This is a genomic window from Agreia sp. Leaf335 (assembly GCF_001423605.1).
Lineage (GTDB): Bacteria > Actinomycetota > Actinomycetes > Actinomycetales > Microbacteriaceae > Agreia.
Genome location: NZ_LMOQ01000004.1, coordinates 337,025 through 391,266, shown reverse-complemented (window position 1 = coordinate 391,266; position 54,242 = coordinate 337,025). Strand labels below are relative to the sequence as shown.

64 protein-coding genes (2 of these 64 running past the window's edge) are annotated in these 54,242 nt (G+C 67.0%); 28 read left to right on the top strand and 36 right to left on the bottom strand.

Features of this window, described 5'->3' with window-relative positions; all coding sequences use genetic code 11:
- From ASF79_RS17765 to ASF79_RS16360, 9 genes are all read left to right on the top strand, one after another.
- Window positions 1-109: the 3' portion of a biliverdin-producing heme oxygenase gene (locus ASF79_RS17765; protein WP_055857080.1), read on the top strand. It extends 545 nt beyond the left edge of the window; only the last 109 of its 654 coding nucleotides appear in the window; its start codon lies off the left edge, out of view; its stop codon occupies window positions 107-109.
- Between the two features lie 150 nt (window positions 110-259).
- On the top strand, window positions 260-925 hold the full coding sequence (locus ASF79_RS16395; protein ID WP_055857077.1) for a hypothetical protein: 666 nt from the start codon (window positions 260-262) through the stop codon (window positions 923-925).
- Between the two features lie 30 nt (window positions 926-955).
- Window positions 956-1,330, top strand: coding sequence for a PRC-barrel domain-containing protein (locus ASF79_RS16390; protein ID WP_055857074.1), 375 nt, complete (start codon window positions 956-958; stop codon window positions 1,328-1,330).
- A gap of 106 nt (window positions 1,331-1,436) precedes the next feature.
- Complete coding sequence (locus tag ASF79_RS16385) at window positions 1,437-2,114, top strand: NUDIX hydrolase (protein ID WP_055857070.1); 678 nt, start codon at window positions 1,437-1,439, stop codon at window positions 2,112-2,114.
- Between the two features lie 83 nt (window positions 2,115-2,197).
- Window positions 2,198-3,514 carry a quinolinate synthase NadA gene (gene nadA, locus ASF79_RS16380; RefSeq protein WP_055857067.1) on the top strand — a complete coding sequence of 439 codons (1,317 nt, stop codon included), beginning with the start codon at window positions 2,198-2,200 and terminating at the stop codon, window positions 3,512-3,514.
- Window position 3,515: 1 nt separating this feature from the next.
- Window positions 3,516-5,213: an L-aspartate oxidase gene (gene nadB / locus ASF79_RS16375; RefSeq protein WP_055857063.1), complete on the top strand. Its 1,698-nt coding sequence runs from the start codon at window positions 3,516-3,518 to the stop codon at window positions 5,211-5,213.
- Between the two features lie 4 nt (window positions 5,214-5,217).
- Window positions 5,218-6,072 (top strand): carboxylating nicotinate-nucleotide diphosphorylase, encoded by an 855-nt coding sequence (gene nadC, locus ASF79_RS16370; RefSeq protein WP_055857320.1) that lies wholly within the window; start codon window positions 5,218-5,220, stop codon window positions 6,070-6,072.
- Window positions 6,069-7,208, top strand: coding sequence for a cysteine desulfurase family protein (locus tag ASF79_RS16365; protein WP_055857060.1), 1,140 nt, complete (start codon window positions 6,069-6,071; stop codon window positions 7,206-7,208). The genes nadC and ASF79_RS16365 overlap by 4 nt, the downstream gene beginning before the upstream one ends.
- 29 nt (window positions 7,209-7,237) lie before the next feature.
- Window positions 7,238-7,933: an alpha/beta fold hydrolase gene (locus tag ASF79_RS16360; protein WP_055857056.1), complete on the top strand. Its 696-nt coding sequence runs from the start codon at window positions 7,238-7,240 to the stop codon at window positions 7,931-7,933.
- Between the two features lie 98 nt (window positions 7,934-8,031).
- Here ASF79_RS16360 and ASF79_RS16355 read toward each other — a convergent pair whose 3' ends face one another.
- Window positions 8,032-9,303: an ATP-dependent DNA helicase gene (locus tag ASF79_RS16355; protein WP_055857317.1), complete on the bottom strand. Its 1,272-nt coding sequence runs from the start codon at window positions 9,301-9,303 to the stop codon at window positions 8,032-8,034.
- Window positions 9,304-9,406: 103 nt separating this feature from the next.
- On the opposite strand from ASF79_RS16355, the gene ASF79_RS16350 reads away from it, so the two are divergent.
- A complete protein-coding gene (locus ASF79_RS16350) occupies window positions 9,407-10,471 on the top strand; it encodes a hypothetical protein (RefSeq protein ID WP_055857054.1) in 1,065 nt (354 codons plus the stop codon).
- A gap of 27 nt (window positions 10,472-10,498) precedes the next feature.
- Here the strand turns inward: ASF79_RS16350 and ASF79_RS16345 are convergent, their stop codons facing one another.
- Window positions 10,499-12,457: a cytochrome c oxidase assembly protein gene (locus ASF79_RS16345; RefSeq protein ID WP_442853867.1), complete on the bottom strand. Its 1,959-nt coding sequence runs from the start codon at window positions 12,455-12,457 to the stop codon at window positions 10,499-10,501.
- A gap of 104 nt (window positions 12,458-12,561) precedes the next feature.
- Between ASF79_RS16345 and ASF79_RS16340 the strand changes: the two genes are divergently transcribed.
- Window positions 12,562-13,347 (top strand): TetR/AcrR family transcriptional regulator, encoded by a 786-nt coding sequence (locus tag ASF79_RS16340; protein WP_235500802.1) that lies wholly within the window; start codon window positions 12,562-12,564, stop codon window positions 13,345-13,347.
- A 265-nt stretch (window positions 13,348-13,612) separates the two neighbouring features.
- Here ASF79_RS16340 and ASF79_RS16335 read toward each other — a convergent pair whose 3' ends face one another.
- From ASF79_RS16335 to ASF79_RS16300, 8 genes are all read right to left on the bottom strand, one after another.
- A complete protein-coding gene (locus tag ASF79_RS16335; RefSeq protein WP_044443721.1) occupies window positions 13,613-13,900 on the bottom strand; it encodes an HU family DNA-binding protein in 288 nt (95 codons plus the stop codon).
- 234 nt (window positions 13,901-14,134) lie between these two features.
- Entirely contained in the window at window positions 14,135-14,440 is a 306-nt protein-coding gene (rpsN, locus tag ASF79_RS16330) for a 30S ribosomal protein S14 (RefSeq protein WP_044443722.1), read from the bottom strand.
- A 3-nt stretch (window positions 14,441-14,443) separates the two neighbouring features.
- Window positions 14,444-14,611 carry a 50S ribosomal protein L33 gene (gene rpmG / locus ASF79_RS16325; protein ID WP_055782315.1) on the bottom strand — a complete coding sequence of 56 codons (168 nt, stop codon included), beginning with the start codon at window positions 14,609-14,611 and terminating at the stop codon, window positions 14,444-14,446.
- On the bottom strand, window positions 14,611-14,847 hold the full coding sequence (gene rpmB, locus ASF79_RS16320) for a 50S ribosomal protein L28 (RefSeq protein ID WP_055782318.1): 237 nt from the start codon (window positions 14,845-14,847) through the stop codon (window positions 14,611-14,613). Before rpmB ends, rpmG begins: the two co-directional genes overlap by 1 nt.
- A 188-nt stretch (window positions 14,848-15,035) precedes the next feature.
- Window positions 15,036-15,434, bottom strand: a complete 399-nt coding sequence (locus ASF79_RS16315; protein WP_055783122.1) for a Fur family transcriptional regulator — start codon at window positions 15,432-15,434, stop codon at window positions 15,036-15,038.
- Window positions 15,435-15,510: 76 nt separating this feature from the next.
- Entirely contained in the window at window positions 15,511-16,383 is an 873-nt protein-coding gene (locus ASF79_RS16310) for a metal ABC transporter permease (protein WP_082496012.1), read from the bottom strand.
- Window positions 16,384-16,388: 5 nt separating this feature from the next.
- Window positions 16,389-17,234, bottom strand: a complete 846-nt coding sequence (locus tag ASF79_RS16305; protein ID WP_082496013.1) for a metal ABC transporter ATP-binding protein — start codon at window positions 17,232-17,234, stop codon at window positions 16,389-16,391.
- Window positions 17,235-17,325: 91 nt separating this feature from the next.
- A complete protein-coding gene (locus ASF79_RS16300; RefSeq protein ID WP_235500801.1) occupies window positions 17,326-18,255 on the bottom strand; it encodes a metal ABC transporter solute-binding protein, Zn/Mn family in 930 nt (309 codons plus the stop codon).
- Between the two features lie 128 nt (window positions 18,256-18,383).
- Here ASF79_RS16300 and ASF79_RS16295 point away from each other — a divergent pair, with 128 nt between their 5' ends.
- Window positions 18,384-18,983, top strand: a complete 600-nt coding sequence (locus ASF79_RS16295; protein ID WP_055857049.1) for a TetR/AcrR family transcriptional regulator — start codon at window positions 18,384-18,386, stop codon at window positions 18,981-18,983.
- A 17-nt stretch (window positions 18,984-19,000) separates the two neighbouring features.
- Window positions 19,001-19,270 carry a DUF3253 domain-containing protein gene (locus ASF79_RS16290; RefSeq protein WP_055783132.1) on the top strand — a complete coding sequence of 90 codons (270 nt, stop codon included), beginning with the start codon at window positions 19,001-19,003 and terminating at the stop codon, window positions 19,268-19,270.
- Between the two features lie 81 nt (window positions 19,271-19,351).
- On the opposite strand, the gene ASF79_RS16285 is transcribed toward ASF79_RS16290, so the two are convergent.
- Window positions 19,352-20,188 (bottom strand): alpha/beta fold hydrolase, encoded by an 837-nt coding sequence (locus ASF79_RS16285; protein ID WP_055857043.1) that lies wholly within the window; start codon window positions 20,186-20,188, stop codon window positions 19,352-19,354.
- Between the two features lie 120 nt (window positions 20,189-20,308).
- On the opposite strand from ASF79_RS16285, the gene ASF79_RS16280 reads away from it, so the two are divergent.
- Window positions 20,309-20,824, top strand: a complete 516-nt coding sequence (locus tag ASF79_RS16280; RefSeq protein WP_055857041.1) for a GNAT family N-acetyltransferase — start codon at window positions 20,309-20,311, stop codon at window positions 20,822-20,824.
- 44 nt (window positions 20,825-20,868) lie between these two features.
- Here the strand turns inward: ASF79_RS16280 and ASF79_RS16275 are convergent, their stop codons facing one another.
- Together ASF79_RS16275 and ASF79_RS16270 are read right to left on the bottom strand one after the other, a co-directional pair.
- Window positions 20,869-21,390: a hypothetical protein gene (locus ASF79_RS16275; protein ID WP_055857038.1), complete on the bottom strand. Its 522-nt coding sequence runs from the start codon at window positions 21,388-21,390 to the stop codon at window positions 20,869-20,871.
- A gap of 5 nt (window positions 21,391-21,395) precedes the next feature.
- On the bottom strand, window positions 21,396-21,872 hold the full coding sequence (locus ASF79_RS16270) for a hypothetical protein (RefSeq protein WP_055857035.1): 477 nt from the start codon (window positions 21,870-21,872) through the stop codon (window positions 21,396-21,398).
- A 144-nt stretch (window positions 21,873-22,016) separates the two neighbouring features.
- Between ASF79_RS16270 and ASF79_RS16265 the strand changes: the two genes are divergently transcribed.
- The 3 genes from ASF79_RS16265 to ASF79_RS16255 are packed head-to-tail and all read left to right on the top strand — an operon-like array spanning window position 22,017 to window position 23,220.
- Window positions 22,017-22,550: a TetR/AcrR family transcriptional regulator gene (locus ASF79_RS16265; protein WP_055857032.1), complete on the top strand. Its 534-nt coding sequence runs from the start codon at window positions 22,017-22,019 to the stop codon at window positions 22,548-22,550.
- A complete protein-coding gene (locus ASF79_RS16260) occupies window positions 22,547-22,897 on the top strand; it encodes a DMT family transporter (protein ID WP_055857029.1) in 351 nt (116 codons plus the stop codon). Before ASF79_RS16265 ends, ASF79_RS16260 begins: the two co-directional genes overlap by 4 nt.
- Complete coding sequence (locus ASF79_RS16255) at window positions 22,894-23,220, top strand: DMT family transporter (protein ID WP_170927337.1); 327 nt, start codon at window positions 22,894-22,896, stop codon at window positions 23,218-23,220. The genes ASF79_RS16260 and ASF79_RS16255 overlap by 4 nt, the downstream gene beginning before the upstream one ends.
- 48 nt (window positions 23,221-23,268) lie before the next feature.
- On the opposite strand, the gene ASF79_RS16250 is transcribed toward ASF79_RS16255, so the two are convergent.
- The gene (locus tag ASF79_RS16250) at window positions 23,269-24,495 is read right to left on the bottom strand and encodes an MFS transporter (RefSeq protein WP_055857025.1); all 1,227 of its coding nucleotides are present in this window, start codon (window positions 24,493-24,495) and stop codon (window positions 23,269-23,271) included.
- Window positions 24,496-24,635: 140 nt separating this feature from the next.
- On the opposite strand from ASF79_RS16250, the gene ASF79_RS16245 reads away from it, so the two are divergent.
- Together ASF79_RS16245 and ASF79_RS16240 are read left to right on the top strand one after the other, a co-directional pair.
- Window positions 24,636-25,082 carry a MarR family winged helix-turn-helix transcriptional regulator gene (locus tag ASF79_RS16245; RefSeq protein WP_055857021.1) on the top strand — a complete coding sequence of 149 codons (447 nt, stop codon included), beginning with the start codon at window positions 24,636-24,638 and terminating at the stop codon, window positions 25,080-25,082.
- A 17-nt stretch (window positions 25,083-25,099) separates the two neighbouring features.
- Window positions 25,100-25,993 (top strand): ATP-grasp fold amidoligase family protein, encoded by an 894-nt coding sequence (locus ASF79_RS16240; RefSeq protein ID WP_235500800.1) that lies wholly within the window; start codon window positions 25,100-25,102, stop codon window positions 25,991-25,993.
- 5 nt (window positions 25,994-25,998) lie between these two features.
- On the opposite strand, the gene ASF79_RS16235 is transcribed toward ASF79_RS16240, so the two are convergent.
- From ASF79_RS16235 to ASF79_RS16195, 9 genes are all read right to left on the bottom strand, one after another.
- Entirely contained in the window at window positions 25,999-27,543 is a 1,545-nt protein-coding gene (locus ASF79_RS16235) for a gamma-glutamyltransferase family protein (RefSeq protein WP_055857018.1), read from the bottom strand.
- A 15-nt stretch (window positions 27,544-27,558) separates the two neighbouring features.
- The gene (locus tag ASF79_RS16230) at window positions 27,559-28,338 is read right to left on the bottom strand and encodes an amino acid ABC transporter ATP-binding protein (protein ID WP_055857015.1); all 780 of its coding nucleotides are present in this window, start codon (window positions 28,336-28,338) and stop codon (window positions 27,559-27,561) included.
- Window positions 28,335-29,135, bottom strand: a complete 801-nt coding sequence (locus ASF79_RS16225) for an amino acid ABC transporter permease (RefSeq protein ID WP_055857012.1) — start codon at window positions 29,133-29,135, stop codon at window positions 28,335-28,337. Before ASF79_RS16225 ends, ASF79_RS16230 begins: the two co-directional genes overlap by 4 nt.
- Before the next feature lie 4 nt (window positions 29,136-29,139).
- Window positions 29,140-30,009 carry an ABC transporter substrate-binding protein gene (locus ASF79_RS16220; protein ID WP_055857009.1) on the bottom strand — a complete coding sequence of 290 codons (870 nt, stop codon included), beginning with the start codon at window positions 30,007-30,009 and terminating at the stop codon, window positions 29,140-29,142.
- Between the two features lie 164 nt (window positions 30,010-30,173).
- Window positions 30,174-30,803: a TetR/AcrR family transcriptional regulator gene (locus tag ASF79_RS16215; protein ID WP_055857006.1), complete on the bottom strand. Its 630-nt coding sequence runs from the start codon at window positions 30,801-30,803 to the stop codon at window positions 30,174-30,176.
- 29 nt (window positions 30,804-30,832) lie between these two features.
- Complete coding sequence (locus tag ASF79_RS17760) at window positions 30,833-32,209, bottom strand: glycosyltransferase family 2 protein (RefSeq protein WP_235500799.1); 1,377 nt, start codon at window positions 32,207-32,209, stop codon at window positions 30,833-30,835.
- Window positions 32,206-33,213: a glycosyltransferase family 1 protein gene (locus tag ASF79_RS17755; RefSeq protein WP_055857004.1), complete on the bottom strand. Its 1,008-nt coding sequence runs from the start codon at window positions 33,211-33,213 to the stop codon at window positions 32,206-32,208. Before ASF79_RS17755 ends, ASF79_RS17760 begins: the two co-directional genes overlap by 4 nt.
- The gene (locus tag ASF79_RS16200) at window positions 33,210-34,154 is read right to left on the bottom strand and encodes a WcbI family polysaccharide biosynthesis putative acetyltransferase (protein WP_156366307.1); all 945 of its coding nucleotides are present in this window, start codon (window positions 34,152-34,154) and stop codon (window positions 33,210-33,212) included. Before ASF79_RS16200 ends, ASF79_RS17755 begins: the two co-directional genes overlap by 4 nt.
- Before the next feature lie 156 nt (window positions 34,155-34,310).
- On the bottom strand, window positions 34,311-34,808 hold the full coding sequence (locus ASF79_RS16195; protein ID WP_055856999.1) for a VOC family protein: 498 nt from the start codon (window positions 34,806-34,808) through the stop codon (window positions 34,311-34,313).
- A 105-nt stretch (window positions 34,809-34,913) separates the two neighbouring features.
- Here ASF79_RS16195 and ASF79_RS16190 point away from each other — a divergent pair, with 105 nt between their 5' ends.
- The gene (locus tag ASF79_RS16190) at window positions 34,914-35,894 is read left to right on the top strand and encodes a helix-turn-helix transcriptional regulator (RefSeq protein WP_055856994.1); all 981 of its coding nucleotides are present in this window, start codon (window positions 34,914-34,916) and stop codon (window positions 35,892-35,894) included.
- Here the strand turns inward: ASF79_RS16190 and ASF79_RS16185 are convergent.
- Window positions 35,881-36,429 carry a TetR/AcrR family transcriptional regulator gene (locus ASF79_RS16185; RefSeq protein ID WP_156366306.1) on the bottom strand — a complete coding sequence of 183 codons (549 nt, stop codon included), beginning with the start codon at window positions 36,427-36,429 and terminating at the stop codon, window positions 35,881-35,883. The genes ASF79_RS16190 and ASF79_RS16185 overlap by 14 nt on opposite strands.
- Before the next feature lie 84 nt (window positions 36,430-36,513).
- On the opposite strand from ASF79_RS16185, the gene ASF79_RS16180 reads away from it, so the two are divergent.
- Complete coding sequence (locus ASF79_RS16180; protein ID WP_055856992.1) at window positions 36,514-37,437, top strand: ketopantoate reductase family protein; 924 nt, start codon at window positions 36,514-36,516, stop codon at window positions 37,435-37,437.
- Between the two features lie 27 nt (window positions 37,438-37,464).
- Here ASF79_RS16180 and ASF79_RS16175 read toward each other — a convergent pair whose 3' ends face one another.
- Window positions 37,465-38,505, bottom strand: a complete 1,041-nt coding sequence (locus ASF79_RS16175; RefSeq protein WP_055856986.1) for an NAD(P)/FAD-dependent oxidoreductase — start codon at window positions 38,503-38,505, stop codon at window positions 37,465-37,467.
- A 163-nt stretch (window positions 38,506-38,668) separates the two neighbouring features.
- Here ASF79_RS16175 and ASF79_RS16170 point away from each other — a divergent pair, with 163 nt between their 5' ends.
- Complete coding sequence (locus tag ASF79_RS16170) at window positions 38,669-38,998, top strand: DUF7882 family protein (RefSeq protein WP_055856984.1); 330 nt, start codon at window positions 38,669-38,671, stop codon at window positions 38,996-38,998.
- Here ASF79_RS16170 and ASF79_RS16165 read toward each other — a convergent pair.
- Together ASF79_RS16165 and ASF79_RS16155 are read right to left on the bottom strand one after the other, a co-directional pair.
- Window positions 38,995-39,912 carry a bacteriorhodopsin gene (locus ASF79_RS16165; protein WP_055856982.1) on the bottom strand — a complete coding sequence of 306 codons (918 nt, stop codon included), beginning with the start codon at window positions 39,910-39,912 and terminating at the stop codon, window positions 38,995-38,997. The two genes, ASF79_RS16170 and ASF79_RS16165, sit on opposite strands and share 4 nt — an antisense overlap.
- 247 nt (window positions 39,913-40,159) lie before the next feature.
- A complete protein-coding gene (locus tag ASF79_RS16155) occupies window positions 40,160-40,528 on the bottom strand; it encodes a MerR family transcriptional regulator (RefSeq protein ID WP_055856980.1) in 369 nt (122 codons plus the stop codon).
- Window positions 40,529-40,723: 195 nt separating this feature from the next.
- Between ASF79_RS16155 and ASF79_RS16150 the strand changes: the two genes are divergently transcribed.
- Window positions 40,724-42,244 carry a SulP family inorganic anion transporter gene (locus tag ASF79_RS16150; protein WP_055856976.1) on the top strand — a complete coding sequence of 507 codons (1,521 nt, stop codon included), beginning with the start codon at window positions 40,724-40,726 and terminating at the stop codon, window positions 42,242-42,244.
- A gap of 12 nt (window positions 42,245-42,256) precedes the next feature.
- On the opposite strand, the gene ASF79_RS16145 is transcribed toward ASF79_RS16150, so the two are convergent.
- Complete coding sequence (locus ASF79_RS16145; RefSeq protein ID WP_235500797.1) at window positions 42,257-43,141, bottom strand: CPBP family intramembrane glutamic endopeptidase; 885 nt, start codon at window positions 43,139-43,141, stop codon at window positions 42,257-42,259.
- Between the two features lie 69 nt (window positions 43,142-43,210).
- Here ASF79_RS16145 and ASF79_RS16140 point away from each other — a divergent pair, with 69 nt between their 5' ends.
- Complete coding sequence (locus tag ASF79_RS16140) at window positions 43,211-43,633, top strand: hypothetical protein (protein ID WP_156366305.1); 423 nt, start codon at window positions 43,211-43,213, stop codon at window positions 43,631-43,633.
- Between the two features lie 35 nt (window positions 43,634-43,668).
- On the opposite strand, the gene ASF79_RS16135 is transcribed toward ASF79_RS16140, so the two are convergent.
- Entirely contained in the window at window positions 43,669-44,409 is a 741-nt protein-coding gene (locus tag ASF79_RS16135) for an SDR family oxidoreductase (RefSeq protein WP_055856975.1), read from the bottom strand.
- The gene (locus ASF79_RS16130) at window positions 44,409-44,846 is read right to left on the bottom strand and encodes a hypothetical protein (protein ID WP_055782380.1); all 438 of its coding nucleotides are present in this window, start codon (window positions 44,844-44,846) and stop codon (window positions 44,409-44,411) included. Before ASF79_RS16130 ends, ASF79_RS16135 begins: the two co-directional genes overlap by 1 nt.
- A gap of 60 nt (window positions 44,847-44,906) precedes the next feature.
- Between ASF79_RS16130 and sigJ the strand changes: the two genes are divergently transcribed.
- The gene (gene sigJ / locus ASF79_RS16125; RefSeq protein WP_055857286.1) at window positions 44,907-45,845 is read left to right on the top strand and encodes an RNA polymerase sigma factor SigJ; all 939 of its coding nucleotides are present in this window, start codon (window positions 44,907-44,909) and stop codon (window positions 45,843-45,845) included.
- Window positions 45,846-45,881: 36 nt separating this feature from the next.
- Here sigJ and ASF79_RS16120 read toward each other — a convergent pair whose 3' ends face one another.
- From ASF79_RS16120 to ASF79_RS16095, 6 genes are all read right to left on the bottom strand, one after another.
- Complete coding sequence (locus ASF79_RS16120; protein WP_055856974.1) at window positions 45,882-46,775, bottom strand: DUF808 domain-containing protein; 894 nt, start codon at window positions 46,773-46,775, stop codon at window positions 45,882-45,884.
- 109 nt (window positions 46,776-46,884) lie between these two features.
- On the bottom strand, window positions 46,885-48,060 hold the full coding sequence (locus ASF79_RS16115; protein WP_055856973.1) for a serine hydrolase domain-containing protein: 1,176 nt from the start codon (window positions 48,058-48,060) through the stop codon (window positions 46,885-46,887).
- Entirely contained in the window at window positions 48,057-49,046 is a 990-nt protein-coding gene (locus tag ASF79_RS16110; protein WP_055856972.1) for a glycosyl hydrolase family 32, read from the bottom strand. Before ASF79_RS16110 ends, ASF79_RS16115 begins: the two co-directional genes overlap by 4 nt.
- 2 nt (window positions 49,047-49,048) lie before the next feature.
- Entirely contained in the window at window positions 49,049-49,873 is an 825-nt protein-coding gene (locus ASF79_RS16105; protein WP_055782392.1) for a carbohydrate ABC transporter permease, read from the bottom strand.
- The gene (locus ASF79_RS16100; protein WP_442853866.1) at window positions 49,870-50,841 is read right to left on the bottom strand and encodes a carbohydrate ABC transporter permease; all 972 of its coding nucleotides are present in this window, start codon (window positions 50,839-50,841) and stop codon (window positions 49,870-49,872) included. The genes ASF79_RS16105 and ASF79_RS16100 overlap by 4 nt, the downstream gene beginning before the upstream one ends.
- Window positions 50,838-52,187 (bottom strand): ABC transporter substrate-binding protein, encoded by a 1,350-nt coding sequence (locus tag ASF79_RS16095; protein ID WP_055856969.1) that lies wholly within the window; start codon window positions 52,185-52,187, stop codon window positions 50,838-50,840. Before ASF79_RS16095 ends, ASF79_RS16100 begins: the two co-directional genes overlap by 4 nt.
- A 168-nt stretch (window positions 52,188-52,355) precedes the next feature.
- Between ASF79_RS16095 and ASF79_RS16090 the strand changes: the two genes are divergently transcribed.
- The 3 genes from ASF79_RS16090 to ASF79_RS16080 all read left to right on the top strand — a co-directional run.
- The gene (locus tag ASF79_RS16090; protein ID WP_055856967.1) at window positions 52,356-53,447 is read left to right on the top strand and encodes a LacI family DNA-binding transcriptional regulator; all 1,092 of its coding nucleotides are present in this window, start codon (window positions 52,356-52,358) and stop codon (window positions 53,445-53,447) included.
- Between the two features lie 120 nt (window positions 53,448-53,567).
- On the top strand, window positions 53,568-53,906 hold the full coding sequence (locus ASF79_RS16085) for an ArsR/SmtB family transcription factor (RefSeq protein ID WP_055782401.1): 339 nt from the start codon (window positions 53,568-53,570) through the stop codon (window positions 53,904-53,906).
- On the top strand, window positions 53,903-54,242 hold the 5' portion of the coding sequence (locus ASF79_RS16080) for a cation diffusion facilitator family transporter (protein WP_055857284.1). 359 nt of this gene lie beyond the right edge of the window; 340 of the gene's 699 nt are visible here — the first part of the coding sequence; the start codon lies at window positions 53,903-53,905; its stop codon lies off the right edge, out of view. Before ASF79_RS16085 ends, ASF79_RS16080 begins: the two co-directional genes overlap by 4 nt.

Here is a 54,242-nt window from a genome sequence, read left to right as displayed (position 1 = left end):
GGATGACGCCGAACGCGACCGCGTGATCGACGAGGTTCTCGTGGCCTACCGCTTCAACACCGATCTCTTCGTCGACCTCGCCCGCGCGAAGGCGACTGCGGCCGCCTGACTCTCCGTCACCGTCCGCCCCTTCGTCGAACGCTTCTGTCAAGCCCGCATCATGCACCGAGTCGACCGCGTACCGTCCCTCTCAAGCGACAAACTCGAGTAACCGCTCCACGGGTTGTGCTTGTGGAGCGCCCGATGTGAAGGCAGACCCATGAGCGATCGTCCAGAACACTCCTCCGATCCGTCGACTGGCCTCGATCCGTCGACAGGCCTCGAGCCGGGCGCGGCCGTGCCCGCGGCACCCCAGTCGTCGCTCCGACAGGAGGTCGTCGAACGAGAGAAGGAGGAGTTCGGAGGCGTCAAGATCGGCTCTGCCTTCTTCGGCTGGCTGACGGCCACCGGCACGGCCGTGATTCTCACCGCCCTCGTCGCCGCGACGGGAGCCGCCATCGGACTCGGTGTGACGGGAGATGTGGACAGCGCAGCTCGGGAGGGTGCAGCGAACGCCGACACCGTGGGCATCGTCGGCGCGATCGCCCTGCTCGCCATCGTCTTCGTCGCCTACTACTGCGGCGGGTACGTCGCCGGACGCATGGCCCGGTTCAACGGCATGAAGCAGGGTGTCTTCGTCTGGCTCTGGGCCATCGTCATCGCCATCGTCGTCGCCATCATCACCGCGATCGCGGGCAGCCAATACAACGTCCTCGGCAACCTCAACAGCTTTCCCCGCATCCCGATCGACGAAGGCACGCTCACGACGGCGAGCGTCATCACCGCCATCGCCGTCGCCGTCGTCAGCCTTCTCGGCGCGATCCTGGGCGGCCTCGGCGGTATGAGATTCCACCGCAAGGTCGACCGCGCCGGTCTCGGCCGGTAGCGACAGCGACACACGAGCGAGGAGAGACGCATGATCGAATCACGTGACATCGGAGGCATCGTCGGCGCACCGGCGCTCGATCCCGACGGACAGAAGGTCGGAACGGTGACCCAGGTGCTCGTCGACGCCGAGAGCGGGCAGCCTCGCTGGGCGACCGTCAATCCCGGACTGTTCTCCGGGTCCGACGCTTTTGTTCCGCTGGACCGAGCAGAGTGGGATCGGGAGCATCTTCTCCTGCCCTACTCGAAGGAACAGCTCAAGGACTCGCCGCGGTTCGCCATCGATAAGGCCCTGGTCCCCGCAGAACAGGAACTGCTGCGCAGACACTACGACCCTGATCCTGCGGACGGTAGCGCCGCGACATTTGACGACGCGCCAGGCAAGCACGCGGGCCCGGTGATCTGACCGACGGCCGCCGTCGTCGTGTTTGCGTTCGGGTCATGGTGACACTAAGCTGATTGCAGCACTTAAGGTCACCAATACCTTAAGTCACGACACGATCGGCACGGCCATGAGCCAGCAGCATGCGAGCATCGCGGTATCCACCGTGATCTTCTCTCTGCGCAGCGATCCGACCACCGGCATCAGCACCGTGTGGATCCCCGTCGTCCGCCGCATCCGGCAACCCGACGAGGGTCGGTGGGCTCTGCCCGGCGGCCCGTTGCGGGCGGATGTCGACCTCGAGGAGGCGGCGCGCGATCACCTTCTCGAGACCACCGGTCTCACGCCCAAGTACCTCGAGCAGCTCTACGCGTTCGGCAAGGTCGGCCGCTCCCCCGGGCAGCGCGTCGTCTCGATCGTCTACTGGGCCCTGGTCGAGAGCGACGAGGCCGCCCGAGCGACCGTGGGCGAGAACGTGACCTGGCTGTCGACCGACGAGCTGCCCGAACTGGCCTTCGATCACAACCTGATCGTCGACTACGCCCTGTGGCGACTGCGCACCAAGATGGAGTACTCCCGTATCGCGCACGCCTTTCTGGGCGACACGTTCACTCTCGCCCAACTGCGCGAGGTGCACGAGGCAGTCAGGCAGAAACCCCTCGATCCGGCCAACTTCCGCCGCATGATCGAGTCGAGTAAGACGGTCGTCCCGACGGGCGAGTTCGTCACCGGCGCGCGGCATCGCCCCGCTCGCCTCTACCGCTACGACGGGTCGATCGACCTCGCCGACAGCGGCCCCCTCCAGTAGAAGACGCCGTTCCCCGAGCCTGTCGAAGGGAACGACCGCACCCATACCCGCTTCGACAGGCTCAGCGAACGAAGAAGACCACCATGACATCCGTCGACACCACCATCCAGCTTCTGACCCGCGAAGAGGCCGCCGGCTCCGCCGCGAGCAGCACCTGCACACCCGAGCTCGCCCTGCAGCCGTGGGCCTTCGACGCGGGCGTTCCGAATTACGGCCCCGGCGCATCCATGACCGACGTCATCCCGACCGGATCGCCGGTGCAGGGCCGCCTGCCCGCCGAGTACACGACGGCGAGCGCCGACGAGCTGGATGCGCGCATCCGGGCCGCGAAGGCGACGCTCGGCGAGCGGGTCGTGGTGCTGGGCCACTTCTATCAGCGCGACGAGGTCGTGCAGTACGCCGACTTCGTGGGCGACTCCTTCCAGCTCGCCAACGCCGCCAAGGCCAAGCCCGATGCCGAGGCGATCGTCTTCTGCGGCGTGCACTTCATGGCCGAGACCGCCGACATCCTGTCGCAGCCGGCGCAGGCGGTCATCCTTCCGAACCTCGCAGCGGGATGCTCGATGGCCGACATGGCCGACATCGACTCGGTCGAAGAGGCGTGGGCCGAGCTCACCGAGATCTACGGCACGGCACCGGATGCCGATGGCCGGCTTCCCGTGATCCCGGTCACCTACATGAACAGCTCGGCCGCGCTCAAGGCGTTCTGCGGCCGCAACGGCGGCATCGTGTGCACCTCGTCGAATGCGGCGACGGTGCTGGAGTGGGCCTTCGAGCGCGGTCAGCGGGTGCTCTTCTTTCCCGATCAGCACCTGGGACGCAACACAGCCAAGGCCATGGGGATCCCCGTGGAGCTCATGCCCATGTGGAACCCGCGCAAGCCGCTGGGCGGCAACTCGGCTTCCGAGCTCGTCGAGGCAAAGGTGGTGCTGTGGCACGGCTTCTGCTCGGTGCACAAGCGCTTCACTCCGGCACAGATCGCTAAGGCCCGCGCCGAGTACCCCGGCGTTCAGGTGATCGTGCACCCCGAGTGCCCGATGGCCGTCGTCGACGCCGCGGATTCGGCGGGCTCGACCGACTTCATCGTCAAGGCGATCCAGGCGGCTCCCGCCGGCTCGACCTTCGCCATCGGAACCGAGATCAACCTCGTGAACCGCCTCGCCGCCGAGTACCCGCAGCACACGATCTTCTGCCTCGACGACGTGATCTGCCCCTGCTCCACGATGTACCGCATCCACCCCGGCTACCTGGCCTGGGTGCTCGAGGGCTTGGTCGACGGGGTCGTGCGCAATCGCATCCGGGTCGCCGACGATGTGATCGCCGACTCGACGGTCGCACTCGAACGGATGCTCGCGGCCCGGCCGCCCGTGGCGGCACCCGCCACCGACCCGGTGCGCTGACATGGCGCGCGTGATCATCGTGGGCAGCGGCATCGCCGGGCTGGCCACCGCGCTGCACGCCACACTGCAGCACGGGCACGAGGTGACGCTCGTGACCAAAGGCGAGCTCGCCGACAGCAACACCCGCTACGCGCAGGGCGGCATCGCGGCGGCCACCGCACTCGACGACAGCGCCACTCTGCACGCCGACGACACGATCCGGGCGGGGGCGGGGCTGACCGACGAGGGCGCCGCGCGCGTGCTGGCCGACGAGGGGGCGGCGGCCATCCAGAGCCTGATCGAATGGGGCGTGATGTTCGATCGCCGGCCGGGCAGTTCGGAGCCCGACCGCGCGCTCGAGGCGGCGCACTCACGGGCGCGAGTGCTGCACGCCGGCGGCGATGCGACGGGGGCCGCCATCGAGGCGGCACTGGTCGCGGCGGTGCGCACCACCGCCGTCGCTGTGCACGAGCACACCATGCTGACCGACCTCGTGCTCGTCGACGCGTCGGGCATGCGCGCCGGTTCGGCGCATCCGCTGCCGGTCGACCAGGCGCCGATGCGCCCAGCAGGCGCGGATGCCGGCGGGCGCGTCGTCGGAATCGAGGTGCTGCGGGCCGACGGCGGGCGCGAGGTGCTGTCGGCCGATGCCGTGGTGCTCGCCACCGGGGGCGCCGGGCAGCTCTACTCGCACACGACGAATCCTGCGATCGCCACCGGCGACGGGCTGGCCGCAGCGCTGCGGGCAGGTGTGGCCACGGCCGATCTGGAGTTCTACCAATTCCACCCGACCACGCTCGCCGCCCCCGGAAACTTCTTGGTCTCCGAGGCAGTGCGCGGCGAGGGCGCGGTTCTTCTCAATGAGCGCGGCGAGCGTTTTATGCTCGGCGTGCACCCCGACGCCGAGCTCGCCCCCCGCGACATCGTCGCTCGAGCCATCGCGGCCGAGATGGCGAAGCAGAACGGCGTGCCCGTGACCCTAGATGCCCGGGGCATCGGTCGAGACACGCTCGCCGTCCGCTTTCCCACGATCATGGCGGCGTGCGCGGCGGCCGGCTTCGACCTCGCCGACGGGCTGGTGCCTGTCGTTCCGGCGGCGCACTACTACATGGGAGGGATCGCGACCGATCTCGATGGCCGCACCTCTCATGCGGGGCTCTTCGCGGTGGGCGAGGCGGCGTGCACCGGAGTGCACGGCGCCAACCGGCTGGCCTCGAACAGCCTGCTCGAGGGCGTCGTCTTCGCCCGGCGGGTGGCGGCCTCGCTAGGGGATCTGCGTGGGTCGAGTAGCCGCGCGACGAAGGAGCCGGTGTATCGAGACCACCCGCGAATCGGTCTCGATACGGCCGCGGGCGGCCTACTCGACCAGCGCGAAGACGTGCAGGCGCTCATGTGGAGCTATGCCGGGCTGACGCGTTCCGGCGTCGGGCTCGCCACGGCCGCAGCCCGCCTGCGGGTCTGGGCCGAGGCATCCGCCGCCCGCACCGGTGACCGCGAGCGCATCGAGACCGCGAACCTCGTCACCGTGGCGCAGGCCCTCGTCGCCGCGGCCCTGCTCAGGCGCGAATCGCGCGGCGCCCACGCCCGCAGCGACTTCACCCAGACAGATGCGGTCGCCCGTCGGCAGTCGCCTCCCGAGATCGCCCAGAGCGCCACCGTGCCCGCATCCGATCACGTTTCGGGCGACACCGCCCTCACGCTCCAGACCCAAGGACACTGACATGCTGCTCACACCCCAGGCGATCGACCGCGTCGTCATCGCCGCTCTCGCCGAGGACGCCCCGTGGGGCGACGCGACCTCCGACGCTTTTCTTCCCGACGGCGCGACGGCCTCCGCCGCGCTGGTGGCCCGCGAAGCCGGCGTGCTCTCGGGCGGCGAGGTCTTCTCGAGAACGATGCTCGCGGCTGATGAGTCGATCACGACCGCGGTACTGCTCGACGACGGCGAACACTTCGAACCCGGCGCGGTGATCGCCACGGTGTCGGGACCGGCCCGCGGGGTGCTGCTCGGAGAGCGCGTCGCCCTGAACCTCGTGCAGCGCATGAGTGGAATCGCCACCGTGACCGCGCGCTACGTCGATGCGGTCTCTGGAACGCGGGCGCGCATCGTCGACACGCGCAAGACGACTCCGGGGCTGCGTGCCCTCGAGCGCCACGCGGTGCGCAGCGGCGGTGGCGGCAACCACCGCTTCTCACTGAGCGACGCTGTGCTCGCGAAAGACAATCACTTGGCCGTGCTCACGGCATCCGGCGTCTCGCTCACCGACGCGATCATTCGCGCCCGAGCCCGCATCTCGCACACGACCCACCTCGAGGTCGAGGTCGACCGACTCGACCAGATCGAGCCCGTGCTCGCCGGCGGGGTCGACACGATCATGCTCGACAACTTCTCTCTCGACGAGCTGCGCGAGGGCATCGCACTCGTGGCCGGGCGGGCACTTGTGGAGGCCAGCGGAGGAGTGAGCCTCGACACGGTGCGCGCCATCGCCGAGACGGGAGTCGACATCATCTCGGTCGGCGCGCTCACCCACAGCGCACGCGCTCTCGACCTGGGACTCGACCTCACCGTCGAGGCATGATCTACCTCGACCACGCGGCGACTTCGCCGGTTCGCCCCGAGGTGCTGCAGGCGATGTGGCCGCACCTCACGGGTGAGTTCGGCAATCCGTCGAGCCACCACGCTCTCGGCGACGCGGCCTCGCGCGCCCTGGCCGACGCCCGCACGCGCCTCGCTGGCTGGTTCGGCGCGCGGCCGAGCGAGGTCACCTTCACCTCGGGTGGCACCGAGGCCATCAACCTCGCCATCAAGGGCATCGCCCTGGGGCAGCCTCGAGGGCGGCACATCGTGACCACGCCGATCGAGCACGAGGCCACGCTCGAATCGATCGACTTTCTGCATCGGGTGCACGGCTTCGACGTCTCGCTCGTCGCAGTGGATGCCGATGGCCGGGTCGATCTCGATTCCCTCGCCGGGCTGCTGCGCGACGACACCACGCTCGTGAGCGTGATGGCGGCCAACAACGAGATCGGCACGCTGCAAGAGACGGCCGCGATCGGCGCGCTGGCCCACGCGGCCGGCACCGTGATGCACGTCGACGCCGTGCAGGCCGCGGGCTGGCTCGATGTGAGTCTGGATGCGCTCGGTGCCGACGCCGTGTCGATCTCGGGTCACAAGCTGGGTGCGCCGAAGGGCGTGGGCGCACTGGCGGCGCGCTCTCGGCTCGCGCTCGAGCCGCTGCTGCATGGCGGCGGTCAGGAGCACGGCCGGCGGTCGGGTACCGAGAACGTGGCAGCTGCGGTGGGGCTCGCCCTCGCGGCAGAGCTGTCTGAGGCCGGCCGAGCGGAAGCGTCCGTGCGGGTCACCATGCTGCGCGACGACCTCATCGCGCGCATCGAGGCGGCACTCCCCTCGGCCCGGCTGACCGGCTCGCGCGAGCACAGGCTGCCGTCGATCGCGTCGTTCCTCTTTGCGGGAACGAGCGGTGAGGGCGTTCTACTGGGGCTCGAGGAGCGCGGCGTGGTGTCGTCGAGCGGATCGGCCTGCGCGGCCGGCAGCGACGAGCCGTCGCCGGTGCTGCTCGCGCTGGGCGTCCATCCGCTGGATGCGCAGACCGCCGTTCGGTTCAGCCTCTCGCCGGCGACCACAGCCGCCGACGTGGAGGCTGCGGCCGCTGCGACGACCGAGGCCGTAAAGGCGTTGACCCACCTACGCTGAGGCGGGCCGTTCCGGCGTATCGTGACCCCATGCAGATCGTTCTCGTTCCTGGATTCTGGCTCGGCGCGTGGTCGTGGGCTCCCGTGACCGCGGCCATCGAAGCGGCCGGTCACACCCCCCGCCCGCTGACGCTTCCCGGCATGGACTCGACGGAGTCAGACCGCACCGGCATCACGCTCGACGACCACATCCGATTCGTCGAGGAGTCCATCGCCGACCTCGAGGGCGACATCGTGCTGGTGGGTCACAGCGGTGGCGGATCGGTGATCCATGCTGTGGTCGATCGGCACCCCGACCGCATCCGGCACGCGGTCTACGTCGACAGTGTGCCGACGCCCGACGGCATGGAGGTGAACGCGAACATCCCCGAGGTAGACGGCGAACTCCCCCTGCCCGCGTGGGACTTCTTCGACGACCTCGAGCTCACGGGGCTCGACGAGGCCGACCTCGCGAACTTCCGCGCCCGCGCCGTTGCCACGCCGACACAAGTCGCCCGCGATCCTCAGGTCGTGACGAACGAAGCGCGCTTCGAGGTTCCCGTCACCGTGATCACGTGCACGTTCAGTGCCGAGGAGATGCGCCGCGGCATGGGTGCCGGTGTGCCCTACTTCGCGGAGTTGCCGCGCATCCACGAGGTCGGAATCGTGGAGTTGCCGACCGGACACTGGCCGCAGTTCTCGCGCCCGCGCGACCTGGCCAATGTGATCGTCGCCGCCATCCGCTGACTCGCCGCACGCATCCGCGCCGATTCGGCGCATCCGCGCCCGGTCGAACAGGGGCGTATGCGCCCAACCGGCGCGGATACCGCAGTGGAGGGGTCGCGCTATTGCCCGCGCGACATGAAGCGCTTGACGGCAGGGTCGACCGAGATGTCGGCGGGGCGCAGCGGCCTCGTGAGGTACAGCCCGTCGAGGCTCGTGAGTCGCGACAGGGCGACGTAGGTCTGGCCCGCGCTGAACACCCGCTGCCCCAGATCGACGATGGCCTGGTCGTAGGTCTTGCCCTGGCTCTTGTGAATGGTGACGGCCCAGGCGAGGCGCAGGGGAAACTGCGTGAACTCCCCGATGACGTTCTTGGTGAGCTTCTTGTCGTCGGCCGAGTACGAGTAGCGATGCTTCTCCCAGCTCACCGGGTCGACCTCGTGCACCTCGCCATCGATCTCGACCCAGATGGAGCCCGCCTTGCTGATCTTCGAGACCACGCCGACCGACCCGTTGACCCAGCGCTGCTCGGAGTCGTTGCGCAGGAACATGACCTGAGCGCCGACCTTCAGCTCGAGAGCCTCCTCTGCCGGATAGTTGCGGCCCCCGAAGTCGCCCGAGACCTCGGCATTCGCCGTGCGGACTTTGCCGGGCAGCCGCTTGAGCGCCTCGGCATTGATGCGGTTCACGGCGTCGTTGCGCGTGGCCAGGGTGATCGTGCCGTCGCTGGGAGGAGTTCGGGCGCCCGCACCGTTGAGCGCATCCGCTATCTCTTTCGTCACCTGCCCGTGCCGCACCGCGTTGAGCATGAACTTGAAGTCGTCGTCGTGCTGCCGGTGGATCTCGGTGAGCTCGACGACCGTGAGAGACACCTCGCTCCACACCTTCGCGTCGAAGAACCACATCGACCGGTAGTGGTCGGTGAAGTAGGCGCGCTCGTCGGAATCGCCCGGAACGGGGGCCAGCTGGTACGGATCTCCGAACAGCACGACCTGCACACCGCCGAAGGGAACCGTGGGCTTGTGCCGGGCCTTGCGCAGGGAGCGGTCGATCGCGTCCATCAGATCGGCGTTCACCATCGAGACCTCGTCGATGACCAGCGTGTCGATGGTGTTGAGCATCTTGCGCACGTCGCCGTTCTGCTCGATGTCGGAGTCGGCGATCACCCCGATCGGCAGACGGAACAGCGAGTGGATGGTCTGCCCGCCCACGTTCAGCGCCGCGACACCCGTGGGCGCCGAGATCACGAGCTGCTTCTCTGTGTTCCAGCTGAGGTGGTTGAGAAGCGTGGACTTTCCGGTGCCCGCTCGGCCTGTGACGAAGACATGGCTCTTCGTCGACTCGATCAGATCGAAGACACGCTTCTGCTCGGCTGACAGATCGGGAAGGGACACGCTGAATGACTTTCTCTGCACGGCGACGAGGGGAGGACACCCAATCTACCGGGCGTGTCACCCGGCACGGCGGGCCCACGGCGGCATTGCCTAGACTGACCCCATGGATGTGCATGTGCAGAAGAGGCGCATCTCATCGACGCAGGTCACGTTGGCGTGGTGCGCCTCGTTGCTGCTGCTCGTCGGAGTCTTCGCGACCGGGGTGCTCGCCCTCAACCTCTCGGTCTTCAGCTCGAGTGGATTCGTCACGACGTACCTGCAGACGCTCGGTGCACGCGACGTCGACGGCGCTCTCGCGATGCCCGGGGTCGAGCTTCCCAGCGATCTCACTCCCGATTCCGCGGGCGCTGCGCTGCTGAAGCGAAACACGCTCGGCACCATCAGCAAGATCCGCGTCACCGACGACAGCGATCTCGGCTCGGGCATCCACCGCGTCACGGTGAGCTACACGCTGGATGGCGCCGGTCGGCAATCCGCGCGGACACAGAGCGAGTTCGTGGTCGAGCGCGACGGAACCAACTTCGGCATCTTCACCCAGTGGCGCTTCAAGGAGACCCCCGTGGCGACCCTCTCGCTCGCGGTGACCAATGCGACCAGCGTGAGCGTCGGATCCGGCGAGCTGAAGGCATCCGATCTCGGCGCCGGCGCGGGCGCATTCGGCGCGGGCGGGCGATTCAGCGTTCTCGTCCCCTCGCTCGTGGTTCTCTCGCACGAGTCGCATTACCTCACGAGCGACACGGTCGCCGTGCCCGTCACCTCACCCGGCGACACGGAGAACGCCGTGGTCAAGGCCGTTCCCAACGAGCTGTTCACGCAGGCCGTCTCTGATCGGCTCACCTCTTTTCTCGACGACTGTGCCGCACAGAAGGTGCTGTATCCCGTCGGTTGCCCGTTCTCGAAGGGCATCACCGACCGCATCGAGGGCGAGCCGACCTGGTCGATCGTCACCTATCCGCAGGTCTCCGTGGTGGCCGGTCCGTCGTCGTGGCTCCTGGCCGACAACACCGGGACGGCCCACATCGATGTGCAGGTGAAGTCGCTGTTCGACGGCACCGTGTCGGCCCTGAGCGAGGACGTACCGTTCTCGCTGAACTACGCGATCTCGCTCGACGACGCGGGGCAGATCTCCTTCGCGGCCCGGTCGGCGAACCTGGCACAGCTGAAGTAGCCGCCTGCGCGAGCGACGGACCCTGCCTCAGCGGCGGGTGTTGAGTCGCTCGAGCATGGCGTTGTACTCGCCCAGCTCGGCCTCGTTCGTGCGGTCCGCCGTGCGGTCGCGCCGGGTCGTTTCTTTCTTGTCCTGCTTGCTCCACTGGATGGCGACGGCGATCGCGAGGATGACGGTCGGGATCTCGCCCACACTCCACGCGATTCCACCGCCGGCCTGCTGGTCTTCGATGGCGCTCACGCCCCACGGCCTGCCCATCGCGCCGTACCAGTCGGCGAGCAGCAGACCGTTGCCGGTCATCATGGCGAGGCCGAAGAAGGCGTGGAAGGCCATGACCGCGAGCAGCAGCAGCAGCCGGAACGGATACGGGAAGCGATAGGGCACCGGGTCGACGCCGATCAGAGCCTGCACGAGTAGGTACCCGGTGACGAGGAAGTGCGCGATCATCCACTCGTGCCCGATGTGATCGACCGTCGCCCACCGGAAGAGGGGTGAGTAGTAGAAGAGCCACAGGCTGCCGGCGAAGAGCAGGGCGGCGACGATCGGGTTGGCGAGGAACGAGCCGATCTTCGAGTGCACGGCCAGCAGCACCCACTCGCGCCCGCCGCGCGTTCCGTCTTGTCGCTTGGCGACGGCGCGCATGATGAGCGTCACAGGAGCAGCGGGAACCAGCAGCAGCGGCACCATCATGCTCAAGGTCATGTGACCGAGCATGTGCACGCTGAAGAGGTACTTCTCGTAGACGTTCACTCCACCGTTGGTCACGTAGAACAGAAGCAGCATGCCCGCCACCCACAGCACGCTGCGGTGGATAGGCCACTTGTCTCCGCGCTTGCGCAGGCGGCGCACACCGGCCAGGTAGAACACGATGCCGAAGCCGCAGAGCAGAATCCAGAGCAGGTCGAAGTTCCACTCGGTGAAGTACCGCGACAGTTCGAGCTCGGGAGGTAGCTGCTCGCCCGTGAGGATCTGCGCCGGTGTCTGCACGGCGGGGATCGTCTGGTCTACCGGGGGCGCCGACCGGCCAAGGGCCGCGGCAGCACCGGAGGCGATGCCCATGAACGCCAATTCGACGACGGCGATCTTCCAGAAGAAATAGCGTCGGCCCGACTCGGCGAGACGATCGATGAGCGAGCGTCGGTAGGCGGCACCGAAGATACCGAGCGCGATCAGCGCACCTACCTTGATGAGCACGAGCAGCCCGTAAGGGGTGAGCAGACGATCCAGGCTGCCGATGCGCAGCTCGGCGCTCACATATCCGGATGCCGCGACCACGATGAACGAGACCAGCGCCACCGTCGAATAGCGCGAGATGACCGACAGCATCCGGTCGTTGTCGAGCTGAGGCGAGATGATCACCAGCACGAGGAGACCGCCGAGCCAGACGGCCGCGAAGACGAGGTGCAGCCCGAGGGCGGTGATCGCCGCGTCGTGGCCGGTCGTTCCGGCCGCGTGGCCCTGCTGCGCCATGGGCACGAGCATGACCACCGACAGTACGGCGACGAACACGAGGGCCGTGACGTTGCGCACGGCGAAACACAGAACGGTGACGGTCGCCGCGATCAGCGTCGTGATGAGCCACGCCTGGCCGATCTCGACCTGCGTCAGGAACTGACCGAGCAGCTCGCCGTAGGAGTTGTCGAAGCGCACGGACTTGACCGTGAGCTGCAGAAAAGTGAGGAATCCCGTGGCCGCCGAGGCCACCGTGAGCACGGCCGCCGAGCCCGCGGCCACGTCGAGGGCGCGATTGAATTCGGGTTTGTCGGAGCGCAGGGCGAACACGGCGAGCACCAGGGCGCCCAACACTCCCGCAGCACCGAGGTTCACGATCATCTTGGTGACCGGGATGCCGTAGCGCACGACCGGGCCCGGGTCCTGCAGCAGCTGCGCATCCGCACCGCCGGCGATGCGCAGGCCGACGAGCAGCATCACGAAGCCGACCGCGAGGAGCACGGCGGGACCTACGGTTCGAACTACTCTCGGCACCCGTCAACTTTACGGTGCATTCCTGTGCACCTCTCCCGTTCAGACGGCGCAGACGCGGCGTGGCAAGTGGATGCTGTATTCCACTCGTCCTAGACTCATCGCCCATGAGCTCCGAGACGATGCCGAGCACGGATGCATCCGCAACGAGCAGCCGCACACTCACCGCGAAGGGTGCCGCGACCCGACTCCGCATCATCGAGGCCGCTGCCATGCGTATCCGCGCCCGGGGCGCCACCGGCACCAGCATCGACGATGTGCGCGCCGATGCCCGAGTCAGCGCATCGCAGCTCTACCACTACTTCTCTGACAAGAAGGAGCTCGTGCGCGCGGTCGTCGCCTACGAGGCCGAGGCCACCATCGGCGAACAGCAGCCACAGCTCGACTCGCTCGACAGCATCGAGTCGCTGCGGTCGTGGCGCGATGCCGTCGTCGCTCAGGCTCGCGGTCGCGCCGGACGCGGCTGGTCGCCGCTCGGCTCGCTCGCCAGCGAGCTGATCGACACCGATCCGGATGCCCGTGCCGGGCTCCTCGAGGGCTTCGACCTCTGGCTCGCCCCGGTCGAGAACGGCATCGCGGCCATGCGTGCCTCGGGAGAGCTGCAGAGCGACGCCGACGCTCGAGGGCTCGCGGTCGGTCTTCTCGCTGCCCTGCAGGGTGGACTACTCATCGCTCGCGTCTACGAGCAGACCGCGCCTCTCGAAGCGGCACTCGATGCCGCGATCGCCCGCATCGAGAGCTTCGCGCCGCAGCGGCAGTCGGGCGAATCCTCCCGACAGCCGCTGGCACCCGCGGTCAGGCGCACGCCCGCGTCGCCGGCCCGCGCATCCGGTGCGGTGCCCGCCGACGCACCCCGCACCCCGATGCGACCTCGCCGACCGCTCGCCCGCTGACCACGGCCCCAGCCCGTCGCACGTTCGTCGCCCCCCGCCACTCGGCGCACATCCACCTTCCACGTGAAGTAAGGGTGCTTTCTCGCCGCATGGATGTCTGGTGCCTTATCGAGTCGGCGCAGCTGCACCTTCCCGCGTGATCAACGGTGCTTCTCCGCCGAATCGAAGTGTGCACCTGTGCCGCGGCCAAGGAACGGGCGCCCCTTAAACACCTCAGGGGCGTCCGCGTGAAGCGGACACCCCTGAGGATGAAGAATCGAAAAGACTACTTGGCGGCAGCCTTGAGCTTCGAGCCAGCGGAGATCTTGACCGAGTGACCGGCGGCGATCTGGATGGCCTCACCCGTCTGCGGGTTGCGGCCGGCGCGGGCTGCACGCGAGGTGCGCTCGACAGCGAGCCATCCCGGGATGGTGACCTTGACGTCGTTGCCGACCGACTCCGCGAGCGTCGCGAAGAGGGCGTCGAGAACCTCGTTGACGGCGGACTGCGTCTGGCCGGATGCAGCGGCGACCTGGGCGACGAGCTCGGTCTTGTTGAGTGACTTATCAGCCATGGGGTGTCCTCCTCGGACCTTGTGCTGCGAAAAGCAGCTCTAGAAACGAAACGGTGGAAACCTTGGGTAGGCCACACGTCTGGTCTGTTGACCGTGACGAATGTATCAGAGATCGCCGGGATTTCGCGGATTACCGCGCCTCGGAGGCCTCACAACAGCTGTGAAACGTGAAAAAGGATGCCGACCCGATGGGCCGACATCCTTTTTCAGATGTTCAGTGCGAGAAGCCCTGGACTACCAGGAGCTCTTCGTGATGCCGGGCAGCTCGCCACGGTGAGCCATGTCACGGAAGCGAACACGGCTGATGCCGAACTTCGTGAGCACACCACGGGGGCGGCCGTCGACCGCGTCGCGGCTGCGCACGCGCACCGGTGAAGCGTTCTTGGGCAGCTTCTGCAGGCCGAGGCGGGCGGCCTCGCGCTCGGCGTCGGTCGACGTCGGGCTGACGAGGGCCTTCTTCAGCTCAAGGCGCTTGGTGTTGTAACGAGCGACGATGACTTTACGCTGCTCGTTCTTTGCAATCATGCTTTTCTTGGCCATGTGTTACCTCTCCTCCCGGAAGTCGACGTGCTGGCGGATGACCGGGTCGTACTTCTTCAGCACGAGGCGGTCGGGGTTGTTGCGGCGGTTCTTCTTGGTGACATAGGTGTAACCCGTGCCAGCCGTCGAACGCAGCTTGATGATCGGACGAACGTCCTGTGACTTAGCCATTAGATTTTCTCCCCACGGGCGAGAAGATCTTTGACAACGCTCTCGATGCCGCGTGCGTCGATGACCTTGATGCCCTTGGTGCTGAGCTGCAGGGTCACGTTACGACGAAGCGACGGAACGTAGTACGTCTTCTTCTGGATGTTCGGGTCGAACCGGCGCTTCGTGCGACGGTGCGAGTGCGAGATGTTGTGTCCGAAGCCGGGAATGGCGCCGGTCACCTGGCAGGTTGCTGCCATGATTTCCTCCATAGTTACCGTAGAAAAACGCAGGTTAACGCGCGTTCTACCCAAGATTGCTTGTCGGCACACGTCGCCCCCGAATGAAACAGGTGGGGGGTGGTGTACATGCGAGTGGAGATGCCACTCGACCAGCTACCGAGTTTAGGCGACCGGCCGGATGCGCGCAAGTACGCGCGTGCGCTGGGTCAGCCGGCGGGCGTCGGCACGCAGGAGCTGCAGAAGCCGAAGATGTCGACCACGTGTTCGGGTCGGGAGAATCCGTGCAGCGCAGCCGTCTTGCGCGCCCACGACTCCACCTCGTCGGCCTCGATCTCGACCGTGAGACCGCAGCCGCGGCAAATGAGGTGGTGGTGATGCCCGGTGCTGCACGCGCGGTAGAGGCTCTCGCCGTCGGGCGACTGCAGCGAGTCGGCCTCGCCCTCGCTGGCCAGGTCGGCCAGCGCGCGGTAGACCGTGGCCAGGCCGATGTGGGAGCCGGTGGAGTGCAGGTTGGAGTGCAGGCCCTGAGCGCTCACAAAGCCGATCTGCGTGCCGAGTGCGGCGCGCACAGCCTCGCGCTGCCAGGTATTGCGCTTCACGACCATCATCTACCTCCGAGGCCACGTAGGACCGACATCACCTTAATGTTAACCCGCGTCGCCGAGGTTCGGCCCGGCAGCCTCAGACCAACGCCTGTCGACCCGAGATGCCCCGTCTCGCCCGTGACGCCGCGATGATGCGGCAGACCACGTAGATGGCGAACGAGATCGTGGTGACGTAGGGGCTGATCGGCACCGACCCTCCGAGCGCCAGCATGATTCCGCCCACGAGCGAGAGCACCGCGAAGAGCATGCTGAGAAGAGGAACGACGATGGGCGACGACGACACCCGCAGTGCAGCTGCCGCCGGAGTGACGAGAATCGACAGCACCAGCAGCGATCCCACGACCTGCACCGAGACGGCGACGGCCAGGCCGAGCAGCAGCATGAACACGATCGAGAGCGCCTGAACCGACACGCCCCGCGCGGCGGCCACATCGGCGTCGACGCTCGCGAACGTGAGCGGGCGCCAGATCACGAGCAGGCCGACCACGACCACGATCGAGATGGCGATCAGCGAGTTGAGCCTCGGGTCGTCGACGGCGACGATCTGGCCCGTGAGCAGCCCGAACTTGTTGGCGCTGCGGCCCGGGTAGAGGGCCAGGCAGAGGATGCCGAGACCGAGTCCGAAAGGCATCAGCACGGCGATGATCGAATTGCGATCTCGAGACTTCGCGCCGAGGAAGCCGATGATGAGAGCCGCCACGATCGAACCGATGAGCGATCCCTCGACCACGCCGACGCCGAAGAGCAGCCCGGCGGAGGCGCCCGCGAACGAGAGCTCACTGATGCCGTGCACCGCGAACGCCATGTCGCGTGACATCACGAACACGCCGATGAGGCCGCCCACGATGCCGAGCACGGCGCCCGCGATGATCGAGTTCTGCAGGAGCACGATCAGATCGCCGTAGTCGGAGAAGTTGAAGATCTGCGACCAGAGGTCGCCCCAGTCGATGCCGTTCACGATCGCGCCCCGCCGCTCGGTGCCGCCGAACCGGGGTCGCTCACGACGGGGTCGTCGTCGTGGTGATGATGCCCGTCGTGCCCGTGACTCGCATCCGGAACACCAACCACGATCACGCGTCCGCGCGTGCGGATCACGTCGACGGGTGAGCCGTAGAGCTCGGAGAGGACCTCGCTGCGCAGCACCTCGTCTGGCGTGCCGATACGAAAGGAGCCGCCGGCGAGGTACAGAACCCGGTCGACCATGTCGAGCACCGGATTGATGTCGTGAGTCACGAAGAGCACGCCGAGGTCGCGCTGCCTGCGATGCGTGTCGATGAGTTCGGAGACCGCGCGCTGATGGGCGAGGTCGAGCGAGAGCAGCGGCTCGTCGCACAGCAGCAGGCGCGGATCGCCCGCGAGCGACTGCCCGACGCGCAACCGCTGCTGCTCGCCGCCCGACAGTGTCGAGACGGCCACGTTCGCATATTCGGATGCGCCGACGGAGGCGAGCAGCTCGTCGACCTCGCGGCGTCGCGCCGCCCGGGGCAACGGCAGACCGAAGCGGTGGCCGTCGACGCCGAGCGCGACGAGGTCGCGGCCGCGAAGCGGAGCTCCTTCGTCGGCGAGCTTCTGCTGCGGAATGTAACCGATGCGACGGTTTCCCCGGGTCACGGGTGAACCCTCGAAGGTCATCGTTCCGGCGCTCAGTTGCTGCTGGCCGAGGATGACCTTGAGCAGACTCGACTTGCCCGAGCCGTTGGCCCCGAGCACGGCGATGAACTCGCCCGCACGCACATCGAAGTCGAGGTCGTGCCAGAGCCGACGCTCACCGAATTGAAGCGCCCCGCCCCGCACGCGCAGCACCACGTGCCGTGGCGCGTTGCGGGGCGAGGGGGCGGCTTCTGAAGCGGCTCGCGCCGACTTCGCCCCGAAGATCTTCACTCGGTGAAGACTACTTGCCGCTGAGCGCGCCCTGAAGCGCGTTGAGGTTGGTGGTCATCCAGCTGATGTAGTCGGTGCCCTCGGGAAGGGTCTCGGTGACGGGAACGACCGGCACCTTCGCGTCTTTCGCAGCCGTCAGCACGAGCTCGGTCTGGGCGCCGGAGGTCTGCTCGTTGTAGACGAGAACCTTCACCTCTCCTGAGGAGAACTGGTCGGTGGTCTGCTTGAGCACGTCTGCGGGAACGTCGGTGCCCTCTTCGATCGCCTCGCTGAAGGCGGCCGGCGTCTTGTTGACGAGGCCGGCGGCGCTCAGCATGTAGAGCGGCACGGGCTCGGTGATCGCGGCACCCGCTCCGTCGAACGACGCCTTGATGTCCTTCTCCTGCTGCTCGAGCGCAGCGAGCTGGCCCTCGAACGTCTTGGCGTTCTCTTCGTAGCTCTTGGCGCCATCCGGGTCGATCGCGCTGAGCTGGTCGACGAGTTCGTCGGTGAGCTTCTGCACGGTCGGGAAGTCGTACCAGACGTGCTCGTTGAACTCGCCCTCGGCGGGTTCCTGGTCGTAGCCCGAGATGTCGGCGGCGTTCAGCACCGGCGCGACCTTGTTGTCGGCGGCAGAGAGCATCTTCTCGACGAAGTCGTCGTAACCGCCGCCGTTCTCGATCACGAGCTGGGCTTTCGAGAGCGACAGCTGCGTGCGGGCGTCTGCTTCGTACTCGTGCGGGTCTTTGTCGGGGTCGTCGATGATCGAGGTCACGCTCACCCGGTCGCCGCCGATCTGCTGGGCGATGTCGCCGTAGACGTCGGTCGACGCAACGATACGCACGCCCGAGGAATTCGTGGGGTCGTCGGTCGCGCCGGCACCGGTGGAACCGGATGCGCAGCCGGAGAGGACGAGCGCGGTGGCCGCGGCGAGCGCGCTGATGGAGAGGAGTTTTTTCACGGGAGGGTGAGCCGTTCTAAGTGGGATGCAATGCGGGTCGATTTTGAAAATAGCTTTATTGATAATGATTGTCAAAGTCAGGACCATCTTCGGGGCGAATCGGCGGCTGAGGCTCCTACACTCGCTGTGTGGACTCCCGCCAGATCAAGACCCGCGCCCGGCTCGCCTCCGCCGTGCTGTCTCTGGCGGCCGACAAGCAGGCGAGCGAGATCACAGCGTCCGAGCTCGCGATCTCTGCCGGCATCAATCGCTCCACCTTCTATCAGCACGCCACGTCGCCAGCCTCGTTGCTCGAGTCGGTTCTTCGCGCCGAACTCGACGAACTCCGCACCACCTACCTGCGCGAGGCTGATCTGACGACCGCGCGGCAGGCATCCCTGGCGATCAGAGGCGTGACCGTCGCCGTGCTCGAACACGTCGACTCGCACGCCGCTGTCTACATTCGCGGGCTCGGCGAGTCGAGCGGATCGGCGAGCCTTCAGCCGCTGCTCAGTCAGCACTTCGCCGAGTCGGTCACCCTGCTGCTCGACCGGCACGCGCTCGCCGTGCCCGAGTCGACGTCCATCCCTCCCGAGGGGTTCGTGGCGGATGCCGCTGCGCGCTTCATCGCGAATGGCACGGTCGGCGCCCTCGAGGCCTGGCTCGCCACCCCCGCGCCGCGGAGCACCGACGCGTTCATGGCCGCCTACGGCGTATTCCTGCCGAGCTGGTGGCCGCAGGCCGACTGAAGGCGCAGACTGGATTCATGTCTTTTGGCTCGAATCCCGACATCGACCTCCAGCTCGAGCAGAAGATCATCGAGCTGCTCGAGCAGCGGGCGCTCAGCTCGACGATCTGCCCCTCGGATGCCGCGCGTGCCGTCGGCGACGACGACTGGCGCGATCTGATGGATGCGTCGCGCAGCGCGGCGGGTCGCCTCGTCGCCCGCGGCGAGGTCGAGATCACGCAGGGCGGCGAGCCGGTCGACCTCGCAACCGCCCGCGGGCCCATCCGCATCCGGCGCCTGCGCCCGTAACGTCGAGCGCAGGCGTCGCCGCCGCGCGCGGTGGCAGAACCACCGCGCCGGCCAGCGACACCCGCACTCGACGAGCGGTCTCTACTTCGACAGGAAGTCGATGACGACACGGTTCCACTCGTCGGCGTGGCTGACGTTCGCTCCGTGCGGGCCGCCCGAGACAACGTGCACCTCAGACGTCGTCAACGCCGCATGTGTGCGCTGGCCCGAACCCTCGAAAGGCACGGTCGCGTCGCCGTCTCCGTGGATGACCAGCGCGGGAACCGTCACGTTCGGCAGGTCGTCTCGGAAGTCGGTCGACGCGAACGACGCCATGGCCTCGAGCGCGGCGACCTTCGACGACTGCAGGGCGAGAGCGAGGGCCTCCTGACGCTGCTCCTCCGTGACGACGAGCTTGCCGTCGACCGAGAAGAACTGCGTCGTGAAGTCGTCGTAGAACGATTCTTGGTTGGCAGTGAGACCGGCGGTCATCTTCGCGGCGAGTGCCGCGGTGAGAGGGCCATCCGGGTTGCCGGGCGTCTGCAACAGATACGGCGGCACGGCCGATGCGAAGACCACACTGTGGATGCGCTCGGCTCCATACTTCGTGAAGTAGCGCGCCGCCTCGCCGCCGCCCATGGAGAAGCCCACGAGGGTGACGTCGCGCAGGTCTAGCGACGTGAGCACAGCCTGCAGGTCGTCGGCGAGTGTGTTGTAGTCGTAGCCGGTGAGCGGCTTGTCGCTTCGGCCGAATCCCCTCCGGTCGTAGGTGACGACCCGGAACCCTGCGGCTTCGAGTGCAGGAACCTGGTACTTCCACGATTCGCCGCTGAGCGGCCAGCCGTGGATGAGCACGACAGGGCGGCCCGATCCGCCGGTGTCGTCGACGTGCAGCTTCGTGTCGTTCAGGAGTCCGTGGTGTGCAGTGATGTCTGTCATGGTGGTGCCTTTCCTCGCCCATCGTCGGGCGTCTCAGAAGGAATTCGGACACGTTCCCGCACTCGGATGGACGTCGCCCACCCGGTTGCGCGATGAACATCGTCCCGCTAGCCTCGCCCGGTGAAGTCAGAATTCAGGATCGACCGCATCTCCGAGGGCGACTGGCCTCGGCTGCGCGAACTGCGCCTCGAGATGCTCGCCGACACTCCCCTGGCCTTTCTCGAGACCCTCGACAGCGCGCTCCGCGAGCCGGAGGTCGAGTGGCGCTCGCGAGCCTCGCGGGCGGCGCGCGAGGGCAGCCTCGGACTCGCGGCGGTCGACACGGCGAGCGGCGCCTGGCTGGGAACCATGAGCGCCTACCTCGATGGGCGCGGTGACGCCATGCTCGTGAGCGTCTACGTCACGCCATCTTGGCGCGGTGCGGCCCGCGGCCTCACGGATGCGCTGCTCGACGAGATCGAGACCTGGGCGCGCGCCGCGGTTCCCGAGGGCGGCCTGCGGCTGCACGTGCACGAGGACAACCCGCGAGCACGCGCGTTCTACACGCGACGCGGCTACGTCGAGACGGGCGAGACGATCCCCTACCCGCTCGACCGCACCCAGAACGAGGTCGAGATGGTGCTCGCGCTCAGCTGATCGCTCACCGCAGACATCGTCTGAACGCGCCTCGACCGCCTGCCCTACAGCAGGCGCTCCCGATGCCACGAGCGACGACGGATGTCGTGCAGCGCCACGGGTTCCGCCACGATGAACGCGAGCAGATCGCCCGCCCGGATGCCTGTGGGCAGCATCGCGCGCAACTCGCCCCTTCGCGGAGCGGGGCGCAGAGTGAACGCGCGTTGCGCATCCGACGCATGCCGACCGAGCAGCCGCACCGACCCGGCGACGGGGTCGCATCCGTCGAGCTCGGCATCGAGCCAGACGTCAACACCCTCGCCGTCGCCCGACGGCGCGACGAGCTCGACCGTGGCCACGACGACGCCGCAGAACCGCTGGGATTCGCCCTCTCGACCGGTCGCCCACTCGCCCCGATCGATTGCCTCGACGACGCGAGTGCACGGCGTTCCGACGGCGCGCGCCATGCCGACCATCGATTCCCCGACGACCCGGATGTCGTCTCCGATCGCCGCTGCATCGCGCGGCCAGAATCGTCGATCGAGGCCGCGCCTGTGGGTGCGCCCGTAGCGTGCGACGGTGGACATCAGGCTCACGAGGCGCCGCCCGACCGCAGTTGACGGCGGCAGACAGCACCGCGGCACGGGATGGCGATGAGGTCGCCGACGCGGAGGTCGGCGGGCAGAACCGCCGAGTGCTCTGCCGAGAGCGAGAAGGGCACGGAGTGCTGGGTCGAGGCACGACCTATGAGGCGCGCCTCCGACACATGAGCCTGCACGCGCGTGAGGTCGGCATCCAGAATCAGTGCACCCTCGCGAGGAATTTCGACGACCTGCGCCACGACGACCGAGGACTGTTCGATGTCGGACGGCCGGCCATGCGTGCCGGGAACGACGGCCGCGGCGATGTGCACGCACGGGGTGTCGCAGAGCTCGACGAGGCGCAGCAGCGACACTCCCGAGACCACGACGTCGATGGTGGTGAGGTGCGTCCACTCGGGCCAGCGGTCGATCACGAACGGGTCGGGGATGCTTTTTCTGAGCGAGGGGAGGAGAGAAGTGAGGGTCACAGATGCAGGTCTACGCCGGTCATCGGCAGCCGTGAGGCGTCCTAACGGAATCCGAGCGGCTGGGGCAGGAATCCTGACGCCTTCCCATCGGCGCTCCCAGAAACCCCGAAGCAATATTTACCGTACGTACGGTAGGTTATGGCTATGAGATCGAGTTCACGAGAAGAGATTCTGAATGCCGCACTGAGGGTCGTCGACGCCAGCGGAGGAGCCGACATCACCTATCAGTCGGTGGCGACCGAGGCCGGGCTGACCAAGGCGGGCCTGATGTACCACTTCCCCAGCAAAGACGCCATGATGGTGGCCGTCATCGAGCACGTGATCGCACGCTGGCAGGCGGAACTGCAGGATGCGCTCTCCGTACCCCTCGACGAGTCGACTCTCGAGCAGCGCGTCGACGCATTCGTTCGGTTCGCGAGCGAAGGCGGCGTCACCGCGGGCGAGTTCGTGGTCTTTTCCGAAGCGGTGCGCAGGCCCGATCTGTCGCAGCCGTGGCTCGACTACCTGCACACCTGGTTCGACTTCGACGCCCGAGAAAGCACCGGCCTCCTTCTGGTGTGGCTCGCGACGAACGGCCTCTGGATCGCCGAGTCCACGGGCATCATCACACTCGACGCCGATCGCCGCGCCGACCTCGTCGGTCGACTGCTCGCGCTCATCGAGAGGAACCCCTCATGAGAAAGTGGCTGGTTCTCACGGGCGCGATCCTGCTGGAGGTGACGGCGACCCTGTCTCTTCGCGCGGCGCTCGACGACCCATGGTGGGCGATTCTCGCGGTGCTCGGTTACATCGGAGCGTTCATCGCCCTGTCGTACCTTTTGCGCATCGGCGCCCCCATCGGAGTCGTCTACGGCATCTGGGCCGCTGCGGGCGTCGCCCTGACCGCGGTCTTCGCGTCACTCGTCTTCGGCGAGGCATTCACCTTTCTGATCGGCCTCGGCATCGTCATCGTGGTCGCCGGCGTCGTGCTGGTCGAGACCGGCCATCCGCGATCCGAGAAGACGAAGACGGAGGTCGGGTCATGATCTGGCTTCTGCTCATCGGCGCCATCATCACCGAAGTCGCCGCGACCATGTCGCTCCGCGCCTCCGAAGGCCTGCGCAAGAAGAGGTGGATCGCTCCCGTCGCCGTCTTCTACATCACGGCCTTCACCCTGCTGACCTTCTCGCTGTCGGCCGGCATGCCCGTCGGGATCGCCTACGGAATCTGGGCCGCATCCGGTGTCGCCCTGACCGCGATCGGAGCGCGCGTCTTCTTCAAGGAGCGACTCACCCCTCGCATGCTCGCGGGAATCGCGCTGATCGCAGTGGGCGTGCTGGTGATCGAGCTGGGCAGCCAGGCCCACTGAGAACCGCCGCTGCCGCGTCGGGGCATCGGCGCCCGTTCGGGGTATCCGCTACTGGTCGACCGGCAGCGGATGCTCCGAACCGGCGCGGACCGGGGCAGCTGCGTCCGCGTCCGCCTGCGCGGCGGCGCGCTTCACGGCGGCCGCGGCTGGGATCACCACCGCGAGCGCCAGGATGGTGAGCCCCGCTCCCGCCCAGATCGGCGAGGTGTAGCCGAGCCCCGCGGCGATAAGAATGCCTCCGAGCCAGGCACCGAGAGCGTTGCCCAGGTTGAAGGCTCCGATATTCGCGCCCGAGACGAGGGTCGCGGCGCCGGAGCCCGCCGAGCGCATCACGCGCATCTGCAGGGCGGGAACGGTGGCGAAGCCGAAGCCTCCCATGAGGAAGAGGGCGATGATCGTGGCGATCTGGCTCTGGGCCGTCAGGGCGAAGCCGAGCAGCACGAGGGCGAGCGCCGCGAGAACGACGATGAGCGTCGCATCCAGAGCCTTGTCTGCGGTCTTACCGCCCACGAAATTGCCGATGAACAGACCCACACCGAACAGCACCAGCAGCCACGGAACGGCGCTCGAGGCGAAGCCCGAGACGTCGGTGAGGACGTAGGCGATGTAGGTGAAGGCACCGAACATTCCCCCGTAGCCGAGCACGGTGATGGCGATCGAGAACCATACCTGTGGGGCGCGGAAGGCGCTGAGCTCCGCTCGCAGGCTCGGGGCGTCGGCCGAGGCACCCGCCGAGCGCGGAACCAGGGCGAGGATGCCCGCGAGCGCGATCACACCAATGACCGTGATGGCCCAGAAGGTGGAGCGCCATCCGAAGGCCTGACCGAGGAACGTTCCGAACGGAACGCCGAGCACATTGGCTGCCGTGAGGCCGGTGAACATGACCGCGATCGCGCTGGCCTTCTTGGTGGGCGCGACCATGTCTGCGGCGACGACGGAGCCGATGCCGAAGAAGGCGCCATGGCAGAGCGCGGCCACGACCCGGCCGGCGAGCATGAGCTCGTAGCTGGGCGCGAGGGCCGAGATGAGGTTGCCGGCGACGAAGAGCACGAGCAGCCCCATGAGCACCTGCTTGCGCGGCAGGCGCGTGACGAGGGCGGGAATCGCGAGCGCGCCGACGACCACGCTGAGGGCGTAGCCGGTGATGAGCCACCCCGCCGTGGCCTCCGTGACGGCGAACTCGCTCGCCACTTCGGGCAGCAGACCCATGATGACGAACTCGGTGAGTCCGATTCCGAAGCCTCCGAGGGCGAGGGCGATGAGACCGAGGGGCATGCGTGACTCCGTGGGAGATTCGATGAGGCTTCACGCGCTCGGGTAGAGCGCGTACGCTAGTAGTTGCAAGCGCGGGCTAAATCATTGCACACGCAGTTATGCCGCGCAAGCAACTACTTTGTCGGAGCACCGGAGGAACCATGGGAATCGCAGACGACGCCGTCGAGATCCGCTCGCAGGGCTGGCGCACGCTGGCCGCTCTGCACGGACTCATCGAGAGCGAACTCGAGCGCGCCCTCACCTCGGGCGTCAGTCTCTCGGTTGTCGAGTACACGGTTCTGGATGCGCTCAGTCGCCAGCACGGCTGGCACATGCGCATGCAGCAGCTGGGGCGCGCCACGGCCCTCAGCCCCAGCGCCACCACCCGCCTCGTCAACAGGCTCGAGGAGCGCGGGCTGCTCACCCGCGTGCTGTGCGCCGACGACCGCCGGGGCATCTACACCGAGCTCACCGAGGCGGGTCAGGCACTGCTCGCCGATGCCCGCCCCGTGCACGACGAGACCCTCGAGCGCGCGCTGACCGCGGCCCGCGACATGCCCGAACTCGCCCCGCTCGTCGACGCCCTTCCGACGCTCACTCGCGCGTAACGGGAGACGATCGACCCGTGTCCACACCGAAAGTGCGCTGGCGCCAGCGCAGTCGACTCGTTCGCGCCGCGCGGCTGCTGCGCACCCGCAGGCCGCAGACCTTCACCGAGAAGGTGCGCTACAAGATGCTGCGCGATCATCGGATGCTCCTGGTCACCTTCGCCGACAAGGCGGCGGTTCGCGAGTACGTGGCCGCGCGAGTCGGCGAGGAGTACCTGCCGAAGGCCTACGGCATCCTGCGTGATCCCGAGAGCCTGCGCGAGCTCGAGCTGCCCGAGTCGTATGTCGTGAAGCCGACCCACGGCAGCGGCGCCGCGATCGTGGTGTCGCCACAGGCATCCGAAGACCAGACGTTGCCGCCGGCCGTCTGGGGCTGGGTCTACCGCCACGTGCGCCCCGCCGCCGTCAGGGTCGACGCGCTGATCGAGATCGCCTCGGTCTGGATGACGAAGCTCTACGGGCAGGGCCCCAATCGCGAGTGGGCCTACGGCCGAGTCGCGCCGGCCGTGATCGTCGAGGAGATGCTCGTGGCGCCGGGCGGCATTCCCGACGACTACAAGTTCTTCGTGTTCCACGGGCGGTGCCAGTACATCCAGGTGGATGCCGGCCGCTTCGACGAGCGCACGCAGGACTTCTACGACGCCGACTGGCGGCACCTGCCCATGAGCGGCGGACCGGCGTGGGCGACTCCGCCGCGCCAGCGCCCCGACCGTCTCGACGAGATGATCTCGATCGCCGAGAGGCTCGGGGCCGAGACCGACTTCGTTCGTGTCGACCTCTACGCCCTGCCCGACCGCATCGTCTTCGGAGAGCTCACGAGCTACCCGGCCGGCGGAGACAGCCCGTTCGAGCCGCCCTCCTTCGATGCAGAGTTCGGCCGGCACTGGACCGTGCCGTCGCGCTACCGCTGATCGGGCTACTCGATCGACGCCGACCCGTCGGCGCGCGGGTCGCTGCCGGCATCGAACATGCCGTCGTCGGTCACGAGGATCAGATTCGCGTGCCCCACGAGTTCGCTCAGCGGCGGTGTGGGCCGCAGATCGAGGTCGGTCTCGTTCAACGACCGCCTCGCTTCGGGCACCAGGTCGGGCTCGAAATACAACGTCGTCGACGAGTCTCCGTCTTGCTGTGGACCCACGATCGCGCGCGGGGCGGCGACGGCCTCGGCCGCCGACGCACCCGCAGCCACTCGCAAGAGCACCTGGGCGTGGATCTGCGGTTGACCCTGCCCGCCCATCGTCGCGGAGACCGCGCGAAGCTCGTCTGCCTCAGTCACGATCACGGGCATCAGGGTGTGCAGCGGGCGCCGTCCGGGCGCCAGCAGATTGGGCGAGTCGGGTCGAAGAGAGAAGCTCGTGCCGCGGTTGTGCAACAGGATGCCCGTGCTTGGCTCGACGACGCCAGCCCCGAACGCGTGGTAGACGCTCTGGATCAGCGACACGGACCAGCCCGTCGAGTCTGCCGCCGCGATGCCGACGGTGTCGCCTCGGGGTCGTTCGAACCCCGAACCCACGACGGTGTTCCGCACGGACGACTCCGACAGGAGCGTATCGAGCTCTAGGGCGCCCGATCGCGGATCGCCCAATCGTTCGTCGCGCAGATGGTTCGCCCGGTAGAAGAGCTGCATCAGCTCGCCGAATCCCGTGCCGAGCGGGTCGACGACGCCCTGGTCTCTCAGGTATTCCAGCACGCGAAGCAGCGCGAAGCCCTGCGAGTTCGGCGGGCTCGTGTGCACCCTCCACGGCCCGTAGTCCGTGACGATCGGGTCGACGATCTCCGGGCGGTAGAGCAGGAGATCAGGAGCCGAGAGTGTCGAGCCGAGCCCCTCGAGGCCGGCGAGGAAGTCGCCCGTCAGGCTCCCCTCGTAGAACGCGTCGGCGCCTTCGGCCTGCAGCGTCGCCAGCGTTCGAGCCAGAGCGGGCTGCCTCAGCAGGTCTCCCCTGACCGGAAACCGGCCGTGCTGCTGGAAGACGTAGAGGAAACCCGGGTCGAACGCGATGGATGCACCCTCCGTCACGAAAGCGTCGGCCAATGAGCGCGCGACGGGAACACCCGATGCCGCGTCGAGCGCGTCGTCGAAGATCTCCGACCAGGGTCGTGCCGCGGCCATGCGATGCAGCGATTCCCATCCCCGGAGGGCCCCGGGCACCGTCACCGTGCTGATGCCGCGGTAGGGCAGCTCGTCGCCGTGCGCCAATCTCAGCGCATCGGCGTCGACCAGGTGAGGCGCCGGGCCCGACGCGTTGATGCAGCGAACGGCCCCGTCGGGGCTGCGCACGAGGGCGATGAGGTCGCCGCCGATACTGACGTTGTGGGGATATACGACGCAGAGCACGGCGGCTGCGGCGAGAGCAGCATCTATCGCCGAACCGCCGCGTTCGTATGCGCGCTCGCCAGCTTGTGTGGCCAGAACGTGGGGTGTCGCGATGGCGCCAGATTGCCGGCGCTGGGAGTCAGTCATGGTGTTGTGGTGCCTTCAGAGGATCTTGGAGAGGAATGCCTGGGTGCGGGGATGCTGCGCATGGGCGAAGAGATCGGCCGGGGGCGCGACCTCGATGATCTTGCCGGCGTCCATCACCACGACCCGGTCTGCGACCTCGCGAGCGAAGCCCATCTCGTGCGTCACGACGACCATGGTCATGTGCTCGACCGCGAGTTCTTTCATCACATCGAGCACCTCTCCGACCATCTCGGGGTCGAGCGCACTCGTGGGCTCGTCGAACAGCATGAGACGGGGCTTCATGGCCAGCGCTCGCGCGATCGCCACGCGCTGCTGCTGCCCACCCGAGAGCTTGTTGGGGCGCGACCCCGCCTTGTCTGCGAGGCCCACACGTTCGAGCAGAGCCTCGGCTTGGGGTATCGCGATGCTCTTCGGAACCTTGCGTACCCGCACCGGCGCGTGCCAGACGTTCTCCAAGGCGGTCATATGCGGAAAGAGGTTGAAGTGTTGAAAGACGAAGCCGATCTCCTGCCGCCTGGCGGTGAGCACCTTGCGGGGCAGGTCACGGCGTCGTCCGTTCGCGGCCAACTCGTAATTCATGGGCTCGCCGGCGACCTCGAGATCGCCGCCGTCGATGCGCTCCAAGCCGTTCATCGTTCTCAGAAACGTCGTCTTACCGGCGCCCGACGGCCCCACGAGCACAACGACCTCGCCGGGGGCCACCTCGAGCGAGACACCGTCGAGGATGCGCTTGCCACCAAGGGTGCACGTCACATCGTTCGCCGACACTGTCGGGGTAGTAGTTGTCGATGTCATCGCAGCTCTCCGATCTCGGGTGTTGCGGGTTGCAGAACGGCGCCGCGTCGTCCGCCGAACAGACGCTGCCAGGGCGAGATCTTGGCGTCGATGCCGACAGCGGCGTTCAGTCGACGCTCGATCGCGGCCTGCACGATGGTCCAGATGGTCGTCAGCGCCAGGTAGTACACGGCGACCGCCGCGAAGATCTCGAAGGTCTTGAAGCTCGCGGCGCTGATGCTCTGGGCGACCAGGAACATCTCCGAGACTCCGATCACGCTCAGGATCGAGGTGCTCTTCATGAGGCCGTTGAACGAGTTGCCGAGCGGCGGAACCATGAGTCGGAGCGCCTGGGGCAGGATGATCCAGCGCATCGATGAGATGCCCGACATGCCCATGGCCGCGGCGGCCTCGCTCTGCCCGATGGGCACGGAGTCGAGGCCTGCCCTGATGATCTCGGAGATGTAGGCGCTCTCGTTGATGATCAGGCCCACGATCGCCGCCTGCACAGCGGCCTTGATCAGAATGCCGCCGATCTCGCCATCTTGGAAACGAACGACGTTGGCCGCCGCGAGCCCGGTATAGATGATCACCAACTGAACCAGCAGAGGCGTGCCGCGGATCAGCCAGATGTAGAAGCTCGCCACGACCCGAAGCGGAGCGAACTCCGACCGGCGCATGAGAGCGATGACGAGCCCGACCACCAGGGCGCCGAGCATGGCGACAATCGAGATCACGACGGTCAGGGCGAGTCCTTGCAGAAACGGCCCTGACGGAGTGAACAGGTTCTTGACGAAGAATGCCCAGTCGAAACTCATGGGGTCAGTTCTGCGCCTTCAGAGCGACAGAACCCTGGCCCCAGGAGTCGAGGATCTTGGTGTAGTCGCCCGACGAGACCAGGTCGTCGAATGCGGTCTGGATGCCGTCGTGCAGTTCGGTATCGCCCTTGATCGTGGCCGCGCCGATGTCGACGGAGTCGGTCGGCTCGCCGGCCAGCTTGATGCCGGCGGTGCCCTGCTTCTCGTAGTAGCCGATCAGCTCGGCCGCATCCATGTAGGCGTCGATCTGGCCTGTAGCGAGTTGTTGGAATCCGATCGTGGCCTGGTTGTTGGTCGAGATGTCGAGGGCCTTCTTGCCGTCGTCGGTGCACGTTGTCGACTGCGTCTCTGCCAGCGACTGAGCCGTCGTGCCGACCGTCACCATGACCTTCTTGCCGCACAGCGACTCGTCGAGCCCGGTGATTCCCTTGTCGTCGCCGTCCTTTACGGCGACGCCGGAGGCCGACGTGAGATACGGCACGAAGTCGACGACTTCTTCTCGCTCGGGTTTGATGTAGAGCGACGCCATGATGACGTCGCACTGACCCGCCTGCAGGCTGGGAATGAGCGCTGCGAAGTCGACCGTGACAAAGGTGGGCGTGAGTCCGAGGCGCCCGGCGATGCCCTTGGCTATGTCGATCTCGCTGCCGATGAGCGTGCCGCCCTCGTCGGTCGAGATGTTGGGCGGCGAGCCGAGGTTCGTCGTGCAGACGCTCAGTTCACCGGCGGTGCGCACCGCCGATGGAGCGACGGTCGCCACGGCCTCGACCGTGGACGTCGGAGCGGTGGCGCTGGAGGCGGCGCAGCCCGACAAGACGGCGGCCGCCGTCAGGGTGAGGGCCGTCAGTGCGAATACGTTCAAGCGTCTGTGCATGGGATCTCCGTTGATTCTCGATGCTCGCGACCCGGCAGGATCGTTAGCACTCTATCGATGGATAGGTAAGTTGTCTATCAATTGATAGACGACCCATGTGTCAGCCAGATTTCGCGGCTATTACGTTCTCGGAACACCGCCCCGAGGCTCTCGGAAGGGAACGATCAGGCGAGGCCTGCGAGGTGCCGTCGCGCCAGCTCGCCGACGCTCTCCAGTCGATCCGGGCGAACGAGGATGGCCCGCAGAACGAAGTCGGCCACCTGGAGCGGACGCTGAGAGACGGGCGCCTGCGCGTTGATCTCACGTTCCCGCATGGCCTCGAACTGCAGGCCGATCACCGCCCGTTGCACGAACTCCGGGTCGACCGATTGGAATTCACCCGCGGCGATACCGGCGTCGACCAGAGCCTCGATCTGGGCGTGCTGCCGCTCGATGGCCTCACGCTGTGCGGCGAACTCGGGCTCGCTGAATACGGCGTGGCCATAGTAACCGCGGGCGTCGAAAGGCAGGGTCAGATAGTCGTGCGAGCTGAGGGCGAGGAGGTAGTGGAAGCGTTCGGCGTGGCTGACATCGAGCGCTCGAGCCTCGGCCACCCGGCCTATGGCCTGTTCCAGATCGGCATCGACGAGCTCGGCCAGAATGAGGTGCTTCGAGGCGAAGTGGTAGAACAGCGACGGCTGTCTGATGCCCACCGACTCGGCGATGTCGCGGGTAGAGGTGCCGAAGTAGCCGCGCTGACCGAAGAGGCGGGCCGCGTGGAGCAGGATCTGACCCCTTGTATCGACACCAGCCATTCCCCAACCCTACCGATCGGCAGAGTTCTCTACGCCAGACCCCAGCCGCCCAGATAGCCCGCCACACTCGGTTCCGTCGTGATCAGCGACAGCCACGGGGCTTGCTCGACTCGCGTGTCGAAGAGCGAATCGTCGCGCCAGCGCGCGCGCCGCACGGCCGCCCGGCTCGAGGTCACCGTCAGCAGCGCGGCTCCGTGATCGTCGGTGAAGACGACCTCGCCGAGGCTGCCCACCCCCACCGTCTCGATCGCCCAGCCGAGCCTGTCGTCGCGCGAGGCATCCGGCGCCAGAACCACAACGGCGTTCTGGATGTCGATGCGCACGCGGGCGCCGCCGGTCACGTCATGCGACGCATCGGCCCTCGCGACGACCCGGGGATCGGCGCGCAGAATCGCGGGCACCGGCCCCGGAACGACGATGCGCGCATGCGGCACCGCGGCCAGAACGGAGTCGACGCAGACGAACAGGGCGGCGTCGGAGATCGCCGACGAGACGGTCACGACGACATCGGCACGCTCGATCAGCACGCCCCTCGGCGCGGACTCCCGCACGGCAATCGTCTGGGCAAGTTGGAGGGTCTCGACGTTCTTGAGTCGCTGCCGAGCCTCGGCGGCAGACGCGTCGTCGCGCCCCGCCCAGTCGGCCCCGTTGTGCCAGGCCACCGCGTGCGGAACGTGCGCGAACACTGCTCCCGCGAGCCAGGCGCGGTGCGCCCATTCCCAGTCCTCGCCGCCGTACTGCGTGAACGACTCGTCGAAACCGCCGACCTCGTCGAAGAACCAGCGCGAACAGGCGATGACGGCCCCGATCACGAAGCGATACGAGCGGTTGTCGCTCTCGAGCAGGTTGCCCGAGCGGGCGTACGCATCGGCCAGCCACTGCGGCTCGTCGAGCGCGAACCGGGCAGCGGCGACCTCGAGCGGAGCATCCGCGTCGAACCGTTCGAAGCGCGTGTGCCGGCGACGCCCCACCGCCACTGTCTCGGGGGCCAGCGCCGGGAGCCTCGTGATCGCCTCGACGTAGCCCGGCTCGGGGGCTGTGTCGGCGTCGAGAAAGCACAGGATGTCACCGGTCGCCGCAGTCGCTCCGAGATTGCGGGCGGCGGCGAGACGAAAACCCTCATCGGGCTGCCGCAGAAGCCGGGCGCCGTGAGACATGCGCGGCTCCTCGTCCGAACCGTCGTCGACGACGATGACCTCGAGCCGGTCTGCCGGATGCGTCTGCCTGGCCAGGGCGGCGAGCGTGCGATCGAGCTCGGCCTGCTGCTCGAAGTGCACGACCACGACAGAGACCGTGGGCGGCACAGCGGGCACGACTCCGTCGAGCTGATTCCACTCGTTGCCCCGGATGCCCGCGCCGAAGGGCGGCCTGCTCGCGCCGGGCACGAGCGGAGCGTCGATGGTCACCACGTGACGCCGTCCCACCACGCGAGGTAGGCGGAGGCGACCTCGGAGACATTCGGCGAGGTCACCGCACCCTCGTGCAGCCAGGTCGACTCCGGAGCCGTGAGCGCAGTGACGATGCCCGCCGCGAGATCGCGTGTGCTGTCGAGCACGGTCACCGTTCCGGGTCGACGTTCGGCGATTTCGCGTACGTAACGGCCATCGATGACGAGCGGCCGCCTGCCGGATGCTATCCAGGTGTTGATGCTGCCGGATGCCGAGAAGTGGCGGTGCGCGGCGACGCCGACCGATGCCCGGCGCGAGCGCTCGATCAGCTCGGCGTCGTCGAGGTAGCCCGAGACGTCGAGCCTCACGCCGAGCCGCTCGGCCAGCGACGCGAAACTGTCGAGGTCGGCCTCGTGGCCCTGCGATGCGCGCCCCAGAATCGAGAGCCAGGGCCGCAACTCGGTCGTGTCGGCGATGTGCGCGACCGCGCGCAGCACCTCGAGATGCCCCTTGCCGGGGTAGTAGAAGCCGAGGACCGCGATACTGCCGTCGGGTTCGGGGCGCTCTCCGACGCGCGCCTGCTGGTCTACCGGAAGCGGGATCACGTGCGAGCGGCCTGTGGGATCGGTGAAGTCTCGCAGCACGTCGATCTCGTGCAGGCTGTTGAAGACCGCGCCCTGCGAGGCTGCCAGCACGCGCCGGTAGCAATCGCTGCGTCGAGCGAAGTTCACGGCGCCGTCCGACGCCTGAGGTACGTCGTGGAACGTCACGGTGAGGGCCGTGCGGGCAGCCAGAGCCTCGATGCGCTCGGCGGCGTCCTCCGGCGAAGTTCCCCAGAGGCGGTCGGTGAAGTGGATGTGCGTGCGCGGTGGGATGACGCCCGCGCGCAGAGCCTCGCTCGGCAATCGCAGCGACGCGCCCGTGAGCAACTCGACCGCCGCACCGACCACCGAGGAGTACTGCGAGACTCCGTGCTGCGCATCCGGGGTCACGATGAGGGCCGGCACCCGAGCGACGATCACGCGGCGGCCAAGATCTCGAGGGCTCGACGGTGACGGGCGAGACCGGCCTCGACGGCATCCGGATGCTGGGTATACCACTCGACATGCGCCTCGCGCACGTCGGCGTCGGCCACGACGGCTCCGCCGACGACCCAGTCCAATGCGGGCTCGTCGTCGAGATCGAAGGCCTCGATCACCGCCGCCAGCCGGGGCGCGTGCACGCTGTCGAGAAGGGCGCGACCGGGGTCCACCGAGTGCTCGACGAGCCCGGCGCGGTGTCGCACGCGCTCCGCGACCGCGGCGAAGACCGCGTTGCCGGGGTGGTTCAGGGTGCGCATCTGCGCGAATCCGGGCCGCGCGAAGAGATCGGAGACGCGCACCGTGTCGAACGTCTCTTCACGCCGGGTGAGTTCGGCGATCGAGTCTGCGGCGATGGCGCGCACCGCCTTCGGCGTCACCGCCGTCGGCATCGTCACTCGTTTGGATGCCTCGGCCAGGGTCCGCAGGTCGTGATAGGCCACGATGGGCGGCACGAGCGAGAGGTCGCTCGGGGGTCTGACGATGGCGTGAGTCGGATAGAGGCCCGCGAAACGGATGACCGGGAAGACGACGGTGTTCGCTTGTGCAGCGAGGCGACTCGACAGTTGCCGCAGCCCCAGGGGCAGCTCGTGGTAGTCGTCGCGCACCGGCTGCGAGACGAGCAGGGTCGTGCGCTCGAGCAGGCGATCGAGGAAGGGCAGGTCGGCCGCGGTGAGCTCGTGCACCGGCGGAATGCGCACAGTGTGCAACCCCGCACCGTCGAGCATGATGCGCAGCGACTCGGCCTGACAGTTGCCCATGACCACGGCGACGCCTGCATCGGAGTCGGCCTCGGCGCCAGGCACTGCATGCCCGTAGAACTCGCCGAAGTGGAGGGTGCGGCCGTCGGGCTCCTGCCCCATATCTCCGCGAGAATCGTCCACGTTGTCCATGCTCCCAGTACGGCTCGCAGAAGCGAAAAGACGAGGAGGCGATTGCGCCGACGCGCGAACGCGGATAGGGGCGACGAGATGTCGCGAATGGCGCTCAGCTCGCTCCGAAAGCCACCATCTGCGACACCTCGAGCCGCCCTCACACGACTACTCCGCGGGGTAGGCGGCCGCCACGTCGAGAATCCAGGTCACCCCGAAGCTGTCGGTGAGCATGCCGAAGCCCGGGCTCCAGGCCGAGACGGCCAGCGGTTCGACGATCGACGCGCCGACCGACAGCGCACTCCAGTAGCGCTCGACCTCGGCGAGGGTCTCGCCGCGCACCGACACGAAGAACGGCTGATCCGTTAGGGTCATGCCGTTCTCTCGGCGAGTACCGCCGCCGGCGACGGTATCGGCGGCGGCCGCGCGAGCGGCATCCGGGGCCCCGCCCACCTGGCCGGGAATGTCGTACGCCATGACTCGGAAGCCGCCCTCGCTCTCGACCTGACCGAAGACGACGTTCTGCGCGCCCGGAGCGTCGGCGGGCATGCCGAAGTCGCCGTAGCTGGCGATCGTGAGGCTTCCGCCGAAGACCGATTGGTAGAACTCGAGGGCCGCTCGGGCCTGACCGGTGAAGTTGAGGTGGGTCGTGGTGGTGATGCTCATGACTGCTCCTGGTGTGAGTAAGGTGACGTCGCGAATGTTCGACGGTTCCCACTGTCACAGCCGTCTAGGACAGTTTTCGTCCTAGACCAGAATTAGGATCGTCGCATGGCCTCGACGTCGCGATTACTCACCCTGCTGTCGCTTCTGCAGACCCGTCGCGACTGGCCGGGAGCACTGCTGGCAGAGCGACTCGACATCAGTCACCGCACGGTGCGCCGCGACGTCGACACGCTCCGTGAGATGGGCTACAGCATTCGCGCCACGATGGGGCCGGATGGCGGATACCGCCTCGACGCGGGCAACGAACTGCCGCCGCTACTGTTCGACGACGACCAGGTCGTCGCGCTGGCCGTGGCACTGAAGGCAGCGACGGTCAGCGGCGTCGCGATCGAGGAGGCAGCCTTGCGCGCGCTCACCACTGTTCGGCAGGTCATGCCGTCGCGGCTACGACACCGGCTCGACGCGCTCGAGTTCGAGGCGCTCGCCGCGGCGCCCGGTCGCGCGGCGTCCGCTTCGGTGACACCGGATGCGCTCATCGCCCTCTCGGCGGCGGTGCGTGGGCGCGAGGTGCTGCGCTTCGACTACGTGCGGATCGGGGAGGGTGACCCGGCGCTGCGGCGAGTCGAGCCCCACCACCTGATCACCTCGAACGCCCTCTGGTATCTGGTGGCCTGGGATCTGGAGAAGAACGGCTGGCGCATCTTCCGGGCCGATCGCATCCGACCCCGAACGCCGACAGGCCCGCGATTCACACCGCGGCAGGTTCCGGGCGGCGACGCCCGCGGGTTCGTGGCGGCCCGATTCAAGGGATCCGTGAGGGCGGACGAGTGGCCGTGTCGCGGCACGGTTCTGCTCGACCTGCCCGCCCGCGACGTGGTTCCGTTCGCGGGCGACGGCGTGGTCGAAGACCTGGGCGAGCGCTGCAGTCTCGAGCTCGGATCGTGGTCATGGGTCGGACTGGCCGCCTCGTTCGCTCGCTTAGACGCGCCGATGAGGGTGGTCGGCCCGCCCGAACTCGCGTCTGCGTTCGCCCAGCTCGCCGGGCGTTATGCGTCGGCCTCGGGAGGTGAGGTCAGACCGTCCTGAGACCGTTGATGAGCAGCTCTATTGCGGCTCGCGACTCCGATGCCCAGTGGGGGCGATCGGCGGCTGAGCCGATACCGTGCAGCACGATCAGTACCGCTCCCGCGGCGACATCGGCACGAACGGCGCCGTCTGCCGCAGCGCGGGCCAAGAGATCGGCGACGGTACGCTCGAGCTCGCTTCCGCCCTCGGCCTGCACGGCCGGGTCGACGACTGCCGCGAGCGTGCGGGCGAGGCCACCATGCGCAACCAGGTACTCCACGAAGCCGCGCAGGAAAGCCTCGAGGTTGTCGACCGCCGACCTCGACGGGTCGCGAGCCTCATCGAAGAGGGCGGTCATCTCGCCCTCGTAGACGGCCGCGGCCAGCGCCTCTCGAGTGGGGAAGTGCCGATAGAGCGTTCCGACTCCCACTCCTGCGCGCGCCGCGAAGTCGTCGAAACGAAGCTGCTCATCGCGATCGAACACGTCGCGAGCCGCAGCCACGATGGCATCGCGGTTGCGTCGTGCATCCGCTCGTAACGCTCGCACCTCAGCCACGATGACACTCCTCGTTGACAAATGGAGACAGTCTCCATATTCTCCTAAGTGGAGACTGGCTCCATCTTATGGCGGGAGTTCTGCATGCGCATTCTGATGTTCGACCGCGGCGTCATCGCGACCATCTACGGGCGGGCTTTCGCAGCCGCGGGGCATGACATCGAGTTCTACGTTCGCCCGGGTCGCGCGGCCGAATACGGCGACGAGGTGCGCCTCGACTGGATCGATGGACGCCGCAAGCCGTTCGGTCGTCGGGTCCGCGAGTCGTTCCGAACCACGCTGAGGGAATCCCTCGAGCCGAGTGACGGCTTCGATCTGGTGGTACTCAGCGTCGGACATCATCGCCTTGCCGAGGCCGCCGCGTTCTTGGCTCCCCGCATCGACTCGGCCACCGTGCTGGTGCTCGGCAACGTCTGGCAGGAGCCCCTCGCCGCGGTCGCGCCGCTTACCGCCGACCAGGTCGTCTTCGGATTTCCCCAGGCGGGCGGCGGCTTCGGCAGCGACGGCGTGCTGTCGGCCGCACTGCTGCCATCCGTCGTCGTCGGCGCGTCGGGGCCAGAGCGCACCAGGCGAGAGCAGCAGGTGCACTCCGCCTTTCTGCAGGCGGGTCTCGCCGTGAGACAGCAGAACGACATGCGAGGGTGGCTGTGGCTGCATTTCGTGGCCGACGCCGGTATGTTCTCCCAGGCCCTGCGCAGCGGGTCTCTCGCGAACATGGCCGGAGACCGCCGCGCCTTCCGCGGCGCCTTCCGAACGACTCGCGAGCTGCTCCCCTTGCTCGAGGCTCGCGGCGTCGACATGAGAAGGCACCGTGGAGCCCTTGTCCCGTTCAGGATGCCGTCCGTGATCGCCACCGTGTCGGCATGGATCACCGCACTGGTACCGATGGCGCGCCTCAGCCTCGAAGCGCACACCGACCCGCACGCCGAGGAGGCTCTCGCCGTGCTCGCCGATACTGCGCGCGAGGCGCGACGGCTCGACGTTCCCATTCCGCTACTCGAGCCGTGACCCCGGCGGCGATCGCCTCGACCGACCTCAGATTCCGTGCCGACGGCCGCCGAGAACAGCCTCGGAAGCCTTCGCCTCCATGGCCGAAGAGAACGGCTGCGCCCTCGTCGCGACGGCCCGCGCCAGGTCTGCGGCCGCGAGGTCGCCGTGCGCCGCAGCTCCCGCCATGACTCCGGATCCGGCCGCGGCGGCCACCATCGCCATGGGCTGGCCCGTGTTCCCCGCGACGAAGACACCGGGCACGGCCGTCACTCCCCGTGGATCGCCGTCGACCTGCTCTCCGAACGGGGTGAGCGTGCGCTCCCCACCGAGCGCCTCGTAGAGCTCAGTTCGCGCCATGAACCGGGGCGCGACCACCACGGCGTCGATCTCGAACGAGCGACCACCGTCGACCTCGACGGCCTCAACTTGCGTGCCCTCGACGGCGAGGCGCTGCACCCGAGGGGTGACGACGCTCACGCCGAGCGCGGCGAGCTGCTCCCACTGCTCGTCGCTCGGCTCCGGCGCATCGTGCAGAAAGAACGTGACATCGTCGCTGAGCTGGCTGAACAGCAGAACCTGGTGCATCGAGTTCTCGCTGCGACCGATCACGGCGATGCGCTGGTCGCGCACCTCCCATCCGTGGCAGAACGGGCAGTGCAGAACGCTGTGCCCCCAGGCCTCCCTCACCCCCGGAATGTCGGGCAGATCGTCGATCAAGCCGGTGGCGAGAATCACGCGACGAGCCGAGAGGCGAGTGGCCCCGCCATCGATCTCGAGCGTGAAGTCGTCCACGACACCGGATGCGCCGGTCACGAGGCCGTTCACGATGCGCACGCCGTAGGCCTCGGCTTCGGCCCGGCCCCGCGCGAGCAGCTCGAGCGGAGCAATGCCCTCGTGCCCGAGGACATTGTGCGCCCCTGCTGCCGGCGCGTTGCGCGGCTGCCCCGCGTCGACGACGATCACGGTGCGGCGAGAGCGGGCGAGTGCGATGGCCGCCGCGAGGCCGGCGGCACCACCTCCGACCACCACGACATCCACATGGTCGGTGAGGGCTGGAGCTACGACAGGCAAAGGGGAGTGAGTCATGTCATCAACGCTATGCGCACGTTGGCCCTTGCGCATTACCTCTTGCGCATAACGCAAGACCAGAGCAATTCTCGGCCGGTGATCGACATGAGACCACCCGGGCCTAGACTCAGCCCGGGGGCCGCATCCCATACCTGGTGCACACCTCGGAAACGGGTCCCTCATGGGCAAGATGCTGTACGGCAACCCCGACATCGTGATCGACTTCGACGATCGAGCCCTCGCCCACTTGCAGATCGTGATCGGCGCGAAGCTACGCCGCCACGAGAGCTTCTTCCTCTCGTGGCGCGACGACGAGTCGGTCGGCAACGGGCGGTCGGCGATCTGGATGGACTCCGCGATTCCGCTCTACTTCAAGTTCTCCGGCAGCAAGATTCCCGCGATCAATCGCGATTGGATCCGCATCTTGAGCGACTCATCGAACAGTGGGCAGGGCCTGATCTTCTCGGCCGAGCCAGGGATGCCGGCGGCGACACCCCGCGGGCACGTCTAGATCTGATCCATGTCGAGATCGTCGTGCGACTCGGGCGTCTTCGCCTCTGACGAGGTGGCCCGGGTCATTGACGGACGCGCCCGACGTCTATGCACGGACGCCCCCTCGGCGAGATAGACCTCGCGCGGCATGCCGGCGTCGGACTGCTTCTCCGACGCGATCCAGATCGCCTCGGGATGCATGTCGTCACCCGTGCGCACATCTTCCGCCGTTCGCAGCTTGGCGATGTGGTGGATCAACCCGCCGAATCCGACCTTGACCACGACATCGGTGACACAAAGTACGACCTGAATGACCGTGGTGGCTGCGCCGCTCGCACCCAGAAGAGGAATCAGGTAAACGATCGGATAGATCACCCAGCCACCGAGAAGAACGATGGTCGCTCTCTTCAGAGCGACGCCGCTTGCGGGGGTGAGCTTCGGCAATGAGGCGCGCACCGCTTGGATCAGCACGAGGTTCGTCGCGATCCAGAAGATCGCGCTAACACATCCCCAGGTCAACAGTGCTTCGACACTCTCGCCGTCGCCGATCACGAAGGCGCCGAGAAAGCCGGCGAAGATCATGAGGAACGCGCCGGCAACCGCCAGCGCCTGCGTTCGTCGAGCGACCGCACCGGCAACGGCGCACACCGCCAGCAACTCGACCGTGAGCAGCGGAACCGTCACCGACCAGTCCATGTAGCGCGGCAGGAACGCATTCGCGGCCTCGGAATTCGGAATGTAGCCCGATGGGGTGTGGTCGTACCCGCTGAGGAAACCGACGATGAGCAGCACATAAGAGAGCGTCGCCACAGCGAGCAGACTGAGCCGCGAGACGGTCGCCGTACGAAACCGCGAACCGATCTCATGCTGAGTCACCCACGCCCGAATGAACCCGGCGAAGAGCACGAGTCCGGCCACGACCAGCGCGTACAAGATGAGCGTGTGTTCAGATTCCGTCAGCGTCGAAGACCAGGGGGCGGCCAAGAGGCTTGCGGAGGGGAGGAACGAGGAGATGGAGTACCAGGGCTCTCAATGGGGGGCCCGTGGATGCGGGCGTTCGAGCACATGCGGCACGTTCGCGTACGTGCACACAGTACGCCCGGCCGAGCGCTGCCCCTAATGACCTTTGCCCGAGCGGATGCCGGTGGCCCGCCTCAGGCGGTGATCACGTCGGATCAGATCATCGCTTGCGGAGCAGGTCGACGAACTCGTCGGCCATGTCGAGCTGCCGCTGGAGCTTGTCGCGCTGCTCGGTGGCACGCTCGATGAAGAGCTGGAGCTGCGATCGCAGGGCAGGATCGCCCGCGTCGTCGTCGAGCACGTCGATGATTCTGAGCAGCGCCGCCATCTCCTCGAGCGCGAAGCCCAGCGGCTTCATCCGGCGGATGAGCATCAAGCGCGCGCAGTCGCGCTCCGTGTAGAGACGGAAGCCGCCGTCGGTTCGGCCAGACGGCTTGAGGAGGCCCACCTCGTCGTAGTGCCGGATCGTGCGCAGCGACAGTTCGGTGCGCTCGGCGAGCTCACCGATATGCATCATCGGCTCGGGCATTTCGGGGTCCATGAACACTTCCTCATCAAAACAACCCTTACGTTAGGGTAGAGTTGCCGGTGCTCCTGCTGTTCAGCACCAGCACACACTCTTGCCACCATTCTCGATCACGAGCACGGTGGAGCGCGCAACGGGGCGCCGAACGAGGCACACCCACCGGCCGTCTGCGGATGGCCCCGCTCAGAGGAGACAGCCATAGCTATCGCCCAGAAATCAGCTTCACCCATTCGCTACAGATCCGACCCGTCGGTTCTCACCGCACTGAAGACTCCCCGCATTCTCATCCGCGAGGTGCTCGCAGGGTTGGTCGTCGCGATGGCACTTATCCCCGAGGCCATCTCGTTCTCGATCATCGCCGGAGTCGACCCGGCGGTCGGACTGTTCTCGTCGTTCGTCATGGCCGTCTCGATCGCGTTCCTCGGCGGCCGGCCCGCCATGATCACCGCCGCCACCGGCGCGATCGCGCTCGTCATCGCTCCGGTCGCCCGCGACCACGGCATCGACTACTTCATCGCGACGGTGATTCTCGCCGGTATCTTCCAGGTGCTGTTCGCTGTGCTCGGCGTCGCCAAGCTGATGCGGTTCATTCCGCGCAGCGTGATGGTCGGTTTCGTGAACTCGCTCGCCATCCTGATCTTCATCGCGCAGCTGCCCCAGCTGCTCGGCGTCACCTGGCTCGTCTATCCGCTCGTCGCCGTGGGCATCCTGATCATGGTGTTCATGCCTACGATCACGAAGGTGATTCCGGCCCCGCTCGTGGCCATCGTGCTGCTCACCGCAGCGACCGTCGTGTTCGCGCTCGACGTGCCGAACGTCGGCGATCAAGGCGATCTGCCTCGCAGCCTGCCCTCGCTGTTCTTTCCCGACGTGCCCCTCACCTGGCAGACGTTCACGATCATCGCGCCGTACGCGGCGGCCATGGCCGTGGTGGGCCTGCTCGAATCGCTGATGACGGCGAAGCTCGTCGACGACATCACCGACACCCATTCGCGCAAGACCCGCGAGGCGTGGGGCCAGGGAGTCGCCAACGTTCTCTCGGGCTTCTTCGGCGGCATGGGCGGATGCGCCATGATCGGCCAGACCATGATCAACGTGAAGGCGTCTGGCGCCCGCACCCGCATCTCCACTTTCCTCGCCGGTGTCTTCCTCCTGATCCTGGTCGTGGGACTCGGCGATCTCGTGTCGATCATTCCGATGGCGGCCCTGGTAGCCGTGATGATCATGGTCTCGGTGGCGACCTTCGACTGGCACTCGATCCGACCGTCGACGCTGAGGTCGATGCCCGTCGGCGAGACCGCGGTGATGCTCGCGACCGTGGCAGTGGTCGTCGCGACCCACAACCTCGCCATCGGCGTCATCGTCGGCGTGCTCGTGGCGATGGTGACGTTCGCGCGACGCGTGGCCCACTTCGCGACGGTCACCCGTGAGGTGCGCGATGACGAAGGAGCACCGACCGCGTATTACACGGTCGACGGCGAACTCTTCTTCGCGTCGTCGAACGACCTCACGACACAGTTCGACTACGTCGAAGATCCCGAACAGGTCGTGATCGACATGTCGACCAGTCACATCTGGGATGCCTCGACCGTGGCCGCTCTCGACGCCATCACGACCAAGTACGAACGCCTCGGAAAGCACGTGCGCTTCGAGGGCTTGAACGACGCGAGCACATCGTTTCATGGGCGACTCGCCGGCAAGCTCGGCGCCGGCCACTGAGAGCGGTAGAAGTCAGCTCAGAAGTTCGACGCCGACAGGCCATCCGTTCGCAATGACGTGCGCGACGACGATCGCCGTCAGGTTGCGGTACTTCCACCAGAGCACTCCCATAAAGAGCCCGAACGACCCCTGCGCGACGACGACGCGGGCGACGTCGAGAAGGGGCTCACCCGTCGAGTGGGAACCGAGGTGCATCAGAGCGAACATCAGCGAAGCAAGCGCGATGCCCGCCCAGACCCCGAGTGATGCCTCGAGGCGGGTCTGCAACCACCTGCGGTAGAACAGCTCCTCGCCCAGGCCAGCCGTGATGGCGGTCGCCGTGGCGGACACGATGAGGGCGGTGGGGTCGAAGCCCGACAAGTCAGACGCAGGGTTCCACGGCGCGACCTTCGAAAGCACCGTCCAGATCACCACGACGACCGCCGCCGCCCACCAGCGCCACGCCCCTCGAACCCGTTCCAGCCGCACGCCGCGCAGAACACCGACGATCACGGCGGGAATAGCGATGAGGAGAAGGAGCTTCGCGAGCACATAGCCCTCGTTCCCGCCGAGACCGAACACCCCGGAGACGAGGGGGAATGCAACGGCGAGCGCCAGCAGACTCCACGTGGCTGCGGCATGTCGGGACCTGTTCTGGACGACGGCGGGCTGAACCGGAGCCCGCGGCGGCAGCACCGCGGCCAGCGCGATTCCCACGACGGCGGGCAGAAGGACGACCCGCCAGGGCACGACCGGCGCACCAGGGTCGCGCGATGTCGGCGCCCCTCCCGGCAGAGCGACCACGACGATCGCGAGCGACGCCGCGGCGATCACCACGCAGACGATGAGCACCACGCGGCCGAGCGAAGTCGGCTTCATCGAGGGCGAACGGGCGTGCTGCAGCGTGGGTGAAGGCATCGTCACACCCTCGATCATCGACGGGTGCCGACAGCGACGCAACTGCGAGCGGCCCCGAGTTGCCACTAAGTGAGCGCTCGAACCCGCGTGTTGCCAGTTCGAGCGAACCGAACTGTCACCTCGATCGGAGACCTCACGGCCGAACACCTCGCCGGCCTCAGACATCGGATGCGCGAGCGCCGGCTCGGCCGGGGATCCGCCCCGCGGCTCATCCAGGGCCACTCGTTCACAGCGGGGCACCCCGTGGCCGAGGTCGCCGATGACATTCTGGCGGGCCACATCCGCTTCACGACCGGAGCGAACGGGACCGAGCGCGCCTTATTAATTACAGACAGCACGAGAGTGATGCAACTCGTTCAGACCTTCGCAGCTCTGGCCAACACGCTGGTGGCCGACTACGACGCCGTCGACCTCCCGCAACTGTCCCCTGCATCGCGTGCTTCAAAAGCGGTCATCCCGTACAAAGGAGGGGGCTACCATCCCTCGTACTGATGAAGCACGACGATCGTCCTCGGCCTCAGACCGCGCTATCGAGCACGTATCCACTCCGCGAAGGTGAGCGTGCCGAGTTGCGCATCCGGCCCCGGCAGCAGCGCGCCGCTGCGCATGGCGGCACCCATCCCTCCGGGCAGCGGAATCGAGATGATCGGCGCCCGCGACCCCGCGGCCGAGGCAGAGGCTCGCACGAGGTCGATGAGCCGCTCTTCTCGGGGGCCGGCGAGGTCGCGCGCGCGGCCCCGGGCATCCGATTCGGCCAGCTCGACGAGCCGCTCGGCCACCTCACTGGCGGCCACGGGTTGCGTGCGCATGATCGGCACCGCGTGCACGGGCCCGATGCGGCCGCGCTCGTAGATCTGCCCGGCGAACTCGTGAAACTGCGTGGCGCGGAGGATCGACCAGGGAACCGGGCCGTCGCTCACGAGGCGCTCCTGCAACACCTTGCCTGCGTAGTATCCCGACGGGGCACGGTCGATGTTCACGATCGACAGGACGATGTGGTGGGTCACGCCTGCGGTCTCGCCACCGGCCAGCAGATTCGCGGTGGATGCCTCGAAGTACGCCATCGAGGCCGCCTGCGAGGTCGTCGCAATGCTCGAGACGTCGATCACCGCGTCGGCCCCCTCGAGGGCTCGGGCTACGGCCCGCGCGTCGAGCAGATCGACGCCCTGAGCGCGACTCAGAGCGACGACATCGTGTGCGCGTCGGCGCGCGACGTCGACGACGTGCACGCCGACCGCTCCCGTGGCTCCGGCAATGGCGATTCTCATCAGACAGTGTTCCTTTCGGTAGGGGATGGAGTGGTGCGCTCTCGTCGCGGCGCCGGCAGCATGAGCACGATGCCCAGCGCCAGGCTTGCGCCGAGAGAGACGACGTTGCCGACGACGTCGATCACGGCGAGAGGCTCGAGATGCATGAGGTGATACGTCAGGTGCGGAACTCCGAAGACCGTCCAGGCCACTCCGACGACCCGACCGGCATCCGGTGTTCTCGAGAAGATGGCGGCCACGCTCGCACCCGCGAGCGCCAGGTAGAGCGCCCCGACATCGCGGATGAGGTGCTCATTGAAGGGGCCGTCGACGGCGACCCAGATGCGTCCGAAGCCGGGGAACTCGTCGTAGAACGAGCCGGGCCAGATCGCGGCCCAGGCTCCCACGAACATGCCGAGGCCGGCGGTCGCGCCGAGGATGATGCGTCGAAGAGTCATGGTCACACCTCTATGACGATGCAGCCAGGAGAAATGTGAGGTCGCGGCATACTGATGTGCATGACACTCGCCCATGCCGACGAGGCGCAACGAGAGCGGCCACGCCTGCTCGGCATGGCCTTTCGCATGCTCGGCACGTTCGCCGACGCCGAAGACGCGGTGCAGGAGGCGTATCTTCGCTGGCACAAGCTGGGCGACGACGAGCGTCAGCGCATCCGCAGGCCCGCGGCCTGGTTGACAAGGGTCACGAGCCGGGTCTGCCTCGACGAGTTGGGCAGCGCCCGTGCGCGGCGCGAGCAGTATGTCGGCGAATGGCTGCCGGAGCCCCTGCCGCAGAGCCGCGTTCGCGAGTTGTTCGGCGAGCCGAGCGAGACGCTTGGCGACCCTCTCGCCGACCCGCTCGACCGCGTCGAATTCGACGAGTCGGTGAGCACCGCCCTGCTCGTCGTGCTCGAGTCTCTGAGCCCGGCTGAACGCGTGGTGTTCGTGCTGCACGACGTGTTCGCCGTGCCGTTCGGCGAGATCGCCGACGTCGTCGCTCGAACACCGGATGCGTGCCGCCAGTTGGCGACATCGGCTCGCCGGCACGTGCGTGAACGCCGGGAGGGCCAGGTGGCCACGGCCGTGCACGACGAGGTCGTTCAGGCCTTCGTCGCGGCCTGCCGGGGCGGCGACTTGTCGGCACTCACCGCGGTGCTCGATCCCGCTGTCGAGCTGCGCTCAGACGGCGGTGGATTCGTATCGGCCGCCCGCAAGCCGGTACGCGGGGCTCTCAATGTGGCGCGCTTTCTCTTCGGCATCATGGAGAAGCAGCCCGACACCGTGGTGGCGGCCGCGCTCACCGGCGACGGCGTCGCGCTGCGCTTTGGGCCCGGTTCCGGCGATGCCGTCGCCGGGGTGCTCAACCTTGGCGTGCGGCAGAACGACTCGGGCGCCCCTCGGGTCGTCGACGTCTGGATCGCGATGAACCCGCAGAAGCTCGCGCTCTGGCAGGGCTGACGACTCGATCGCCTCGCGCCGGATGAGCCGGCTCGATCAGTGCGCGGCGGAGACCGGCTGGTTGCGGTTGCGCAAACGAGAGATGCCCAGGAGGATCACGACGATGATCATTCCGAGGATCAGCCCGAACACGAATGACACCGCGGTGTCGGCGAGCCAGACGACGACAGGGCCTGCGGCCTCGACCGCGTGCGTGATCACGTGCACCAGGTCGTAGGGCCCGTGCCAGAAGGTCTCTGCCAGGTTCGTGATCACGAGGTGGCCGCCCACCCACAGCATGGCGACGGTGCCCACGATGCTGATGACGCGGAAGACGGCGGGCATCGCGGCCACGACGCGGGCTCCGAAGCGGCGCACACCCCGAGAGGTGCTCTTCATGAAGCGCAGCCCGATGTCGTCGATCTTCACCAGGAGCGCGACGGCACCGTAGACCAGCAGGGTCATGCCCAGGCCGATCACGACGAGTGCGCCGAGCGTAAGCCAGATGCCGAAGTCGGGATCGAGGCTGTCGAGCGCGATGAGCATGATCTCGGTACTCAGAATGAGGTCGGTGCGAATCGCGCCGAAGACGAGTTTCTTCTCGGTCTTCTGCTCTTCCTCAGCGGCCGCGTGATGCACGCCGAACCACTCGGTGACCTTCTCAGCCCCCTCGAAGCACAAGTACGTTCCACCGATGATGAGCAGGAACGGCAGCACCCATGGCGCGAACGCCGACAGCAGCAGCGCGATCGGGATGATGATGACGAACTTGTTGACGAGACTTCCGAGCGCGATCTTCCATACGACCGGCAGTTCGCGGGCGGGGGTGAGTCCCTGAACGTACTGCGGCGTGACGGCCGCGTCGTCGATCACGACTCCGGCGGTCTTGGCGCTCGCTTTGAGCGCGGCGGTCAGAATGTCATCGACGACGGCGAGCAGGCCGACCGACATGGGCGTCTCCTTGGGGTGGGGGCGTCAGACCGCTCAGCGTTCAGCGGGGGTGGATGTCCAGAGTATCGGTCTGCGGCCGTTGCGCCCGGTCGTCGAGAATCCCTGCCGGCTACGAGATGGCCTCCTTAAGCGCGGCGACGATATCCGTACCGCGAGAGTCGACGGCCTCCATCCGGTTTGTGACGAACGCGAAACCGATGCGCTCGTCGGGGTCTCCGAATGCGACCTGGCCTCCCGCCCCGTCGTGTCCGAGGCTCGATTCACCCAGGTACCGTCTCGCTTCGGAGTCGAGCTGGAACCCCATACCCCAGCGAGGCCACGGAGCCGGGGAGTCGAAGAAGGGGGCTCCTTCGGATCGCACGCGGCTCGCGCGGTGGAGCGTCTCGTCGCTGAGTAGGCGCACGCCGTCTGTCTCGGTGACGACCGCGGACCAGATCTTCGCCAGGCCGTGCGCGGTACTGATGCCACCCGCACCGGGTATCTGAGCTGCCTGCACGTCGGAGCGGTTGAACCCCTCGTCGGGCCCGACCAGCGCCAAGGGCAGGGCACCACCGAGGGTCAGGGCACGCACCGGCCAGACCGAGGCTCCCGCCCGCACGTCGCTCTGCTGAGAAGAAACGTGTGTTGCGAGGGTCTCTCCGACCACCATGGTCGCCACCTGGCCGCACCGCGCCGCAGGCAGACCGATCCAGGCGTCGACCGCCAACGGACCCGAGATCAGACGCTCGAAATACTCCCCCGGCAGGAGTCCTGTGACCCGACGCACGAGCTCGCCGGCGAGCCATCCGTGGGTGATCGCGTGATAAGCCCACGCTGAGCCGGGCTCGAACAACGGTTCTTGCGCGGCGAGCAGCCTCGTCGCGCGATCCCAATCGATCAGGTCCTCGGTGGTCCAGTCTTGTCTCGGGGCCGACAGCCCTGCGCGGTGCGACAGCGCGTCGGCGACCCGGGTGTTCGATTTTCCGGCTGCGCCGTATTCGGGCCAGTAGTCGACGACAGGAGCGTCGTAGTCGAGAAGACCGTCTTGCACGAGACGCGCGACCAAGACAGAGGCGAGCCCTTTCGTGCAGGAGAAGATCACGCTCGGCGTGTTCACCCCGAACGGCAGCCCTGCGCCGGAGTCGGCCCTGCCTCCGGCCAGATCGACGACGAGCTCGCCGTCACGCCAGATCGAGAGGGCCGCTCCCGTGTCGGTATCGGTGGCGATCGCCCTCTCGAATGCCTCGCGTACCGACTCGAAACCATCGGCCGCAAAGCCCTCGATAGAGAGAAGGGAGTCTGTCATCGAACTCTTTCTGTCGTGTACGCGACCAGACGTCCGTCGTCGGTCCATCGAAGGGGCAACGGGTCGGAGAGGCGTCCGACGAACTCACTGTTCTGACCCACGTTTTCGAACCCGAGAAGAGCCGGTCCCGTCGGAGTCTCGACGACCCGTCCTGCGTAGAGTTCGTCACCGACGACGAGTTGAGCATCGGCCACGTTGAGGAGCTCTCCCGAGAACGGTTCGTCCCCACCCAGGGCCAGAGCCCACACGCCGCCAGCGCTTCCCCGTCGAGCGCCGACAAGATGTGACGAGTCGCACGAGAAGATGAGCGCCTCCTTGCCGTCGATGCGAACGAGTTGTGGCACCTCGAGATGCGCGAAGCCGGCACCCGGCGCGCTGAGCGGTGCGGCGGCCGTCCACGAGTCCAGGTCTCGCGACGTGGCGTACCCGATCACGCCGCGATCGTCGGGGTCTACCCCGGCCGGCACCTGGCGGCTCCGAGCGGTGATGAGCATATGCCACATGGTTCCCGAGACATCGGGTACCACCCAGGGATCTCGCCAGGCTTCCTCCCGCCACGTCTGATCGGCCAGCGTCTCGTACCAGGGGCGCTCTGCGCTCAGCAATGCTCCGGGGGTCTTGACCCACTCGTGCAGATCGGTCGAGGTCGCCAGCATGATCGTCTCGACGTTCGTGTCCTCCCCCGGTCGCAGATACCGAGAACCGGTGTAGTACATGCGCCACAGACCGGAGGGATCGCGGTACACGCTCCCCGTCCACGTGGCCGATTCGTCGGCCGAGCCGGGCGCCCCGTGTTCGAGTACGACGCCGTGATCGGTCCAGTTCTCATAGTCGACGGATGTCGCGTGGCCGACTGAGGCGTTCCGGTGCCGCAGCTGAGGGTCGGCGAGTGACATCGGCGCACGGAGGTAATAGAGGTGCACCATCGGCCCGTCGATGGCGGTCCAGAAATCCCAGACCCAGAAATCGGGAATCGAGAATGCCATGGTTATCCCTTCACCGCTCCCTGCAGCAGGGCTTTGATGAACTGCCGCTGGAAGATGAGGTAGACGATCACCGTCGGGAGCATAACGATCAGTGATGCCGCGAACAGCAGGGGCAGCGCGTCGATGTATTGCCCCTGGAATGCCCCGAGCGCCCCGGCCATGGTGCGCTTGCTCGGATCGTCCACCATGACGAGCGGAAGCAAGAACTGGTTCCACGTCCAGAGGAACAGCAGGATGCCGAGCGCAGAGAGGGCCGGGGAAGCGAGCGGCAGCTGGATCTGTCTGAACTCCTGCCAGATGTTCGCCCCGTCGACGCGTGCCGCCTCCGAGAGCTCACGAGGCACTCCGACGAAATGGGCGCGCATCCAGAACACACTGAACGGCATGTACAAGCCGATCAACGGGATGATCACCGCCCACTGGGTATTGATGAGCCCGTACGACGTGAACTGGTAGTAGAGGGGGATGATGATGGCCTCGAAGGGAATCGTGAGTCCCACCACCATGCCGACGAGAACAGCGCGACCTCCCGGAATGCGCAGGTTGCCGAGCGCGTAGCCGGCCAGGGTCGAGAACAGGAGCGCGACCGGCACGACGATGATCACGATGAAAGTGCTCGACAGCATGAGCGTTCCGATGTTGCCGAGCTGGAACGCGGTGACGAAGTTCTCCCAGTGCGGATCACTCGGCCAGGAGAACCCGTTCGGGATGCGATCGGGAGACTGCAGCGCTGCCGTCAGCATGCTGGCGAAGGGCAGAAGCGTCAGCACGACGACGACGATCAGCAGGATTCGGCCGACGACGACCTCGGTGCGATTGACGATCATGAGTCACGCTCCCTCGAAAGGCGCTGAATGGGCAGAACCACGATGAGCACGAAGATCAGCAGGACGACGCCGAAGGCCGAGGCCAGACCCACCTGACTCTGCACGAAGGCGAGCCTGAAGATCGCGATACCGGGAACCAGGGTCGACGTTCCCGGACCGCCCTTCGTGGTGGTGTAGATGATGTCGAAGGTGCCGAGTGCTGCGATGACGGTGATCGTCGTGAGAACAGCGATCTCCTGACGGAGTCCGGGCAGCGTGATCGTGAAGAACTCGCGGAACCAACCCGCGCCATCCAGACGCACCGCCTCGTAGAGCGACCCGTCGATCTTGCCCATGCCGGTCAGGAGCAGCACGGTGCAGAGGCCGGTCAGGACCCACGATCCGATGAGTCCGACTGCCGGCAGAGCCGTAGAGAAGTCGGCGAGCCAGGATCGGGAGATGAAGCCGAGTCCCACCGAATTGAGGATCGAGTTGATCGTTCCGGCCTGGGCGTACATCCACGACCACGCGATACCAGCTGCGACGAGCGGCACGATCTGAGGCAGGAAGAGAATCGTGCGGGATGCCGTGGCGAAGGGCCCCTGCTTCATCGTGCGCAGCAGATTGGCGAGCACCAATCCGAAGACCACAGGAATGACCGTGAAGAAGAAGATGAGAACGATCGCGTTGAAGATGGGAGTGAGGAGGGTGGGGTCGGTGAAGATCGAGATGTAGTTGTCGATTCCTACCCAGGTCGACGCGCCGATTCCGTTCCAGTCGTAGAACGAGTACTGAACGGCGGTGAGCAGCGGGTAAACGACGAAGGCGACATAGGCGGCGACCGCCGGCAGCACCATGAGCCACCCGATGTAAGCGGTGCGGCGAGCGAATTGGCTGCGACGGCGGCGAGGTGCGGAGGCGGCCGGCCCGGCCGGGGCGGAGGTGATGACCCCTGCCCCGACCGAGACGTCATGCTTCACAGTGCTCACTTGGCCGCGAGATCCTTCTCATAGAACTCCTGCGTGGCCTTCAGGAAGTCCTCCGGGGTCAGCTTGTCGGTGAGCAGCAGCTGCTCATTCGGCTGAAGAGAACCCTGGTAGATCCCCGCGGTGGAGTTGGCCATGAAGTCCACGAAGCCGTCGTCTGTGGCGACCGTGGCGGAGTTGTTCAGCGCCTGCTCGACGAGGCTGCCCTTCTCGACGGTGGGCAGCGCCTGCGTCGGGTCACCTCCGGGTGAGGAGCCGGTGACGTCGACGACGATTTGGCGCGCCTTGTCGTTGGTCACGATCCAGTTGAGGAAGAAGGCCGTCGCATCCGCGTTCTTCGATTTGGCGGGAATGGTGAAGGTGTTTCCCGCGCCCATCGCCACGTGCTTGCTGTCGGCTTGGGCGGGAGGCATCAAGAAGAACTCCGCATTGCCCGCGCCCAGGCCTGTCTCGACGTTCTGCGCGTCCCAGTTTCCGTCCCACATGAACAGGCCCTGGCCCGAGGTGAAGTTCGAGACCATGGTGGTGTAGTTGATGGCGTTGACGTCGGGCGGCAGGTACCCGGCCTTCGCCCAGTCCTGGAACTTCGTCGTGCCCTTCAGCGCGGCATCCGTGTCGATCGTCGCGCCCGGCTTGTTGTACATCCAGTCGATCAGGTCTTGCTTGTCGCCGTACTGATTGATCAGGGCCTGCAGCACGAAGGTGCCGGTGCCGTCCTGCATTCCGGTCTGGATCGGCAGCACACCGGCGTTCTTCGCCTTCTCAAGGTCGGCCTCGAGCTCGTCGATCGTTGCAGGCGCCTCGGTGATGCCGACCTGGCTCGCGATCGTCTTGTTCATGTAAATGCCCGTGACGCTGAATCCGATGCCGAACTGGTAGAGCGACCCTTCCCCGCGAACACCCGCATCGGTGATGCGGCCTCCGGCCAGCTGGCCCGCCGAGAACTTGTCCCATCCATACGCGTCGAAGTACGGATCGAGGTTGGTCAGCAGTCCGTCTTTCACCGTCGTTCCGATGGTCGACTGCCGGATGAGGTCGGGCGCGTCCGCGCTGGCAAGCAGACGCGGTGTGTTGGCGAGAAGGTTCTGGAAACTGTCACGAACGATGTCGAACTTCACGTTGGGGTACTGCTTGGTGAACTCGTCTGAGAGATCCGAAGTGACGGGAAAGCCCGTCTCGTCTTGGATCTTGATCGTGATGTCGCCGGTCGGGGCCTCTGTACTGACATCGCCACTCGGCGCGGTCGTGGCGGGGCTGCTGCCCGGCGCGCATCCGGCAACGGCGAGTAGAACGGTCGCAGCTGCGGCCGTAACCATCAGCGTGCGGCCGGCACGCGAGCGTGTTCTCATTCTGTGACTCCTTCGTCATGGTCAGTTCTGATGTGCTGCAGTTGGTGTGTTTGGTAAAAGCATTTACCTACATTGGGCATTATCGTTACTCAATCGTCTGCCAGTGTCAAGACCCACGAGCAGACCAGTTGAATCCTGCAGATACGCTTGAGCCGAGGGGAGGGCGCCGTGGCTTCGAAAAGAGCAACACTCGCCGACGTCGCGCGCCTGGCGGGCACCTCACCCACCACAGCCTCACTGATTCTCAACGGCAAACCCGACACCCGATTTTCGGCGGATGCGCACCGCAGAGTGCACGACGCCGTCGCGCAGCTCGGCTACCGTCCCAACATGGGGGCACGAGCGCTCCGCACCGATCGATCTCTTACGATCGGCTTCATCTCAGACGTCGTGGCCACGACGCGATTCGCGAGCGGACTCATTCGAGGCTCGCTCGAAGAGGCCGAACGGGCCGGTCACGTGATGCTCGTTCTCGAAACGGGCGGAGACCCGGCTCGCCAGGAGGAGGCGGTGGGGGCGGTGCTGGATCGCCAGGTCGACGGCATCGTCTTCGCCACCATGCGCGCACGAGAACTCGTCATGCCTTCGCTCCCCGAGTCCACCCGCGTCGTTATGCTCAACGCGACCAGTCCCCAATTCGGGCTCTCGGTGCTTCCCGACGAAGAAGCGGGTGGCAGAAGCGCCGTCGACCTGCTCGTCGCCGCCGGACACACCGACGGTGTCGCCTTGATCGGCCAGAACGATGAAGTCGAAGACGACCTCTTTCGCTCGGCAACCGTTGCCCGACGCGTGCACGGACTGCGGTCGGAGTTCACAGAGCTCGGCTTGAGTCTGATCACCGAGGAGTCGTGCTGGGAGTGGGAGCCCGAGAACGGCTACCGTCTCACCGCCGAACTGCTCGACAGGCGCAGCGATGTGACCTCGTTGCTGTGCATGAACGACCGGCTGGCTTTCGGCGCCTACCAGGCGTGCCAGGAGCGCGGACTCACGGTCGGCCGCGACATCTCGATCGTCTCGTTCGACAACGACGAGCTCGCTGCCTATCTCCGCCCGGGGCTCACGACGATAGGGCTGCCGCACGAGGCCATGGGCCGTCGGGCCGTGCAGCTCCTCCTCTCCGAGGCTGCACCGGGCGAGCGACTGATCGAGATGCCCGTGGTCGAGCGGAGTTCGATCGCCGTCGGCGACACCGAGAGCGCCAGTGCTCGGCTGGCTCGCGAACGACTCAGCGCGCGGCGCGAGAAACGAGACGCAGACTAGCTCTACGCGGTCCAGCTCTGGGCTGCATGGCCATGCCTCAGAGCTACGGACCCAACACGGGCGGCCGCTGACCCTGCAGGCATCGGCGCAATAGTTCACGATTCGCTGTACTATCGAGAAATGCCCACGGCCACCGCAACGCTCTCGCACACCGCAGCTCTCTCCCGGCTGGGTCACGCCCTGGGCGATCCCACCCGGGCCGGCATCCTCTTGGCCCTGCGCGAGGCGCCGGCCTACCCGTCCGACCTCGCGGACTCGCTTCGAGTCTCGCGACAGGTCATGTCTAATCAGCTCGCGTGCCTCCGCGGGTGCGGCCTGGTCGAAGCCCTGCCCGAGGGGCGGCGCACCGCGTACCGGCTCGCCGACGAGCACCTCTCGCCAGCCCTCGACGCGTTGCTGAGGGTCGTTCTGTTCGTCGAGCCCGACTGCTGCGACGGCCCCGGATGCGTGTGCGCATGACGACCGCACCCGCTGCGGTTCCTGAGAGACGACGGCTGCTCCAGCGGCGCATCCGGCTGATCGTCGGAGCGACGATCGCATACAACGTGGTCGAGGCGATCGTCGCCATCACCGCCGGCTCCCTCGCGTCGTCGGCGGCGCTCATCGGTTTCGGGCTCGACTCCGTGATCGAGGTGTTGTCGGCGGCCACCGTCGCGTGGCAGTTCACTCGACGCGACCCCGAGCGCTGGGAGAAGGGCACACTCCGGGTGATCGCGGTGGCGTTCTTCGCCCTCGCCGCCTACGTGACCGTCTCGTCGATCGCCGCCCTCGTCGGCGGTGCTCAATTGGGGCACT

Bases quoted from the DNA above. Each gene is read 5' to 3' on its own strand.
- rpmG (WP_055782315.1), bottom strand. From the start codon at position 14,611: ATGGCTAAGTCACAGGACGTTCGTCCGATCATCAAGCTGCGTTCGACG.
- ASF79_RS16365 (WP_055857060.1), top strand. From the start codon at position 6,069: ATGATCTACCTCGACCACGCGGCGACTTCGCCGGTTCGCCCCGAGGTG.
- ASF79_RS16145 (WP_235500797.1), bottom strand. From the start codon at position 43,141: ATGCCTTCACCCACGCTGCAGCACGCCCGTTCGCCCTCGATGAAGCCG.
- ASF79_RS16190 (WP_055856994.1), top strand. From the start codon at position 34,914: ATGGCCTCGACGTCGCGATTACTCACCCTGCTGTCGCTTCTGCAGACC.
- ASF79_RS16155 (WP_055856980.1), bottom strand. From the start codon at position 40,528: ATGCCCGAGCCGATGATGCATATCGGTGAGCTCGCCGAGCGCACCGAA.
- ASF79_RS16250 (WP_055857025.1), bottom strand. From the start codon at position 24,495: ATGCCCCTCGGTCTCATCGCCCTCGCCCTCGGAGGCTTCGGAATCGGA.
- ASF79_RS16285 (WP_055857043.1), bottom strand. From the start codon at position 20,188: ATGACAGACATCACTGCACACCACGGACTCCTGAACGACACGAAGCTG.
- ASF79_RS16105 (WP_055782392.1), bottom strand. From the start codon at position 49,873: ATGATCGTCAATCGCACCGAGGTCGTCGTCGGCCGAATCCTGCTGATC.
- ASF79_RS16220 (WP_055857009.1), bottom strand. From the start codon at position 30,009: ATGCACAGACGCTTGAACGTATTCGCACTGACGGCCCTCACCCTGACG.
- ASF79_RS16360 (WP_055857056.1), top strand. From the start codon at position 7,238: ATGCAGATCGTTCTCGTTCCTGGATTCTGGCTCGGCGCGTGGTCGTGG.
- ASF79_RS16255 (WP_170927337.1), top strand. From the start codon at position 22,894: ATGATCTGGCTTCTGCTCATCGGCGCCATCATCACCGAAGTCGCCGCG.
- ASF79_RS16130 (WP_055782380.1), bottom strand. From the start codon at position 44,846: ATGACTCTTCGACGCATCATCCTCGGCGCGACCGCCGGCCTCGGCATG.
- ASF79_RS16180 (WP_055856992.1), top strand. From the start codon at position 36,514: ATGCGCATTCTGATGTTCGACCGCGGCGTCATCGCGACCATCTACGGG.
- ASF79_RS16335 (WP_044443721.1), bottom strand. From the start codon at position 13,900: ATGGCTGATAAGTCACTCAACAAGACCGAGCTCGTCGCCCAGGTCGCC.
- ASF79_RS16265 (WP_055857032.1), top strand. From the start codon at position 22,017: ATGAGATCGAGTTCACGAGAAGAGATTCTGAATGCCGCACTGAGGGTC.
- ASF79_RS16390 (WP_055857074.1), top strand. From the start codon at position 956: ATGATCGAATCACGTGACATCGGAGGCATCGTCGGCGCACCGGCGCTC.
- ASF79_RS16170 (WP_055856984.1), top strand. From the start codon at position 38,669: ATGGGCAAGATGCTGTACGGCAACCCCGACATCGTGATCGACTTCGAC.
- rpsN (WP_044443722.1), bottom strand. From the start codon at position 14,440: ATGGCCAAGAAAAGCATGATTGCAAAGAACGAGCAGCGTAAAGTCATC.
- ASF79_RS16215 (WP_055857006.1), bottom strand. From the start codon at position 30,803: ATGGCTGGTGTCGATACAAGGGGTCAGATCCTGCTCCACGCGGCCCGC.
- ASF79_RS16195 (WP_055856999.1), bottom strand. From the start codon at position 34,808: ATGAGCATCACCACCACGACCCACCTCAACTTCACCGGTCAGGCCCGA.
- ASF79_RS16085 (WP_055782401.1), top strand. From the start codon at position 53,568: ATGCCCACGGCCACCGCAACGCTCTCGCACACCGCAGCTCTCTCCCGG.
- ASF79_RS16245 (WP_055857021.1), top strand. From the start codon at position 24,636: ATGGGAATCGCAGACGACGCCGTCGAGATCCGCTCGCAGGGCTGGCGC.
- ASF79_RS16235 (WP_055857018.1), bottom strand. From the start codon at position 27,543: ATGACTGACTCCCAGCGCCGGCAATCTGGCGCCATCGCGACACCCCAC.
- ASF79_RS16260 (WP_055857029.1), top strand. From the start codon at position 22,547: ATGAGAAAGTGGCTGGTTCTCACGGGCGCGATCCTGCTGGAGGTGACG.
- nadB (WP_055857063.1), top strand. From the start codon at position 3,516: ATGGCGCGCGTGATCATCGTGGGCAGCGGCATCGCCGGGCTGGCCACC.
- ASF79_RS16115 (WP_055856973.1), bottom strand. From the start codon at position 48,060: ATGACAGACTCCCTTCTCTCTATCGAGGGCTTTGCGGCCGATGGTTTC.
- ASF79_RS16275 (WP_055857038.1), bottom strand. From the start codon at position 21,390: ATGTCCACCGTCGCACGCTACGGGCGCACCCACAGGCGCGGCCTCGAT.
- ASF79_RS16340 (WP_235500802.1), top strand. From the start codon at position 12,562: ATGAGCTCCGAGACGATGCCGAGCACGGATGCATCCGCAACGAGCAGC.
- nadA (WP_055857067.1), top strand. From the start codon at position 2,198: ATGACATCCGTCGACACCACCATCCAGCTTCTGACCCGCGAAGAGGCC.
- ASF79_RS16290 (WP_055783132.1), top strand. From the start codon at position 19,001: ATGTCTTTTGGCTCGAATCCCGACATCGACCTCCAGCTCGAGCAGAAG.
- ASF79_RS16315 (WP_055783122.1), bottom strand. From the start codon at position 15,434: ATGGTCGTGAAGCGCAATACCTGGCAGCGCGAGGCTGTGCGCGCCGCA.
- rpmB (WP_055782318.1), bottom strand. From the start codon at position 14,847: ATGGCAGCAACCTGCCAGGTGACCGGCGCCATTCCCGGCTTCGGACAC.
- ASF79_RS16230 (WP_055857015.1), bottom strand. From the start codon at position 28,338: ATGACATCGACAACTACTACCCCGACAGTGTCGGCGAACGATGTGACG.
- ASF79_RS16095 (WP_055856969.1), bottom strand. From the start codon at position 52,187: ATGAGAACACGCTCGCGTGCCGGCCGCACGCTGATGGTTACGGCCGCA.
- ASF79_RS16175 (WP_055856986.1), bottom strand. From the start codon at position 38,505: ATGACTCACTCCCCTTTGCCTGTCGTAGCTCCAGCCCTCACCGACCAT.
- ASF79_RS16395 (WP_055857077.1), top strand. From the start codon at position 260: ATGAGCGATCGTCCAGAACACTCCTCCGATCCGTCGACTGGCCTCGAT.
- ASF79_RS16120 (WP_055856974.1), bottom strand. From the start codon at position 46,775: ATGTCGGTCGGCCTGCTCGCCGTCGTCGATGACATTCTGACCGCCGCG.
- ASF79_RS16350 (WP_055857054.1), top strand. From the start codon at position 9,407: ATGGATGTGCATGTGCAGAAGAGGCGCATCTCATCGACGCAGGTCACG.
- ASF79_RS16135 (WP_055856975.1), bottom strand. From the start codon at position 44,409: ATGAGAATCGCCATTGCCGGAGCCACGGGAGCGGTCGGCGTGCACGTC.
- sigJ (WP_055857286.1), top strand. From the start codon at position 44,907: ATGACACTCGCCCATGCCGACGAGGCGCAACGAGAGCGGCCACGCCTG.
- ASF79_RS16110 (WP_055856972.1), bottom strand. From the start codon at position 49,046: ATGGCATTCTCGATTCCCGATTTCTGGGTCTGGGATTTCTGGACCGCC.
- ASF79_RS16385 (WP_055857070.1), top strand. From the start codon at position 1,437: ATGAGCCAGCAGCATGCGAGCATCGCGGTATCCACCGTGATCTTCTCT.
- ASF79_RS16225 (WP_055857012.1), bottom strand. From the start codon at position 29,135: ATGAGTTTCGACTGGGCATTCTTCGTCAAGAACCTGTTCACTCCGTCA.